The organism is Enterococcus raffinosus, from assembly GCF_018917525.1.
Taxonomy (GTDB): domain Bacteria; phylum Bacillota; class Bacilli; order Lactobacillales; family Enterococcaceae; genus Enterococcus_A; species Enterococcus_A raffinosus_A.
In genome coordinates this window covers 1-57,671 of sequence record NZ_JAHLOS010000020.1, presented here as the reverse complement: position 1 = coordinate 57,671, position 57,671 = coordinate 1, and the positions used below count along the sequence as shown (strand labels likewise).

Annotated in this window: 58 protein-coding genes, 1 pseudogene and 1 riboswitch (1 of these 60 running past the window's edge); of the genes and pseudogenes, 51 read left to right on the top strand and 8 right to left on the bottom strand. The window is 41.2% G+C overall.

Annotated elements, in window-relative coordinates:
* A protein-coding gene (locus tag KQI58_RS13295; RefSeq protein ID WP_216409563.1) for a sulfurtransferase crosses the window boundary here: on the top strand, positions 1-804 show its 3' portion. The gene continues 123 nt to the left of window position 1, outside the view; 804 of the gene's 927 nt are visible here — the last part of the coding sequence; its start codon lies off the left edge, out of view; its stop codon occupies positions 802-804.
* Positions 804-1,508: a TVP38/TMEM64 family protein gene (locus tag KQI58_RS13290; protein ID WP_127978335.1), complete on the top strand. Its 705-nt coding sequence runs from the start codon at positions 804-806 to the stop codon at positions 1,506-1,508. The genes KQI58_RS13295 and KQI58_RS13290 overlap by 1 nt, the downstream gene beginning before the upstream one ends.
* A 36-nt stretch (positions 1,509-1,544) precedes the next feature.
* Here KQI58_RS13290 and KQI58_RS13285 read toward each other — a convergent pair whose 3' ends face one another.
* On the bottom strand, positions 1,545-2,492 hold the full coding sequence (locus tag KQI58_RS13285) for a DUF975 family protein (protein ID WP_216409581.1): 948 nt from the start codon (positions 2,490-2,492) through the stop codon (positions 1,545-1,547).
* A 144-nt stretch (positions 2,493-2,636) separates the two neighbouring features.
* Between KQI58_RS13285 and KQI58_RS13280 the strand changes: the two genes are divergently transcribed.
* Positions 2,637-2,981 carry a hypothetical protein gene (locus tag KQI58_RS13280; RefSeq protein WP_216409562.1) on the top strand — a complete coding sequence of 115 codons (345 nt, stop codon included), beginning with the start codon at positions 2,637-2,639 and terminating at the stop codon, positions 2,979-2,981.
* Positions 2,982-3,158: 177 nt separating this feature from the next.
* Here KQI58_RS13280 and KQI58_RS13275 read toward each other — a convergent pair whose 3' ends face one another.
* Together KQI58_RS13275 and KQI58_RS13270 are read right to left on the bottom strand one after the other, a co-directional pair.
* Positions 3,159-3,404 carry a hypothetical protein gene (locus tag KQI58_RS13275; protein ID WP_216409561.1) on the bottom strand — a complete coding sequence of 82 codons (246 nt, stop codon included), beginning with the start codon at positions 3,402-3,404 and terminating at the stop codon, positions 3,159-3,161.
* Positions 3,405-3,694: 290 nt separating this feature from the next.
* Positions 3,695-4,514, bottom strand: a pseudogene (locus tag KQI58_RS13270) (Cof-type HAD-IIB family hydrolase).
* Between the two features lie 364 nt (positions 4,515-4,878).
* On the opposite strand from KQI58_RS13270, the gene mreC (KQI58_RS13265) reads away from it, so the two are divergent.
* The 9 genes from mreC (KQI58_RS13265) to KQI58_RS13225 all read left to right on the top strand — a co-directional run bounded on the left by mreC (KQI58_RS13265) (position 4,879) and on the right by KQI58_RS13225 (position 13,602).
* Positions 4,879-5,709, top strand: coding sequence for a rod shape-determining protein MreC (gene mreC, locus KQI58_RS13265; RefSeq protein WP_216409560.1), 831 nt, complete (start codon positions 4,879-4,881; stop codon positions 5,707-5,709).
* Between the two features lie 415 nt (positions 5,710-6,124).
* Positions 6,125-6,808 carry a response regulator transcription factor gene (locus KQI58_RS13260; RefSeq protein WP_115872972.1) on the top strand — a complete coding sequence of 228 codons (684 nt, stop codon included), beginning with the start codon at positions 6,125-6,127 and terminating at the stop codon, positions 6,806-6,808.
* The gene (locus KQI58_RS13255) at positions 6,805-8,256 is read left to right on the top strand and encodes a sensor histidine kinase (protein WP_115872971.1); all 1,452 of its coding nucleotides are present in this window, start codon (positions 6,805-6,807) and stop codon (positions 8,254-8,256) included. Before KQI58_RS13260 ends, KQI58_RS13255 begins: the two co-directional genes overlap by 4 nt.
* A gap of 53 nt (positions 8,257-8,309) precedes the next feature.
* Positions 8,310-9,098, top strand: coding sequence for a hypothetical protein (locus KQI58_RS13250; RefSeq protein WP_115872970.1), 789 nt, complete (start codon positions 8,310-8,312; stop codon positions 9,096-9,098).
* Between the two features lie 218 nt (positions 9,099-9,316).
* Positions 9,317-9,658 carry an ArsR/SmtB family transcription factor gene (locus KQI58_RS13245; protein WP_115872969.1) on the top strand — a complete coding sequence of 114 codons (342 nt, stop codon included), beginning with the start codon at positions 9,317-9,319 and terminating at the stop codon, positions 9,656-9,658.
* Between the two features lie 66 nt (positions 9,659-9,724).
* Positions 9,725-10,711: a permease gene (locus tag KQI58_RS13240; RefSeq protein WP_216409559.1), complete on the top strand. Its 987-nt coding sequence runs from the start codon at positions 9,725-9,727 to the stop codon at positions 10,709-10,711.
* 20 nt (positions 10,712-10,731) lie between these two features.
* Complete coding sequence (locus KQI58_RS13235) at positions 10,732-10,962, top strand: thioredoxin family protein (RefSeq protein ID WP_115872967.1); 231 nt, start codon at positions 10,732-10,734, stop codon at positions 10,960-10,962.
* A gap of 235 nt (positions 10,963-11,197) precedes the next feature.
* Positions 11,198-12,256: a DUF389 domain-containing protein gene (locus KQI58_RS13230; protein WP_115872966.1), complete on the top strand. Its 1,059-nt coding sequence runs from the start codon at positions 11,198-11,200 to the stop codon at positions 12,254-12,256.
* Between the two features lie 197 nt (positions 12,257-12,453).
* Positions 12,454-13,602 (top strand): cation:proton antiporter, encoded by a 1,149-nt coding sequence (locus tag KQI58_RS13225; protein WP_216409558.1) that lies wholly within the window; start codon positions 12,454-12,456, stop codon positions 13,600-13,602.
* Positions 13,603-14,048: 446 nt separating this feature from the next.
* Here the strand turns inward: KQI58_RS13225 and KQI58_RS13220 are convergent, their stop codons facing one another.
* The gene (locus KQI58_RS13220) at positions 14,049-15,200 is read right to left on the bottom strand and encodes a replication initiation factor domain-containing protein (RefSeq protein WP_115872964.1); all 1,152 of its coding nucleotides are present in this window, start codon (positions 15,198-15,200) and stop codon (positions 14,049-14,051) included.
* A gap of 270 nt (positions 15,201-15,470) precedes the next feature.
* Positions 15,471-15,725 carry a DNA-binding protein gene (locus KQI58_RS13215; protein WP_115873559.1) on the bottom strand — a complete coding sequence of 85 codons (255 nt, stop codon included), beginning with the start codon at positions 15,723-15,725 and terminating at the stop codon, positions 15,471-15,473.
* Between the two features lie 202 nt (positions 15,726-15,927).
* Here KQI58_RS13215 and KQI58_RS13210 point away from each other — a divergent pair, with 202 nt between their 5' ends.
* Together KQI58_RS13210 and KQI58_RS13205 are read left to right on the top strand one after the other, a co-directional pair.
* Positions 15,928-16,449: a helix-turn-helix domain-containing protein gene (locus KQI58_RS13210; protein ID WP_216409557.1), complete on the top strand. Its 522-nt coding sequence runs from the start codon at positions 15,928-15,930 to the stop codon at positions 16,447-16,449.
* 44 nt (positions 16,450-16,493) lie between these two features.
* Positions 16,494-17,648, top strand: coding sequence for a tyrosine-type recombinase/integrase (locus KQI58_RS13205; RefSeq protein ID WP_115872962.1), 1,155 nt, complete (start codon positions 16,494-16,496; stop codon positions 17,646-17,648).
* Between the two features lie 103 nt (positions 17,649-17,751).
* Here the strand turns inward: KQI58_RS13205 and rpsD are convergent, their stop codons facing one another.
* Positions 17,752-18,363 carry a 30S ribosomal protein S4 gene (gene rpsD, locus KQI58_RS13200; RefSeq protein WP_016181608.1) on the bottom strand — a complete coding sequence of 204 codons (612 nt, stop codon included), beginning with the start codon at positions 18,361-18,363 and terminating at the stop codon, positions 17,752-17,754.
* 362 nt (positions 18,364-18,725) lie between these two features.
* Here rpsD and KQI58_RS13195 point away from each other — a divergent pair, with 362 nt between their 5' ends.
* The 16 genes from KQI58_RS13195 to KQI58_RS13120 all read left to right on the top strand — a co-directional run bounded on the left by KQI58_RS13195 (position 18,726) and on the right by KQI58_RS13120 (position 34,924).
* The gene (locus KQI58_RS13195; RefSeq protein ID WP_216409556.1) at positions 18,726-19,364 is read left to right on the top strand and encodes a DNA alkylation repair protein; all 639 of its coding nucleotides are present in this window, start codon (positions 18,726-18,728) and stop codon (positions 19,362-19,364) included.
* 15 nt (positions 19,365-19,379) lie between these two features.
* A complete protein-coding gene (locus tag KQI58_RS13190) occupies positions 19,380-20,159 on the top strand; it encodes an HAD family hydrolase (protein WP_216409555.1) in 780 nt (259 codons plus the stop codon).
* Between the two features lie 395 nt (positions 20,160-20,554).
* Positions 20,555-21,673, top strand: a complete 1,119-nt coding sequence (locus KQI58_RS13185) for a DUF4352 domain-containing protein (RefSeq protein WP_216409554.1) — start codon at positions 20,555-20,557, stop codon at positions 21,671-21,673.
* Positions 21,666-22,742 carry a hypothetical protein gene (locus tag KQI58_RS13180; protein WP_216409553.1) on the top strand — a complete coding sequence of 359 codons (1,077 nt, stop codon included), beginning with the start codon at positions 21,666-21,668 and terminating at the stop codon, positions 22,740-22,742. The genes KQI58_RS13185 and KQI58_RS13180 overlap by 8 nt, the downstream gene beginning before the upstream one ends.
* Before the next feature lie 140 nt (positions 22,743-22,882).
* Positions 22,883-23,677, top strand: a complete 795-nt coding sequence (locus tag KQI58_RS13175) for a TIGR00282 family metallophosphoesterase (RefSeq protein WP_216409552.1) — start codon at positions 22,883-22,885, stop codon at positions 23,675-23,677.
* A gap of 15 nt (positions 23,678-23,692) precedes the next feature.
* Positions 23,693-24,079, top strand: coding sequence for a YlbF family regulator (locus tag KQI58_RS13170; protein WP_216409551.1), 387 nt, complete (start codon positions 23,693-23,695; stop codon positions 24,077-24,079).
* Positions 24,079-26,634, top strand: a complete 2,556-nt coding sequence (gene mutS / locus KQI58_RS13165; RefSeq protein WP_216409550.1) for a DNA mismatch repair protein MutS — start codon at positions 24,079-24,081, stop codon at positions 26,632-26,634. The genes KQI58_RS13170 and mutS overlap by 1 nt, the downstream gene beginning before the upstream one ends.
* 15 nt (positions 26,635-26,649) lie before the next feature.
* Positions 26,650-28,650, top strand: a complete 2,001-nt coding sequence (mutL, locus tag KQI58_RS13160; RefSeq protein ID WP_216409549.1) for a DNA mismatch repair endonuclease MutL — start codon at positions 26,650-26,652, stop codon at positions 28,648-28,650.
* 19 nt (positions 28,651-28,669) lie between these two features.
* The gene (locus KQI58_RS13155; RefSeq protein WP_216409548.1) at positions 28,670-29,227 is read left to right on the top strand and encodes a Maf family protein; all 558 of its coding nucleotides are present in this window, start codon (positions 28,670-28,672) and stop codon (positions 29,225-29,227) included.
* A 149-nt stretch (positions 29,228-29,376) separates the two neighbouring features.
* Positions 29,377-29,805: a peptide-methionine (R)-S-oxide reductase MsrB gene (msrB, locus tag KQI58_RS13150; RefSeq protein WP_216409547.1), complete on the top strand. Its 429-nt coding sequence runs from the start codon at positions 29,377-29,379 to the stop codon at positions 29,803-29,805.
* A 167-nt stretch (positions 29,806-29,972) separates the two neighbouring features.
* Positions 29,973-30,401 (top strand): CidA/LrgA family protein, encoded by a 429-nt coding sequence (locus KQI58_RS13145; RefSeq protein WP_216409546.1) that lies wholly within the window; start codon positions 29,973-29,975, stop codon positions 30,399-30,401.
* Complete coding sequence (locus KQI58_RS13140) at positions 30,382-31,080, top strand: LrgB family protein (protein WP_437177530.1); 699 nt, start codon at positions 30,382-30,384, stop codon at positions 31,078-31,080. The genes KQI58_RS13145 and KQI58_RS13140 overlap by 20 nt, the downstream gene beginning before the upstream one ends.
* A gap of 51 nt (positions 31,081-31,131) precedes the next feature.
* The gene (locus KQI58_RS13135; RefSeq protein ID WP_216409544.1) at positions 31,132-32,592 is read left to right on the top strand and encodes a helix-turn-helix domain-containing protein; all 1,461 of its coding nucleotides are present in this window, start codon (positions 31,132-31,134) and stop codon (positions 32,590-32,592) included.
* Between the two features lie 136 nt (positions 32,593-32,728).
* Entirely contained in the window at positions 32,729-33,322 is a 594-nt protein-coding gene (ruvA, locus tag KQI58_RS13130) for a Holliday junction branch migration protein RuvA (protein ID WP_216409543.1), read from the top strand.
* 13 nt (positions 33,323-33,335) lie between these two features.
* Positions 33,336-34,337, top strand: coding sequence for a Holliday junction branch migration DNA helicase RuvB (gene ruvB, locus KQI58_RS13125; protein ID WP_216409542.1), 1,002 nt, complete (start codon positions 33,336-33,338; stop codon positions 34,335-34,337).
* A gap of 11 nt (positions 34,338-34,348) precedes the next feature.
* Positions 34,349-34,924: a TetR/AcrR family transcriptional regulator C-terminal domain-containing protein gene (locus KQI58_RS13120; protein WP_216409541.1), complete on the top strand. Its 576-nt coding sequence runs from the start codon at positions 34,349-34,351 to the stop codon at positions 34,922-34,924.
* A gap of 2 nt (positions 34,925-34,926) precedes the next feature.
* Here KQI58_RS13120 and KQI58_RS13115 read toward each other — a convergent pair whose 3' ends face one another.
* Positions 34,927-35,895 (bottom strand): 2-hydroxyacid dehydrogenase family protein, encoded by a 969-nt coding sequence (locus tag KQI58_RS13115; RefSeq protein ID WP_216409540.1) that lies wholly within the window; start codon positions 35,893-35,895, stop codon positions 34,927-34,929.
* 53 nt (positions 35,896-35,948) lie between these two features.
* Between KQI58_RS13115 and KQI58_RS13110 the strand changes: the two genes are divergently transcribed.
* The 3 genes from KQI58_RS13110 to thiT all read left to right on the top strand — a co-directional run bounded on the left by KQI58_RS13110 (position 35,949) and on the right by thiT (position 37,647).
* Entirely contained in the window at positions 35,949-36,407 is a 459-nt protein-coding gene (locus KQI58_RS13110) for a low molecular weight protein-tyrosine-phosphatase (protein ID WP_216409539.1), read from the top strand.
* 72 nt (positions 36,408-36,479) lie between these two features.
* On the top strand, positions 36,480-36,842 hold the full coding sequence (locus KQI58_RS13105) for a hypothetical protein (protein WP_216409538.1): 363 nt from the start codon (positions 36,480-36,482) through the stop codon (positions 36,840-36,842).
* Positions 36,843-36,911: 69 nt separating this feature from the next.
* Positions 36,912-37,010, top strand: a riboswitch (TPP riboswitch).
* A 49-nt stretch (positions 37,011-37,059) separates the two neighbouring features.
* Positions 37,060-37,647, top strand: a complete 588-nt coding sequence (gene thiT, locus KQI58_RS13100) for an energy-coupled thiamine transporter ThiT (RefSeq protein ID WP_216409537.1) — start codon at positions 37,060-37,062, stop codon at positions 37,645-37,647.
* Positions 37,648-37,870: 223 nt separating this feature from the next.
* Here thiT and KQI58_RS13095 read toward each other — a convergent pair whose 3' ends face one another.
* Positions 37,871-38,641, bottom strand: a complete 771-nt coding sequence (locus tag KQI58_RS13095; protein WP_216409536.1) for a hypothetical protein — start codon at positions 38,639-38,641, stop codon at positions 37,871-37,873.
* Between the two features lie 267 nt (positions 38,642-38,908).
* Here KQI58_RS13095 and KQI58_RS13090 point away from each other — a divergent pair, with 267 nt between their 5' ends.
* From KQI58_RS13090 to KQI58_RS13005, 18 genes are all read left to right on the top strand, one after another.
* Entirely contained in the window at positions 38,909-39,613 is a 705-nt protein-coding gene (locus KQI58_RS13090; protein WP_216409535.1) for a class A sortase, read from the top strand.
* A 145-nt stretch (positions 39,614-39,758) separates the two neighbouring features.
* Entirely contained in the window at positions 39,759-41,399 is a 1,641-nt protein-coding gene (locus KQI58_RS13085) for a patatin-like phospholipase family protein (RefSeq protein ID WP_216409534.1), read from the top strand.
* Between the two features lie 29 nt (positions 41,400-41,428).
* Entirely contained in the window at positions 41,429-41,644 is a 216-nt protein-coding gene (locus tag KQI58_RS13080; RefSeq protein ID WP_216409533.1) for a YdbC family protein, read from the top strand.
* Positions 41,645-41,668: 24 nt separating this feature from the next.
* Entirely contained in the window at positions 41,669-42,553 is an 885-nt protein-coding gene (locus KQI58_RS13075) for a YicC/YloC family endoribonuclease (protein WP_216409532.1), read from the top strand.
* Positions 42,554-42,664: 111 nt separating this feature from the next.
* Positions 42,665-43,279, top strand: coding sequence for a guanylate kinase (gmk, locus tag KQI58_RS13070; RefSeq protein WP_088933651.1), 615 nt, complete (start codon positions 42,665-42,667; stop codon positions 43,277-43,279).
* A gap of 4 nt (positions 43,280-43,283) precedes the next feature.
* A complete protein-coding gene (gene rpoZ / locus KQI58_RS13065) occupies positions 43,284-43,586 on the top strand; it encodes a DNA-directed RNA polymerase subunit omega (RefSeq protein WP_216409531.1) in 303 nt (100 codons plus the stop codon).
* Between the two features lie 159 nt (positions 43,587-43,745).
* Positions 43,746-46,148: a primosomal protein N' gene (priA, locus tag KQI58_RS13060; RefSeq protein WP_216409530.1), complete on the top strand. Its 2,403-nt coding sequence runs from the start codon at positions 43,746-43,748 to the stop codon at positions 46,146-46,148.
* A 25-nt stretch (positions 46,149-46,173) separates the two neighbouring features.
* Positions 46,174-46,665, top strand: coding sequence for a peptide deformylase (gene def, locus KQI58_RS13055; RefSeq protein WP_216409529.1), 492 nt, complete (start codon positions 46,174-46,176; stop codon positions 46,663-46,665).
* The gene (fmt, locus tag KQI58_RS13050; protein ID WP_216409528.1) at positions 46,658-47,599 is read left to right on the top strand and encodes a methionyl-tRNA formyltransferase; all 942 of its coding nucleotides are present in this window, start codon (positions 46,658-46,660) and stop codon (positions 47,597-47,599) included. The genes def and fmt overlap by 8 nt, the downstream gene beginning before the upstream one ends.
* Complete coding sequence (gene rsmB, locus KQI58_RS13045) at positions 47,599-48,951, top strand: 16S rRNA (cytosine(967)-C(5))-methyltransferase RsmB (RefSeq protein ID WP_216409527.1); 1,353 nt, start codon at positions 47,599-47,601, stop codon at positions 48,949-48,951. Before fmt ends, rsmB begins: the two co-directional genes overlap by 1 nt.
* Before the next feature lie 22 nt (positions 48,952-48,973).
* On the top strand, positions 48,974-49,717 hold the full coding sequence (locus KQI58_RS13040) for a Stp1/IreP family PP2C-type Ser/Thr phosphatase (protein ID WP_216409526.1): 744 nt from the start codon (positions 48,974-48,976) through the stop codon (positions 49,715-49,717).
* A complete protein-coding gene (gene pknB / locus KQI58_RS13035) occupies positions 49,714-51,864 on the top strand; it encodes a Stk1 family PASTA domain-containing Ser/Thr kinase (RefSeq protein ID WP_216409525.1) in 2,151 nt (716 codons plus the stop codon). The genes KQI58_RS13040 and pknB overlap by 4 nt, the downstream gene beginning before the upstream one ends.
* A gap of 214 nt (positions 51,865-52,078) precedes the next feature.
* Positions 52,079-52,960: a ribosome small subunit-dependent GTPase A gene (gene rsgA / locus KQI58_RS13030; RefSeq protein WP_216409524.1), complete on the top strand. Its 882-nt coding sequence runs from the start codon at positions 52,079-52,081 to the stop codon at positions 52,958-52,960.
* A gap of 44 nt (positions 52,961-53,004) precedes the next feature.
* Entirely contained in the window at positions 53,005-53,655 is a 651-nt protein-coding gene (gene rpe, locus KQI58_RS13025; RefSeq protein ID WP_216409523.1) for a ribulose-phosphate 3-epimerase, read from the top strand.
* The gene (locus KQI58_RS13020; protein WP_216409522.1) at positions 53,655-54,293 is read left to right on the top strand and encodes a thiamine diphosphokinase; all 639 of its coding nucleotides are present in this window, start codon (positions 53,655-53,657) and stop codon (positions 54,291-54,293) included. Before rpe ends, KQI58_RS13020 begins: the two co-directional genes overlap by 1 nt.
* A 155-nt stretch (positions 54,294-54,448) precedes the next feature.
* Complete coding sequence (gene mreC / locus KQI58_RS13015) at positions 54,449-55,309, top strand: rod shape-determining protein MreC (RefSeq protein ID WP_216409521.1); 861 nt, start codon at positions 54,449-54,451, stop codon at positions 55,307-55,309.
* On the top strand, positions 55,306-55,836 hold the full coding sequence (gene mreD / locus KQI58_RS13010) for a rod shape-determining protein MreD (protein WP_216409520.1): 531 nt from the start codon (positions 55,306-55,308) through the stop codon (positions 55,834-55,836). Before mreC (KQI58_RS13015) ends, mreD begins: the two co-directional genes overlap by 4 nt.
* 228 nt (positions 55,837-56,064) lie before the next feature.
* Positions 56,065-57,510, top strand: coding sequence for a C40 family peptidase (locus KQI58_RS13005; protein ID WP_216409519.1), 1,446 nt, complete (start codon positions 56,065-56,067; stop codon positions 57,508-57,510).
* Positions 57,511-57,671: the final 161 nt, after the last annotated feature.

The following is a 57,671-nucleotide window of genomic DNA, read 5'->3' as shown; positions in this document are numbered from 1 at the left end:
GAGTATATTGTGGATGCACAGTACGTCAAAAAAAATCTGGATGACCTCATTTTAGTTGATGCGCGGGGTGAAGAAGAGGCCAACAAAGGGACGATCAAAGGAGCGACTGTAATTGGCTGGCAAAATTTGGCTTCAGTCGAAGAAGGAGCTTCCGGCGATGAGAAATGGGGCTTGGTGCTTGAACCGGCAGAGTTAGGTAAGCGATTAGGTGAAAAAGGGATCGCGAAGGACAAGGAAGTGGTCCTGTTTGCTGGTGCGCAAAAAGGCTGGGGCGATGATGGACGGATTGCTTGGGAATTATTAGCAGCCGGCTATCAGGATGTCAAAATGGTCGACGGCGGCTTTGCGGCTTTGAAAAAAACGGGTCTTAAAATAGCGTATGAGAGTACGAAGCTAAATCCAGTTGATGTGACGATTGATTCGATTGATCAAACGCATATGATTCGGACCGATGAATTGAAAAAGGATTATGCTGACTACAAGGTTGTCGACGTTCGTGAGGACAAAGAATACAAAGGCGAGGTCTTGTACGGCGAGGCCAAAGGTGGTCATTTGCCTGACGCTATTCATCTGCGCTTCACGGAGCTGTTCCAGAAAAACGGCAAGCTAAAGAGTAAAGAAGACTTAACGAAATTGTTTGAAGATGCCGGTTTGGCTAAAAAGGATCAGATCGTCACTTATTGTACGGCCGGGATTCGCTCAGCCTACATGGAGTTAGTGATGGAGATGTGCGGCTTCAAACAGGTGAAAAATTATGATGGCTCATATTATCGATGGGCAAAAGTTGAGGAAGTAGAAAAATAATGTCTAAAATGAACAAGCGAACTTTCGCTCGAATCTTATTGATTCTTGTGATCGTGCTGGCGGTCATCGGTTTTTACTTTATTCCGGGGATTCGCTCGAAGGTTACACAAGTGCTGATGCTCTTTCGTTCCATGAGTGTAGAGAGTATCGTGGGTTATTTGCGATCTTTTGGGGTTTGGGCAGTCGTGATCTCATTTCTGCTGATGATGTTTCAATCAATCATCGCGCCATTGCCGGCCTTTTTGATTACGTTTGCGAATGCTGCGGTTTTTGGCTGGTGGCAAGGAGCTTTGCTTTCATGGACGAGTGCGATGGCGGGAGCTTTGGTCTGCTTTTATATCGCACGAATTGCGGGGCGAGATATCGTTGAACGGTTGAACAAGAACTTTTCGCTGGAGAAGTTAGACGCGTATTTTGATCGTTATGGGAAACACACGATCTTGATCTGTCGTCTGCTGCCATTTATCTCTTTTGACTTTATCAGCTATGCTGCGGGATTAACGGCGATTAAGCCGATTCCCTTCTTAATCGCAACAGGGATCGGGCAGCTTCCGGCAACGGTGGTTTACTCGTATGTCGGCAGCAATTTGACCGGCAGCACGAAAACTATTCTGTTTGGTCTGTTAAGCATGTTTGCATTATTTATCGCGATCTATGTCTTTAAGCAGATTTATCAAAGCAGACAGGCGAGAACGAATAAATAAAAAAACGTCAGCTAAAAAATTTAGCTGACGTTTTTTCTATGCTTCGACTTCTTTGTTTTGTTCGATGTAATGGTCATAAAGTCGGTCTAAAAATTGAATCTCTGTTACATTCTGGTAAGGCATCACATAAAAATTCGTGAGCTGGAAGATCGCTGTGAGATTCCAGAAGAAGAAAGAAAAACGCAGGATCAAAAATTCTAGTTTATAGCCATGCATAATCTGACGACTTAATAAGATGGCATCTGCTGCACTCAAGTTGTCCTCTTTTTCCAATAAGTAATTCGTCATGGCGTATGCGGCACTTTTTACGATACCCGGGATAACGAACAACAGCGACCAAAAGAAGGTATAAATGGCGATTAAGACATTTGCTTTTAATACACGATTTTTTTGTGCCTTGATGAAATACGCAAAAATTTGTAAACCATCTGCTCGGTTGCCTCTTAACGTATGGATCGCACACCATTGCAGGACAGCGGTCGATAAAGCAGCGATCAAAAAGATCAGAATAAAGGCCGCCACCATGATTAGGAACCAAGCAAATAGGGAAAGCCGCGATGTATACGGCTGGATATAGTCATAATTATAGCCGTAGTCATAGCTATCGTAATAGTAGTCATAAGGACTAAGCATTCTTAAAAGTCCATTGGAAAAAAAACGGACATAGGCAATTTGAAAAATAAAACTTGCAACAAAGTTTGCACCGATTAGCAAAATGATCGTTTTGCACCATTCACCATATCTGCCGGATAATTTTTCTTGCGCCTCTTTTTTGATTTCGGCACGAGTAATATTCAAGCCGTCTGCTTTTTCCAGCTCAAGCTTCAGCGGCTCTTCGATCTTTGGTTGATAAAAGGGTACGTTGTTTTCTGGATCTTTTTGCGGACCAACGGCTGGTCTCGTTTGTTCTAAGTTATAGCCGCAGGCCGGACAAAAATTTGCTGCTGAGCGTACCTCAGTACCGCAATTAGGACAGTATTTCATTTTTTCACTCTTTTCCTTTTCATTCAATGTCATCTAACAATTATCATTGATCAGGAGGGTCTCGTCAACATGACCTTTGAAAATAACGTTTTCAATAAGTGCTATACTAATAACATCAGAAAAAAGAAAGAGGAGCTGGAGAAATTGGCAAATATCCGTACTAGTGACGAACTACTTGAAGTCACACATGTTGCTGAGCTGAGACAAAAAGTTAAAGAGCAGAAGGAAGAGTTTATTGTCAAAGGAGATTTTCGTAAATTAATGAAGGACATCAAGCAAAGTCAAGTATCTGAAGCGGCAGAAATAGGCTTTGAGTTAGGTTCTGGAGGATTAGGAACACTGATAGCTCAAGGTGTTCTGCGTATAATCAATTTTTTTGCTGAAGATACGAAATTGGAAAATTTAAAGCAGGATATCGGTCGCTTATATACGATTGATTTTATCAATGAGAATGAAGTGAAACTAAGATTGAAGCAACTAGATTATTGATTTATTGAATAGAAAGAGACCTATTAATCCGCATATATTCTGCAATGTACTTACTTAAAAAAGCTCCTCAAATAAAGTACCACAAGAAAAAAGAAGTAACTGTGGACCTTATAGATGATATGTTAGGTAAAAAGATGTTGTCGGATAATTAAAGCCATAGTCAGGATCAATTTAGTGCTACACAAATCTTGGTGAAACTCGTTTAAATTTTGTGGGTTCATTTTTGTCGTATCTGATTTTTATCGTATCACCAACTTGATAACCTAGAGGAACGGTAATACTTTTCTTTGAGACGTGCTTGAATCCATCAACAACGTAGGAAACAATAGCGAATTTCGCATTTCCCAGTACTACTTTTTCAGGTGCCACGGTAACGATTTCCTCGATTGTCGCGAGCGTTTCAATAGTTTCTGATTTTTTCATTTCATTTCCTCCGTTATTAGTTAGGATAGTACTAATTATACTATTAGTAATCCGCTTAGGTTAGTGACTTGTGAATGTTGGTTCGTATAATTACACAAACACCCAAATCTTGGTATCAAGAAAATGAGTGTTCGAAAAATCGCTTATGTTTAATTATAAAATTTTGAGTAGTCGTTTATTCAATGGCGATATCCAGCAAAAAGTAGCTAAAAAAGCATTTCGATCTGTTAATTAAGAAGAATCCGTTTATACCTTTTCTAGAAAAGTCATTAACGGAAAGCGAGATCCGATTATCCAATTGGAAACAGCTGATCCAACGTAACGAGTACCCCGTCTTCATCGTTTGAGGGACAGACATAATCCGCGACTTCCTTCACATTATCTGGAGCATTTTCCATCGCGTAGCCGAAACCACAATATTCTAGCATCTCAAGATCATTTCCACCGTCGCCAAAAGCAGCGCATTGTTCAGGCGTGATTCCCCAACGCTCAACGAGCTTCTTCAAGCCGGATGCTTTATGACAATTCGGAATGATTAAATCCACTGAACCGTGACCGCTGCTGGTAGGAACTAATCGCCCTTTTAATTTCTCTTTAAATAGGTCACAATAATAGGCTGTTTTCTCCACTGGAACCGTTGGTGCGAACTTTAAAATTTGATCCTCTACCTGTCCAAAATCCTCTACCCATTGCAACTTATGATAATAGATATTGGTTAATGCGAAAAATTCTTCACTTACGTTTCCCCGTTGACAATAGGCGCTATTCAATCCACACATGACATTTTGTATTTCCGGATGCTGTTTACATAAAGCTAAAACAGACGCAATCGCCTCTTTAAGAAATATTTGCTGAAAAGACCAGCTCTTCCTTGTCTTTTACAAAAGCCCCGTTTTCGGCAATAAAGCTGAGCTCATGGTGATACCCGGGGAAATGAGAACGCAATTGATAATACTGATTTCCGCTCGCTACAACAAATTGACACCCCACATTTTTCATTCTCGCTAAAGCTGCCTTAAATCTCGGGATATCATAGGTATAATCACTTCGAGCAAAAGTTCCATCCATATCTACTGCAACCAACTTAATATTATGGGGATTCAGATTCATGAAAATCGCTCCAATCGAATGTATTTTCCTTATTCTAGGCCTTATTTATGGGGTCAGCAAACTCTCAAAGTAAGGAGCATATTTTTTAATTTAGCGATTTCTAATGCAAAAAGAACCAGCATCGGTTTTTCCAATCTTTTTCGTCGGTATACCTGCCGACAAGTAGCCAAAACACCCAACAAGGAAACGAAATTCCGTGTGTTTTATAAAATTTCTATCATTTTTTTATTGAGTACATAGCATAACCGTTAATTTCCGTTGAATCTATCATTGACATTAGAAAGCGGTTAACAGAAAATTGAAGCAACAAAGGATTCGTTTTTGGTTGTTGGTAAAAGTCGAATAGTCTATAGAGGGTGCCTAAGTGAAAAAGTTTAGATTAAAAAAATGGATGATTGTCGTGGTAATTTTGGTTATGGCAATCATTTTAGTTACGCTGGTGAATCGATGGAAGAAAAATGATGCAGATACCGCGATGAGTGATCCGCTGTCTGTCGTTGGGAACATTATTGCTGCACCTGGGCGTTGGATTGGGAGTATCGATTCCATTTCTAGCCTAACAAATACCTATCAAGAAAATGAAAAACTAAGAGGCGAAATCGAGCAATACGATGATTTGAAACAGAAAGTGAAGAATCAAGCACAAGAAATCGAACGTCTCAAGGTCGAAGAGGAATTAAACAAAACATTGACTGATTATGAGAAGGTTTCGGCCACGGTTATCAACCGGACTCCAGACACGTGGCAGGATATACTCACCGTTGATAAAGGGAGTAGCGATGGCGTTACGGAAAATATGGCCGTCATGTCTCAAAAAGGAGTGATTTGTCGGGTGACGAAGGTAAAAAAACAATCATCAGAAATTGAATTGTTAGCCTCCGACAATCAAAACAGTAACCACTTTCCGATAAAAATAGGTACAAAAAATGGGGATTCTTTTGGGATTTTAAACAAGTATGAAGAAAAAGCCCAGCAATTGATCGCCTCGCAGGTTACTAAGGAAAAGGAAATTAAAGAAGGAGACATTGTTCGAACTTCTGGTTTAGGGGGGAATTCGCCAGCGGATCTGGTTATCGGCACTGTGGTTAAGGTTAAGCCTAGCAGCAATGGTATTGATTTTGAAGTCTACATTAAACCTTATGCACAAATGTACGATATTTCTTTTGTGACAATTATCAAAGGAATGGCAGAGTAATGAATTAGATGAAGACAATAAGTTTGCTTCTTCGTAGTTTTAAAAAAGAAATCGTAGGCAGGTTTGAAATAGAAGAAAGAAAACACCCGCATCCTCAATGAAAAGGATGCGGGTGTCGTTGTCTGTAAGAAGTCTTACATTAATTTGTTGTAGAATTTTCTCGCACGTTTTATGTAGTGTCAAAACATGGGGAAAAGCTGATATAACAACGTTTATAGTCATTTGATAAATTAATGGACATCAACAAATATCAAACGAAACTAAGTCAAAAACTAAGTCAAACTTAAAAATGTGGGGCACATAGGAAAGGATAATTATGAAGAAATAATTCAATAGACTTTATTTAGAAACAAGCGAATTCTTTTCACTTTTCCTTGATATACTTAAAGTAAATAACTAACGAGTAGGTGGAAAAATGAAAGTTTTGATTGTGGAAGATAATAAACAAATAATTGATGTACTAAATCGCTTTTTAAAAGAAGCGAATCATGAAACAGCCGTTGTTTATGACGGAGGAAAAGCACTCGCTTCTTTTGATTCGTTCAAGCCGGATTTTATTTTGCTAGACATCATGCTGCCAAATGTCGATGGTTTTGAAATTTGTCGTAGGATTCGTGAAAAATCTACTGTGCCGATCATTATGATTACTGCAAAGTCAGAAGATGCTGATCGAATATTGGGATTAGAGGTTGGTGCGGATGATTACATCGTTAAGCCATTTTCTCCAGAGGAAGTATTGTCGCGGATCAACGCTATTTTACGCCGTATCCATTTTGAAAATGATCATCCACAAAAAGTCATCAAACTTGGCGAAATCGAATTACATTTGGGGAATCGCAAAGCATTTTATGAATCAAAGGAGATTGTATTAACTAAAAAAGAGTTCGAAATCTTGGCTTTGTTCGCCAAGTATCCGAATAAAGTGTTCAATCGCAACAATCTTTTGGATGCAGTATGGGGCTACGATTATTATGGAGATAGCCGAACTGTGGATAGTCATATCAAACGCCTGCGGGCAAAGATTAAAAAAGCCGGTATCGACAATGATAGTATTGAAACGGTCTGGGGCGAGGGCTATCGCTGGGGTAGAGAAGAATGAGAAAAATTTTTAATCGGCTCATCACACAATCAGTTATTCTATTACTTTTTTTCTCTGTGATCATAGCTTTAGTGTTTGGGGTATTATTTGCCAAGCAAACAGAGGATATGCATCAAGAAGAGATGATCAATCGCGCCGAACTCATCAGTAAGACGATGGAAGATTTTTTCAAATTGGAAACAAAGGATTCACAAGATCGCGGTGGCAAAAGCGGAGGTATGGGTGGCTATGGAGCCTTCATTCGTTTTCTAAATCAAATCGCCGGTGAAGAGGTTTGGGTCTTGAATAAACAAATGGAGCCAATTATCGAGGATCATCACAAAGACATAACGCGAAAAGACCCACCGGCAGGAACGCAAACGCTACTCACAAAAACCTATCAAACAAAGCAAACGCAGATCGAGAAAAAAAGGGCCTTCGTCCAATTGCAGGATTTGACAGTAACCACGCCGATCAAATCTGATGGAGTGGTCAAAGGAGTCGTTGTTATGCACTCGAAAGTGACAGCGATCCACAAAAATCAATTATCAGGTTATTTGATGCTGGTCATTAGCTTACTGGCAGCGGTAGTCATTGCCAGCCTATTGGCGTGGCGCTTGGCCAAACGATTTGTTCAGCCGATCTATACGATGAAGAGTTATGTGGATGATCTTGCAAATGAAAAATTTGACACAGAATTGAAACTGAATACTCATGACGAACTTGAAGAGTTGGGGAATCAGCTTTCTATATTAAGTCAACGGTTATTGACTGCACGACAAGAACAAGAAAAGAAAAAACAAGCAGAGAAAGATTTTCTCTCTCAAATATCACATGAACTGCGAACACCGGTAATGGTCATCAAAAGCTCTTTGGCAACAATCAAAGCGGGGTATGTAGATAACGATGATGAGAAAAAGTATTTAGATCAGTTAATAGTAGAAGCGAATGGTTTAGAGAGGTTAGTTACTGATTTATTAGAACTAAGTAGATTAGAGTCAACAGAGTTTCAATTGCAAAAAGAACCGATTGATCTACTAGACTGCATAGAGGATGCGATGCGAAGTTATCGCGTAGCAATCAAAGACAAGCAACAAACTACTGAATTTGAAAATAGTTTGACTGAGAGACGACTAATTGAAGGGGACTATTTCAGAATGACTCAGTTATTTAAAATACTTTTAGATAACGCAAATAAGTACGCTCCGGCTAAATCTTTAATCACAATTTCTGTAAAAGAAAAGGGAAGAGATTTAGAAATATCTGTCACAAATTCGCAAACGGTCGCAAATGTCGACACGGAGAAATTTTTTGATTCTTTTCAGCGAGGGAAGCAACTAACAGAAGACGGAACAGGTTTAGGATTGGCAATTGCCAAGCAGGTGGTTGTCCGACATAACGGTCAGATTCACGCAGAATCAATAGACAAAAAATTTATTATAAAAATTATTTTGCCTTGTTTATCATGACACACTTTTGCCATATTCTCTTTCTAACATATAAGAAAGAGGAGGAATGCAACATGAAAAAAATGATCGCAACAGCATTAGTAGGGGCGGCTTGTCTAATGAGCCTATCAGCGCTCACTGCAGAAGCTGCTCAGGTAAACGCAGGTAGAGGAGCAGGAGTGAACAACCTTGGTTATTGTTTGGTTACTGGCGAAGAACGTGTCCCTCGAGCAGATTGTCCGATTGGTCAGAATAAGTTTTTACCAACCAAAAACAAAACATTGACGTCAAATCAGAGCTTCTTGTTGGCTGCGGCTCGCCAGCGTCCGCAAGACGGAACAGGCTATAAAAATGGCCGTAATGTAGGAACTGGTCAAAATGCCGGAAACGGCAAACAAGATGGAACAGGACCAGGCTGTTCGGATGGTCCGCGTGTCGCGGATTGTCCATATTGGGAAGAAAAACAAGCGAATGGTACGAATTCGACAGCTGGTGATACGTCACAAAATTCTTCGCAATCAAGCACGGCACAATCAAACGCACCCGCAGCAAGCACTTCAGACACACAAACGGCTTATGGTCAGCAGCCACAGGATGGCACCGGGAATCAATATGGCAATGCGGCAGCAAATCAAGCACCGGCTGCTACTAAGAGTAACCCCGGAAATAGCAATAGCGGACAAGCAGGAAATTCAACAGGGAATCAAGCCGGAAATCAAACAGGTTCAGCGAATAGCGGGTATGGTAACGGAGTCCGTGACGGCAGCGGTGGTGGCACTGGTAGAAATGCAGGGAACGGTTTACGTGATGGTAGTGGCGCAGGCGGGCAAAGGGGTCGCAATGCAGGAACTTGCGTTAACTAGATAATGAACAAGAGCAGAACTTGCTGCTCTTGTTTTTTTGTACTTAAAGGGAGTATGAAAATTTCACATGCGCAAAGCCTTTCTTAGTGGTTTTACAAATGAATTTCTAATTTTCAATCGTTCATGGAATAAGTAATAAAAGAAATGATTGATTTTAGATAGATAATCATCTATATTTTAAACATAGATGAAATTCTATGTATAGGGAGGAATAGCAGATGGATTATGATGAACTATCCCAAATGTTGAAAGCGCTCGCTGATCCGAAACGCTTGAAAATCATCGACCTTTTGTCCTGTGGCAGTTTATGTGCTTGTAAGATTTTAGATCACTTCGATTTCACACAACCAACACTCTCACACCATATGAAAGTACTGGAAAATGCTGGTGTGGTTCTTGTCACAAAAGAAGGGACTTGGCACCATTATCAGTTAGCTGAACGTTTTGTCGATTACTTTATTGGTTCCATGATGCACTTGTTTTCGGACAAAGAGGATTGTATTTGCAAAATGAAGAAGGAAGAAGCAGCGACAGGATCAATAAAGAGTAATATTGAATAAAAACGGGGATGGAAACGTTTTTCGCAAACGACAAATTTTTACTGCGGTCAAATAAAGGAGGCCTCTATGTGGGAGTTACTATCTGATCAAGTGTTTAAAATGTTGTGGCTTAACGAAATTGCGGGGAGATTCGTTGAACTGGTTGGTTTGTCTTTAAAGAGTAAAGCAGGAAACAGTCTTCAGTTTTTTATTTTTGATACAATCAAGATATTTATCCTGTTATCTGTATTAATCTTTACTATGGGAATCATTCAATCCTTTTTCCCCCCGGAGAAGACAAAAGTCATGTTAGGTGGTTTGAAGGGGTGGAAGGGGAATGTTTTAGGCGCTTTGTTGGGAACAGTTACCCCTTTTTGCAGTTGCTCCAGCATCCCTATTTTTATCGGCTTTACGACAGCGGGCCTGCCATTGGGTGTGACCTTTTCTTTTTTGATCTCTTCTCCAATGGTTGATATCGCTTCGATCATTCTGCTGATGTCCTTTTTTGGGACGGAGGTCGCCATTCTTTATGTTGTTGTCGGTTTGATTTTAGCCGTTCTCGGCGGATCAACCATCGATAATTTAAAGATGGAAAATGAGATTCAAGACTACATTCGTCAAATGGAGGAGGGCGTGACTTTCATCGAAGAGCTGACTTGGAAAGATCGAGTTCGCTTCGGAGTAGACCAAGTGAAAGAAGTGGCTGGGAAGGTGTGGCCCTATGTCCTGATTGGCGTTGGTGTCGGTGCTGTGATCCACAATTGGATACCAGAAACGTTCATTCAATCAATATTGGGGGAAGATAATCCACTTGCTGTGGTTTTGGCAACACTTGTTGGGGCCCCTATTTATGCGGATATTTTTGGTGTATTGCCGATTGCCGAAGCACTCTACAGTAAAGGTGTTCCGATTGGTACACTGGTAGCGTTCATGATGTCTGTAACAACACTTTCGCTCCCATCCTTGATTATGCTGAGCAAAGTTGTAAAACCGAAACTATTAGCAACTTTTATTGGAATTTGTATTGTTGGTATTTTAATTATTGGATTCACATTTAATGTTTTACCAATGTAAATTTGAAAGGGAGGAATAAAATGGTCATTAAAGTATTGGGATCAGGCTGTAAAAATTGTCAGACTCTGGAGAAAAATGTTCATGAAGCGCTTGAACATTTAGGAAAAGAGGCAGAGGTGCTCAAAGTCACAGATATGATTGAGATCCAAAAATATGGAGTAATGAGGACCCCCGGGTTAGTCGTCGATGAAAAAGTCGTTGTTTCTGGAAGAGTACCAAAAGCAAAGGAAATCCAAAAAATATTATCCTGATCGAAATAAAAATCTTAGCTGATAAGTAAAACAATACCCACATTCTGTTTGATGAGAATGTGGGTATTGTTGCAAGAAGTTTTTTCATTACTTATTGTTGAATAAAGCTGTAAAGTCTAAGCACAATCATACGATCTGGCCATTTTACTCCAGTTCCTTCAAATAAGTATATTGAGTGCGTTTCTGTACGCTCCACGCTAAAATAGGTGTATGAAATAGGAAGTGGAGGAACAATATGGAGGAACAGGAATATACAGTGGAGAAATTTCGCGAAAAAATCCTCTCAGATATCGAGATCAAGACCAGCGACTCGGTCATTTTGATGTGTGCGATCTTGATCGCCTCGATTGGCCTAAATATGAATTCGATCCCTGTGATCATTGGAGCGATGCTGATTTCACCGATCATGTCGCCTTTGTTGGGCGTCGGCTACGGCTTGTCCGTCTTTGATTTTTCAGTGGTAAAAAAGGCCGCGAAGCTACTCTTGGTGGAGGTAGCGGTCAGCTTAACAGTAGCGACCATTTATTTTTCCATTTCACCGATCACCTATGCCAGCAGTGAAATTATCGCCCGCACTTCACCCACTATCTGGGATGTGATCATCGCGTTTGCCGGAGGACTCGCGGGAATTATCGGCGCCAGGAAGAAGGGGAGTAATAATATCGTTCCCGGGGTGGCTATTGCGACGGCGTTGATGCCGCCAGCTTGTACGATCGGCTATTCGATCGCAACGAGAAATATGGCTTATTTTATCGGCTCATCGTATCTTTTCATTATTAACTGCGGGTTCATCGTGATTGCGACGTTCATTGGGATACGTTTCATGCGTTTTCCTGTGATGGCCCGATTGACGAACAAGGACATGCGTAAGATTAATACCTATCTTATTCTGGTTTCCTTGCTGATTGTGATTCCCAGCATCTTTTCTGCTTCCACTTTGGTGAGAGAAAGTATCCGAAAGTCCGCCATCAATCAGCTGCTGAATGAAAAATTTTCCGATTACGTTGTGTTAAATCAGGACTACGACAAAGAGAAGAGCAAGCTCATAGTGACTGTTTCCGGTGATCGGATACCAAAGGCCCGTATTCAGGAATTACAAAAGGAGTTGCCGGATTATGGCTTAGCCAATGTTTCGTTAGAAATTGATCAAGTTCCCAATCTCTCGGAGCTTGATAGTAACCAAATGTCGAAGTACTTGGATCAATATTTCAAGAGCCGACTAGACAAGGAAAAGGATAAAAATGTCGAAGCCAAGAAAGAACAGGAAACAACGGATTCCGGAGATTGGCAGTAAAGATAGCTCGGATCGCACCATGATTCATCTGGAAAGCTTCTCCATTACGAGAAGTTTTTTTCTTTGAGCAAGCTTCCCGGAAAAGTGAATCTTTTAGCCGATAATCGCGCAAGATGTGCCGATCGAATTAGTTTCCAAGCTAGTCCTTTTTCGATATCCTTATCAAGTATGTGCAAATCAAGAAAGGATGAAAAAATATGGAATTTATAGGTGTCTTATGTCTGATTTTGGTCAGTACGACGATCGCTGGTCATTTCTCAAGACGCGTTGGGATACCAGCTGTGATTGGACAGCTATTGGTCGGCATCCTTTTAGGAAGCGCGGGATTGAAGATCGTACATCCTGATATTCTGGTGGAGGATTTTTCTGAGATTGGGGTTATTTTACTGATGTTCTTAGCTGGAATCGAAAGTGATCTTTCATTGCTGCGAAAGTACTTCCGACCCGGGATGTATGTCGCTGTTCTGGGGATTTTATTTCCGGTCCTATTAGGAACCTTAGGGGGCAATCTTTTTCATATCGCGATGAATGAGTCCTTTTTCTTGGGACTGATTTTGGCGGCAACCTCTGTCAGTATCTCGGTGGAGGTTCTGAAGGAACTGAACGTGGTCAATACGAAAGAAGGGTCAACGATACTCGGCGCTTCAGTCGTCGATGATATCCTCGTCGTCCTGATTGTGAGCCTGAGCATGTCCTTTCTAGGGGCTTCAAGTGGGAATGATCAGCCCTTGAGTATCATGCTGATTGATCAAGTATTGTTCTTTGTTGGCATCTTTTTATTGATCCGCTGGGGTGCGCCCTATCTAATGCGACTCAGTAAAAAACTATTGGCGGAATCTTCTGTGATCATTGTCTCACTCATTTTATGTCTGAGCATGTCCTATTTAGCAGACTTTATCGGGTTAAGCTCGGTAATCGGCGCCTTCTTCACTGGTGTGGCGATTGGACAAACCAATGTTTGGAAGGAAGTTCAGTACAATGTGGAGGCAATCGGATATGCGGTCTTCATCCCAGTCTTTTTTGTCAGTATCGGCTTGGAGATTACATTTAACGGCATTGGACAACAGCTGCTATTGATCCTTGTGTTGACGATCTTTGCGATTAGCTCCAAGCTAGCTGGCGGCTACCTTGGCGGCAAGCTGGCTGGATTCGATAATCACAGCAGCTTGATGGTCGGCTCAGGGATGATCTCGCGCGGCGAGATGGCGCTGATTATCGTTCAGTTAGGCTTTCAGGCACATCTGGTGAGCAAGGAATACTATTCAGCCTTCATTCTGGTGATCTTGTTTACGACCTTGTCATCACCATTCCTACTGAAATACTTTACAAGAAAAATCTACTCGTAGGAAAATTATTATTTTAGAGGACAAATGTAAAAACTGTCATCGAGGGATCAATCTGATCGAAAACGATTAAGTGAATATTTCACAGGAATATCGTCAAATGATTTGGTCCAAAATGGCTTAGAAATGGAAAATCACAGATAGCACCTTATTCAGAGAAATCTCATTGAATCAGCTTGCTGACATCATTCAGCTATTAAAAGAAGACAAGCACCTTGGTCGCACAATCGTAGCGATCAACAATTAGTAGAAATAGTTAAGTGGACATGGAAATTCAGAGAAAAGCGGTAATTAAAACATTTTTAACCATCTAAAACGTAAGCAATTAACTCATTTGTTCATTCGCAGCGATTTTTAAGAGGATTAAAAATACTGGCAACAAAGTGTATAAGTTTTTTCTATACACTTTGTTTTTTCCTATTATAGATAATGACAAAAAATACCTTTTTTTATGTGTGCGACTCCAATTTTTTAATTTGTTGCGGAGAAAGTTCTGTTGCAGAGATCAATTCCATAATTTTTTTCGTTCCGTTCTCTTGATCAATCAAAAGCAACATTTTCAAAGTAGGCGCTACTTGTTTCTTTAACCATGCCATCGTGCGGGTGATGTCATAGGGTTGTGGTTCTGAAGTCAGTTTCAATTTTTCTCTAGTAGTTCCAAGAAATTGATTCCACATTGGATCAATTTGCCAACTTTTTTTCGGGTTATTTTTGATCGGTTTTAAAAAGATAATATAGGTATTGATGATCCCAAAAATCGTTCGTTCATAATCTCCATAGGTTAATAAATCTTGAATCGCATAATACGCGCGCTCGTTTTTCAAACGAATCTCGTACCGATTCTTGAAAGTAGAATTTTCCAGTGAGATGTTTCGTTTGACCATCTGTTCATAATTTTTCTGATAGAAACAAAAATAAATCTCGCTTTTTAGCGAACCTAAATAAAGTGTCTCTCCCAATGAGGTATCTTCTTGGTCCTCTTCAAAATTTCCAGAACGAAGAAAGCGAAAGGAACGGAACTTTGAACGTAGTTCGCCTTTTTTGCATTTCTCAGCGAGATAAGAGATCGGGATGACCCCAACTTGATCATTGATTGCCAGATCGATTCGTTTATAGTGGACCTTTTCCTTTTCACAGTCCCGAAAGAAATCGAACCATGAACGTTTTTGAGCGCGTAACAAACTTCCAAATTCTCGACATCCTTGTCCTTTCAATTCGATCAATATCCCTCGTTCATCCTCTTCTGGTGAGATCATGACCTGTATCTCACTAAACCAGTATTTAGCGATATAGCCGTAAAAGGCGAAATCATCATAGAGCATAAATTTCATTTTGATACGAAGAATATCTTCACAGATGTGTCGGACATCATGACTTTCAAAGCGCAACCGGACATAATCAAAAACCAATTCAAAATCATTCTCCGGATTCATTTTCTCCAAACACTTGATTAAAGAAGCTTTCATTTTTTCCGAAGGTACCTCTTTGCCTTGCTCAACTCGATTGATATGTTCTCTTGAATAGCCGCTTAGTGTAGATAATTTCGTTTGTGAGACACCGTATCTTAATCGCATTTCCCTCAGTTCTGTTTCAAAATCCATTCCATTCTCCTTGTGTGAAAAAATGTGAAGTAATGATTTTTACCTCACAGCTCGAAAAGTTTATTGAAAGATTGATATATCAAGTGTTTGGGCGATTATTTTGCTATAAATGTTGTATTTAGTACCCCCCTAGTTAGATACTGGGGGTTAATCGCTTTGCGGCGCGCATAGCGCGCCACAAAGACGAGCGGACCAGCTCGCTCGCTTGCACTGGGGTGCAGCGGCGGCTGGGTCTCGCCAGTGTAGTTCCTTTATGTGCCCCGATAAAAACTATTGCTGATACGCTAAAAGCCATTCTCTAACGGCCTTTTTACTGTATAAGACCATTCCCGAATCCAGACGAATTTCTGGACAACCATGAGCGACCCAATCCTTTAACGTGTTGACACTCACATCGAAATGAGCCGCGCAGTATTTCTGTTTCAAGATATCTCGATCTTCTTTTGCGTTTTCCAGTGCCTCTTTCATCATGAAATAGGCATGATGATAATTCTCTTTCTGCCAATCCATCAGCGTCTCTTCCATCGTCAAACAAATCACCTCCTAAAATCATTTTGATAAAATTTAAAAGACTATTTAGTAAACTTATAAGCCTTGTAAGAACATATTAAATCAGGTCTTTTTGGTTGTCAACTAAAATTTATAATAAAATAATGTAAACTTTTATGACTATTTTTCTTGATTTTTTTGTTTAGTGAGTTTACACTATAGGCAAGAGGTGAAGAGGATGATAGAAAATTTTGGCGGTAATGTCGCAAGATTACGAAAAGATCACGGACTTTCTCAAGAGGAATTAGCAGATAAAATCGGATTGAATAAACAAACGATCTCAAATATTGAGCGCGGCGTTCGCTATCCAACATTTGAAACGTTAGAAAAAATTACGAAAGTGTTCAAAGCGACACCGATTCAATTGTTTGGAACAGTCAAAGAGATCGCTATTTCTGATACGGAAGCAGTGGTGGATAGAATCGATGATTATGAAGATCGGGTTCAAACGATGATGCGCTTTGCGAAGGTATTTGACGAACAATACATGAAGGATATTGACGAAGCGTTTCATAAAGCAGAATACATTCACCAATTGTTTACTTCACAACCTGTGCACAACGAGGATGGTGAAATTGAGATCGATGGAAAAGGAAAACCACAAATGAAACCTGACTTTTTCTCAACGATCCCATTTGATGAGATTGACGACCTTGTAAAGAAAATCGAGTATATCAAAGCCAACAAAGAGTTACTTTAATTTCCTTTCCTATGTGCCCCACACATAAAAGGAGATAGCATTTAATGAAATTGGAAAAAAAAATCAAAGAGTATACAACGAAAAAAGGAGAGAAGCGGTATATATCGAAGAATACATATATCGGGACTTACAAAGATGGCTCTCAGAAGATCACCGATATTAGAGGTAAAACAAAATCTGAAGTTAGAAATAAATATTTGAGATTTGTTTATGAGTTTGATCCAAATTACACAAAAGATGAAGTCAAGGTAGTCACTTTCAAAGATCTATATGAACTTTGGCTGCCACAGTATAAAAAGGGTGTGAAACCTTCAACTTATCGAGGTACAAGGATTAGAATCGAAAAGTATGTATTAGCTGATCTTGGAGAAAAAAATATTGAAGAATTGAACGTTCTTACTCTTCAAAAATATTATGATGGGTTCATGAAAGAGAACGGGACAAAGTATTACCATCAAATTTTGCAGTTAATCTCAATCATTATCAGATACGGAGTCAGTGTAGGACTGTTAAAATCTGATCCTACTAAATATGTGATCAAACCCAAAATTGAAAAGAAGAAAAAGGAACGTCAATTCTTGTCAAAAGAAGAACTGAAATGTTTATATCAGCATTTGGATTCTTTAGATAGTCGATATATCAATGAGGTCCAAAAGATTCTTTTTCGAGTCTTAGCTCAATCTGGAATGAGAATCTCTGAGTGTTGCGCATTAACTTGGGATGATATTGATTTTGCGAATTGTTCTATATCGGTGACCAAAACATTTTCTTTTACGGAAGAAGGATGGATATTGGGCACTCCAAAAAATATGGCTTCCAATCGAATGATTACACTTGATCGAGAAACCGTAAGAAGATTACTTGTGTTCAAGGAAAAGCAGGACGAGTATTTTGAGATCGTAGAGAAGCAAGATGATGATTTCATTTTCTTATCTCGAAATGGGAATGTACTACACACTGCAAGTATCTATGACATGTTGAAACGAATCGTGAAGAAAATCAACTTGCCAGATATAAATCTTCATAGTTTGAGACACACTCACGCAACGTTACTTTTTGAAAGTGGGGCGACTCCAAAAGAAGTGCAATCAAGATTGGGGCATTCGAGTGTCAAAACCACAATGGATACCTATACTCATGTTGGTGAAGACATGAGTCAAAAAACAGTCGATACTTTCATGAACTACCTAAATGATTAGTAACTAAGTCAAAAACTAAGTCAAATTGATTTCAAGTGATTCTTGACAAACAAAAAACGCTCAAACCCTTGTAGCACAAGGATTTGAGCGTCTGTAAGAAATCTTACATTAATTTGTTGTAGAATTCAACGACTAATGATTCGTCGATTTCTGGGTTGATTTCATCACGTTCTGGTAAACGAGATAATGAACCTTCTAATTTTTCATCGTCAAAGCTTACGAAAGCTGGACGACCAACAGCTGATTCAACTGCTTCTTTTACTGTAACCATGTTTTTAGATTTTTCACGGATACCGATAACTTGGCCAACTTCAACTTCATAAGAAGCGATGTCAACACGTTTGCCATCGACAGTTACGTGACCGTGGTTTACTAATTGACGAGCTTGGCGACGAGTTGAAGCCAAACCTAAACGGTAAACAACGTTATCTAGACGACGTTCTAGTAAGATCATGAAGTTAACACCGTGTTTACCTTCTTTGATTTTGCTAGCGCGTACGAATAAGTTACGGAATTGACGTTCGTTTAATCCGTAGATGAAACGTAATTTTTGTTTTTCTGACATTTGCAAGCCGTATTCAGATTTCTTTCCACGGCTGTTTGGCCCATGTTGACCTGGAGCGTATGGACGACGTGCTAATTCTTTCCCTGTTCCTGATAATGAGATACCAAGACGACGAGATTGTTTCCATGATGGTCCTGTATAACGTGACATTAAAAATTCCTCCAATAAATTGTTTTGGAGTAAAATAATCCGTTGAAAAATTCATATCCGTGTAGTTCGTTCTTCAATCTTCACCTTCGCAGCCGCGGTTACACAATTGAACCAATACTGGCAACGAACTGGGGACGGGCTATTATTCTTCTGCTGCATTATTTTACACAAATGTCAGTATAACGGAAAAGGGCAAGCAGAGTCAAGTTCAGGTATTGCTTTTTTGAAAAAAATGTGTTAATTGTTGGGTGTTGGCGAAAAACGATTACTTTTTTTCAAAGACAGCGAAAAGATTGAAGGGGAATTGCGTAAGAAGCTTTTGCAAATTCTCTGAAACTTCTCTACAATGAAGGAGGCTATGGATGGACACGTTGGTTTTTCCGAATCAACCAGAGCTTGCGGAACCGATGGCTCGGTACATGAAGGATCTTTTTCCCTTTTGCGGGGTCAAAAAGCCGCAGCGAGCACTATTAGAACGGCCCTTTTTAAAAGAAAGTACCACCTTGCCAATGGAAGAGCTGATACAAGAGATTTTCCGCAACTATCGTAAGAAAGAGCGAGAGTATCAGTATTATGCGATTGATTTGGCACAAAAGAACATCACGCGTTTTTCATTGGAGGATCTAAAGGCATTGCTTCCTTTATTAGGTGAAAAAACTTGGTGGGATAGTATTGATGCGTGGCGCAAAGTATTTTCTACGTGGGTACTAGCGCATCCAGCAGAGTTGGAGCAGGTGTATCATTTTTTCTATCAGCACGAGAATTTTTGGTACCGGCGGGTGGCGATTAATTTGCAGCTGATGTTTAAAGAACAAACGGATACAAAATTGTTGACGCAAGCGATCTTGGCGGATCTCACGACGGATGAGTTTTTCATCCAGAAGGCGATCGGCTGGTCATTGCGTGATTATAGTAAGGTGAATCCTGATTGGGTAAGAGAGTTTATGCAGCAGCATTCATTAAGTAAGTTAGCCCTACGTGAGGGCAGCAAATACATATAAATGGAGAGAGATATTTTGGAAAGAAAATTAATCGCACTAGACATTGACGGTACCTTGTTGAGCAGCCAAAGAAAACCTTTAGACAGCACAATGAAGGCGTTGAAGGTTTTGCGTGAGGCTGGACATTTAGTGACTATTGCGACGGGACGGTCCCGCTTGTTGGCTGGCGATGTGATTCATCAATTGGGTTGTACGAATTACATTATTTGTAATGGTTCTGCTGGATTCTTAGATCATGAGCAGGTTTACAAGCATACGCTTGACCGTGAAGCGTTAACACGGATGATCGATTTTGCCACTGAACGAAAAGTCGACATTATGCTCTTTGGGTTAGATTCCTTCGGCCGTGTGACCGACTTTGATGGTGAGAAAGTCCGCAATGCGATGTCTTCTTTCGGTCAGCAAGCACCAGAGTATGAACCAGATTATTTCTCTCAACATGAAGTATACCAAGGCTGTGCCTTTTATGACCAGTCGATGGATGCCGAGTTTGAAGCAGCCTTTCCAGAATTTCGTTTGGTTCGCTGGCATGAAAACAGCGTTGATATCATTCCGAATCCTGGTTCTAAGGCGCAAACGATTTTAGCTTTAGCGAAAAAAGTCGGGATCAAGCCAGAAAATATCGTGACCTTTGGTGATGGCAACAACGATATCGAAATGCTGAACTTGGCGGGAACTGGTGTGGCAATGGGAAATGCCGCCAACCATGTTAAGGATGCTGCCAATCTTGTGACAGACACCAATGATCAAGATGGTATTTATAAAGCACTACGCCAATTAGAATTGGTTCATTAATAATAAACTGCTCTAAAGAATCGGGAGATGTCTCTCGATTCTTTTTCTTTTTATAGAAATCAAAGTGAAGCGTCAAAAAACACATGGCATTTATCATTTTTCTAAATTGTTTCCTTATTATTGAGTTAACAGATCATTGCATAAATAAGTGGCGGAAGTTGAATCGGTTTGTTACTTGAGAAGATAGAAAGTAAAAATCACAAATTAAATAGATATAAATATTATAAGATCTTTTTTTAACATTTCTTCCATTAATTTTATTTGTTTTTTTAATATTCTCGGATGTCTTGTTAATTTCTTTAACCGTGTTGACGAAGAGGGATATTTCCGTTTATCATATATATGATACGTGTTTTTTTATTCATCAAAAACAAAACAAATAGGAGGAAAAAAGCATGAAAAAGGTTAGGGTATTTAGCGGGTTGATTTTATTGAGTAGTTTGTTAGTAACATTGACTGCCTGCTCCGGCGGTGGCGACGCCAAAAAGGAAAATGAGAAGGAGAATACGGCCCAAACATCAAGAGTTGAAATGAGTGTTGAAGGAGGCAGCTACATCATTCCTGATGGGGAAAAGGTGGATGATGAAACAGGCTTTCTGGCACTAGATATTAAAGTCAAAAATAAATCTAAGGACAAATTGGATGTTTCTTCCAATGATTTTGCTTTGTATGATGAAGAGGGAAAAAAGGTTTCTTCAGAGCATGTGTATGATTCCAATGATAACTTTAAAGTAATGAGCAGTGAAAGCTTGTCAGAGGATAAGAGCTTTACGGAACCATTGGTGTTTGAAGTTAAGAAGGATGCGGAATATGAACTACATTATAAGCCAACCTATTATTCTGAAGACGAGAAGGATGAAGGCATTGAGTTGAAGCTGGACACGTCTAAATACAGCGATGATACTAAAGCTGTGGAGGCATTAGTGGGTCAATATGTGACAAACGTCTTTTATGGTTCTGATGAAGTGAAAGAAGAGGACAAGAAGGCGGCGGGGAAACTTGAACTAGCTAATGATCTAGAAGCGGAACGCAAAACCTTTAAAGAGGACAGTATCAATAGCTTGAAGGATGAATTCTCAAATTATGAGCCCTCAACGGCTGAGCTGGAAAAAGTGATCACTCAGCTTCAACAGACGAATGCTGAAAAGGGCAAAGTGACCTACAGCTTCAAAGAATTCTTCCCAGAATCAGCAGTCATCTATGTCCGTCCAGAAATGGTCTTTTTAGATGATGTTGACACTGAATCAATCACAGATAAATTTGTAGAGGAAAACAAGGGGAAATACACAGATTACACCAGTGTTCGTCGGGATGCTGAGAAATATCTATTACAGGAATTGCCTGGGAAAATCAATGAAGCACCGATTAATACGGATGACAATATGAATGGTGAAGGCTATCAAGTGAAGCTGGAGAAAAAAGATGACAAATGGGAAATCAACTCCACTAATGAAAGTCGAAATTACTATTTCAAATCCTTGAAAGCGGCTTTCAGAGGCGGACTCAATGACTAGAAAAACTGGAATACTGACAACGCTCGTATTAGTCGTAGTGATTATTTTCGGCTTTGTCAGCTATTCTAGGTACAAAAACAGCGTGGATGCCACAGTAGATCGTTTGGCATCTGCGCTGCTTGAAAATGATGAGACCTTGATCAAGCGCTATATGCCCAGCTACTCAAACAAGAAAAAAATTAGCAAAGAGGCACGAACTCTTTTTCAACAGCAGGTAAAGAAGCTGAAAAAAAAGCAGATTACTAAGCTTTTAAAACAGGGTGAACATTTTTCAATTGAGGAAGGTGCTTCCTTTTTAAAACCAGCTGAAATTTATCCAAATGCACGATTTCTTGTCGTAGAATTGCCTAAAGGTACCGATCTTCGAACCACAGTTCAAGCGCAGGAGGTTTCTGGAGATTTCGTTGAGGAGTGGAATAAATACACCTATGGTCCTTTTTTACCAGGAACATACAACGTGACCTATGAAATGGTACATCCGAAATTTGGCTCAAAAAAGGTGGAAGAACGGGTTGATCTCGAAGCGGAGGATCAGCGGCTGACAGTGAAAGAGAATAGCCTGTATGAGAACAATCAACAATTTCAAAAGCATCTACTAGCATCAGTCGTCAATTATTTTGATTCCTTCAATCAGGGGGTTCGCGATGGTTTGAATGTTTCGCAGCTAATCGCTTCTAAATCACATAAGGAAAAGCTACAATTGAGTTTTGCCGAACTGAAGCCCTATTTAAAGAGCTTTGATCAGCAATTTCAGTCAATCAAGCTCAATTGCGATTCAATTTCGGTGAATGCCGGACAAACAAAAGCTCAATTCGATGTCTATGTCGATCTCAAGCGTTCGATGCAATTAGTTGAGGAAGTTGGGATCGATGAGGCACTAACAACGGATGCGCAAAACGCAATCGCGAGTCTTGTTTATGATGAGGAACAGAAAAAATGGTTGGTAGATGAATTGGATTTCAGTACCTACCAACAGGACCCTGAGAACTGGGAGCATGTTCAAAGCCATCGTGCAAAAAGCGAGCAAAAGGCACATTGGGATAAAGACGATACAGCTGAGGTTGTTTAATAATGAAAAACTGCGGGTGCTTTGCTGCTCGTAGTTTTTTTATTTTTAAATTGCTTACAGTAAGTCGAATGGAATCTTTTATTTTCAAGCAAAAACAACTATAATAAGACAAGATGCTTAACTAGAGAAGGGGAAAAAAAGTGCGCTTACTATTCATTGGGGATGTTGTTGGTTCATTAGGTCGGCAGATGTTGAGTGACTATTTACCGCGTTTAAAGAAAAAATACCATCCACAGTTGACGATCGTCAACGGTGAAAATGCGGCAGCGGGTCGCGGAATTACAGAAAAAATCTATAAGAAATTTTTGCAAGATGGGGTCGATGTGGTTACCATGGGGAACCACACGTGGGATAATAAAGCGATTTTTGACTTTATCGCTGACGCGAAAAAAATGATCCGACCAGCAAACTTTCCAGCAGGCGTACCAGGTAAAGGCCATTTGTTTGTAAAGGTGAATGAGTTGGAGCTAGCGATCATCAACTTGCAGGCGCGTTCATTTATGACAGATTTGGATGATCCTTTTCGCATCGCTGATCAGTTGATTACGGAAGCGCAAAAACGCACACCGTATATCTTTGTTGATTTTCATGGCGAAACTACCAGCGAAAAACAAGCGATGGGCTGGTTCGCAGATGGTCGTGTCTCAGCGGTAGTGGGAACACACACCCATGTCCAAACCAATGATGGTCGTATTTTGCCAAAGGGCACCGCTTATTTGACCGATGTTGGAATGACTGGGCCGTATGACGGGATTTTAGGCATGAAAAAAGAACCGATCATTGAAAAGTTTTTAACGGCACTGCCACAACGGTTTGAAGTGATTGAAGAAGGTCGCACGGTGTTATCCGCTTGTGTGATCGACATTGACAAAAATGGCCACGGACAAAAAATTGAAACGATCCTAATCAATGAGGATCGTCCATTTAGAGAATAGAAGCAGAGGGATAAAATGAATCTAGCAAATGAAGCCGCCGTCGAAGCGGCTTTATCTCATTTAACAGCATTATTAGGTGAAAATGAAGTGATCACACGTTTCCAGCAGCTTCAAAAGCGCGTGGATGAAAACGACACACTTCAGCAACTAGAAGAAGGCATCAAAGCTGCGCAAAAAGACGCGGTCCAGTTTGCCCATTACGGCAAGCCAGAAGCAGAACGTGAAGCACTGAAAGAAGCGGATCGCCTCACCAAGGAATTCGATCAGCATCCATTAGTGGTCGATTATCGTGAACAGCTTTATGAAGCCAATGACCTGCTTCAGCATCTGACCACAATGATTCAAAAGGAAGTCAATGCCGCCTTAGAAGCAGATGAAGTTACAGGGGAGGGAGCGCAATAATGCCTCAAAAAACGAAAAATACGCCAATGATGGAACAATACTTGGCGATCAAGGAACAATATAAAGATGCCTTTTTATTTTACCGATTAGGGGACTTTTACGAGCTCTTCAACGAAGATGCCATCAAGGTATCGCAATTATTAGAATTGACATTGACCAGTCGCAATCGGAATGCAGAGGAGCCGATCCCAATGTGCGGTGTGCCGCATCATTCCGCCCAAGGCTATATCGATACGTTGGTGGAGCAGGGCTATAAGGTCGCTATTTGCGAACAAATGGAAGACCCGAAATTGGCTAAAGGGATGGTCAAACGGGAAGTTGTCCAATTGATCACACCGGGCACTTTAATGGAAGGCAAGGGCATCGAAGCCAAAGCCAATAACTTTTTGACTGCTGTCACTCAAGTCAAAGACAAATTCGGTTTCGCCTATGTTGATCTTTCAACTGGTGAATTAAAAACAGCGCTACTGCATGATGAAGAAGCCGTAATGAATGAAGCAACGGCGCTACAAACCAAAGAAATCGTTCTTGGCAGTGAGATTCCAGAAGGCTTGCAGAAAAACTTAGCTGAACGTCTTGGTTTGGTTTTTTCTAATCAAGAAACCATCGAGGACAACGCAGAATTCAGCTTCTTGACCGCCGATATCACAGATGAATTAGAAAAAGAAGCGACTGGCAAACTACTGACGTATTTATCTGTCACACAAAAACGCAGCTTAGGCCATATCCAAAAGGCCGAAGAATATCAGCCAGAGCATTTCTTGAAGCTGGATTATTTCTCAAAAACCAACTTGGAGTTGACTCGTTCGATTCGAACTGGCAAAAAACAAGGCACACTTTTATGGTTACTGGATGAAACGAAAACCGCGATGGGCGGACGATTATTGAAACAATGGATCGATCGTCCATTGATCCAGAAGCGTCAAATCAATGCCCGTCAAGCGATGGTTTCTTCCTTATTGAATGCTTATTTTGAACGGATGGACCTGAACGAAACATTGACAAAGGTTTATGACCTAGAACGCTTAGCTGGGCGTGTGGCTTTTGGCAATGTCAATGGCCGTGATCTGATCCAATTGAAAACATCCCTGATGCAGGTGCCTCAGATCCGTCAATTATTGACTGGCATCAACCAAGGAGAGTGGAACGATCTATTGGTTGACATGGAACCTATGGATGATCTGGTGGAGCTGATTGAAAAAGCGATCAAGGATGAAGCGCCGTTGCAAATCACTGAAGGCAATGTCATTAAAGACGGCTACAGTGAACAGCTGGATCAATACCGTGAAGCGATGACCAATGGGAAGACGTGGCTGGCGGAGCTTGAAGCCCGCGAGCGTGAAGCGACTGGAATCAAGACACTGAAGGTCGGCTACAATCGCGTGTTCGGCTACTACATCGAGATCACCAAATCAAACCTTGCCAACTTAGAAGAGGGCAAGTACGAACGGAAACAGACGTTAACCAATGCGGAACGCTTTATTACGCCAGAATTGAAGAAATTAGAGACCTTGATTTTAGAAGCGGAAGAAAAATCAGTCGCGCTAGAATACAACCTCTTCTTAGAAGTCCGAAACGAAGTTAAAAAAGCCATCACGCGTCTGCAAAAACTAGCGAAAAGCTTGAGTGCGACAGACGTGTTGCAAAGCTTCGCGACTGTCAGTGAACGTTATCAGTATGTACAGCCAACGATGGAGGTTGGGACACATAACCTGCAAATCAAAGAAGGTCGCCATCCGGTCGTGGAAAAGGTTCTGGGACATCAAGAATACATTCCTAATAGTGTCCACATGAGTCCTGATGAGATGCTGCTGCTGATTACTGGACCGAATATGTCTGGTAAAAGTACTTACATGCGTCAGCTCGCTTTGACGGTGATCATGGCGCAGATGGGTTGTTTTGTCCCAGCGGAAAGTGCCGAACTGCCGATCTTTGATCAAATCTTTACCCGAATCGGTGCCAGCGATGATTTGATCGCCGGCCAATCAACCTTCATGGTGGAAATGATGGAGGCCAATCAAGCCTTGCGTCATGCGACACCAAACAGCTTGATTCTCTTTGATGAGTTAGGTCGCGGAACAGCGACGTATGATGGAATGGCGTTAGCACAAGCGATTATTGAGTACATCCACAAAAATGTGAAGGCTAAGACGCTATTTTCAACCCACTATCATGAGCTGACTGTTTTAGAAGAAAGTCTGCCACAATTGAAAAACGTCCACGTTGGTGCGGTCGAGCAAAACGGCGAAGTCGTCTTCCTGCACAAGCTGATGGATGGACCCGCAGATAAAAGCTATGGGATTCATGTTGCGAAAATCGCTGGGATGCCAACCGATCTGCTTTCCCGCGCAGCGACGATTCTATCTGCTTTAGAATCTGATGCGCCTGTGCAAAAAAATGTGGAGATCGTTGAGGAAACCGAGCAGCTTTCGTTATTTAGCGAAGTGTCAACTGCTGAACTTGGTGTAGTCGATAGTATCAAGAAAGCCAATCTACTTGAAATGAACCCGATGGAAGCATTAAACTTCCTATACGAGTTACAAAAACGGATATAAACAAGGGGGAATTCGATGGGAAAGATCCAAGAATTATCCGAACGCTTAGCCAATCAGATCGCTGCCGGGGAAGTCGTTGAACGTCCAGCCTCGGTCGTCAAAGAACTGGTTGAGAACGCGATTGATGCGAAAGCCACACAAATTGATATTTTAATCGAAGAAGCGGGTTTGAAAAAGATCCAGATTGTGGATAACGGCGAAGGCATCAGTCAAGACGATGTCGAGAATGCCTTTAAGCGTCATGCGACTAGTAAAATCCATAACCGCGATGATTTATTTCGCATTCGGACATTAGGTTTCCGTGGTGAAGCCTTGCCGTCGATCGCCTCTGTTTCTGAGATGACTTTAGAGACGGCGACTGCCGATGAAACACAGGGTTCCTACCTTTTCTTAAAAGGCGGAAAAATCGAAGAACACCGTCCAGCTTCCTTACGGACAGGAACAAAAATCACCGTCGAAAACCTGTTTTTCAATACACCTGCGCGTTTAAAATATGTGAAGTCACTGCAAACGGAATTGTCCAATATTGGGGATATCGTCAATCGAATGGCCTTGAGCCATCCAAATGTCGCCTTTCGTCTCGTTCATGACGGTCACAAGATGCTGAGCACCAGCGGCACAGGGGATTTGAAGCAAACCTTGGCTGGAATTTATGGCGTGGCCACGGCGAAAAAAATGCTGAAGGTCGAAGCGAAAGACTTGGATTTCACGTTGAATGGCTATGTGTCATTACCAGAAGTCACGCGGGCCAGCCGCAATTATTTGTCTGTGATCATCAATGGCCGCTACATCAAAAACTTTGCGCTGAACAAAGCGATCATTAACGGCTACCAGTCCAAATTGATGGTAGGCCGTTACCCAATTGCGGTACTTGAGATTACGATGGACCCGCTGCTAGTCGATGTAAATGTGCATCCAACGAAACAGGAAGTTCGTTTATCCAAAGAAAAAGAATTGATGGAGCTGATCAGCCGTGGAATTGTTGAAAGTCTGCGCCAGATCAATTTGATTCCTGATGTCGGTGAAAATCCCAGCTTCAAACGCAAGGTTGAAAAAATCCACACGGAACAATTGGACCTGCCCTTAGAGGAGCAGCCGAAGAAAAAGAGTGATTTGAACTATGATCCTAAAACGGGGATTTTTTACGTTGAACCTAAACCATCAGAGACAGTTGAAACCCCGGTTCCGCTAAAGGAAGAAATCGTTGAAAAAACGATGGCTGTTCCACTTGAAACCGAACAAGAGAAAGCGGCGATCGTGGAAGAAACCCCTGAACCGCTGATTGAAGAAGAAGTCTCAGCAGAAGAGCAAGTTTATGAAGAAGTCGCTAATGCCGATCATCCTGAATTTGATCTAAGTACCCAATCGGGTGAAAAGGTGATTGAACAGGCGATAACAAAGCTGGAGAACGAGCATCCCAAAGAACGATTCCCGATGCTGGAATATTTCGGTCAAATGCATGGGACCTATTTGTTTGCCCAGAGTAAAGACGGCTTATATATTATCGATCAGCACGCGGCACAAGAACGGATCAAATACGAATATTTCCGCGAAAAAATTGGCGACGTTTCTGATGATCTGCAGGAGTTGCTGGTGCCATTTGTTTTGGATTATCCCAACAACGATGCTATCAAGCTGAAAGAGAAAACCGAATTATTGCAGGAAGTCGGTATTTATTTAGAAGAGTTTGGCCCCAACAGCTTCATCGTACGGGCCCATCCGACGTGGTATCCAGCCGGACAAGAGGAAAGCATCATTCGCGAAATGATCGATATGCTTTTAGTTACTGGTTCTGTCAGTGTCAAAAAATTCCGTGAAGCGACCGCCATCATGATGAGCTGCAAACGCTCGATCAAAGCCAACCATCACTTGAACGAAGCACAAGCGCGGGTCTTGTTGACGGATTTGGCTCAATGCGAGAATCCTTTCAACTGCCCCCATGGTCGTCCAGTCTTGATTCATTTCAGCAACAGCGATATGGAGCATATGTTCAAACGAATTCAAGACCCACACTAGTCTAAAGAGGAGCAGATTTATGACCGTTATTTTAGCTTCACAATCACCAAGAAGACAAGAATTACTCCACTGGCTGATGGCTGATTTCAACATTCAGCCTGCTGATATTAATGAAGAAGTTAAAGATCAGTATGCACCAAAGGATTACGTGATGGAGATGGCGCGGCAAAAGGCGGCCGTGGTTGCTGCTGAGCACCCAGAAGCATTAGTAATCGCCAGTGATACTGTTGTTGTACTAGACGAACAGATCTTAGGCAAACCCAAAAGTCGGGAAGAAGCCTTTGGTATGCTGAAAAGTATGAGCGGCGGCAGCCACTTGGTTTATACTTCTGTAGTGATCCGGCAAGGACAGCAACTAGAGGAAAAGTTAACTTCCGCTATCGTGACCTTTTATCCTTTGACCGATACGGAAATTAATCGCTATCTCGATAGTGATGATTACAAGGATAAATCTGGTGCGTATGGTATCCAAAACGGCGCCGGCGTCTTCGTTGAAAAAATCGAAGGCGACTATTACAGCATTGTCGGTTTTCCCGTTGGTGCGGTGAATCAAATGTTGAAGAAGTTTGATTATTAGAGAGAATGACGAGAAACGCTGGATTACGATTCGGCGTTTTTTATCTTTTTGTAGTAAATAGAACAGGTCATGAGCATATTCTTCGAAACTTTTTCTCATCGGGTGTATGCTCAGCGTGTTCCAAGTAAGCTTGAAAGAGGGGAAGAACCATGGAGCAAGAAGAATTGAAAAAGAAACTCTCACCAATGGAATACGCAGTGACGCAGGAAAATGCGACCGAGCGTCCATTTTCTGGAAAGTATGATGACTTCTATCAAAAAGGGATCTATGTAGATGTTGTCAGCGGTGAACCGTTGTTTTCTTCTAGTGACAAATACGACGCCGGATGTGGTTGGCCAGCCTTTAGCCGTCCAATCGAAAAGCGTGGGGTAGCTGAGAAGGCGGATTTTTCTCACGGCATGCACCGAGTAGAGGTTCGCAGCAAGGAAGCCGATTCCCATTTAGGCCATGTCTTTAACGATGGTCCTCAAGATCAAGGCGGCTTGCGCTATTGTATCAACTCCGCAGCATTGCGCTTTATTCCAGTCGAAGAGATGGAAGCAGCCGGCTACGGTCAATATAAAGAGCTTGTGAAATAAAATGCGCCGATAGATCGGCGTATTTTTTTTAGTGATTGCCTTTTGGAATTCAGTCGCTAGCGACAATCCCTTTTCAGAAAATGTATGAAATCGCAACAAAACTTGGAGAGCGAGGCGTTCTTTTTTCGCTATACTAGAACTATCTTATTTTAGAAAAGGCGATATTTGTGAAACTATTTAAAGAATTAAGTTTATTATTCCTCTATTCTATTATTGGCGAAGGACTGCGGATGTTTCTTCATTTGCCGGTTCCAGGAAGTATCATCGGTATTGTGCTCCTCTTTCTTTCCTTCCAAACCAAACTATTAAAACCATCGGCAATTGAGGATACAGCGAACTTTCTGTTGAATCATTTGACGATTTTATTTGTACCAGCCGGTGTCGGTTTGATGCAATATTACGGAGCCATTAAATATACCTGGCCGATTCTGTTAGGCGCCGTTGTTTTGTGCTCTCTTGTCTCACTTGTGGCTGTCGGAAAAACAGCAGAATTTGTTGAAAAAATCAGTATGAAGGGCAACGAAGAAAAAGCGCGGCTGGCTGAAAAGGTTGAAAAATTGCGAGGTGAAGCGGATGATTTCAGCGCTGGCAAGTAACCCGCTTTTTGGCCTAGCACTTACCTTGCTTATCTACCTAGCAATGGAAAAATTGTTGAGCAAGGTGAACATTCCCTTCATCAATCCTTTGATCGCGAGTGTAGTCATTATCATTATTTTGTTGAAACTCAGCGGAATCAGCTATCAGGAGTACAACACTGGCGGGAACTTATTTACCATGATGATTACACCAGCGACAGTGGCGTTAGCTTTGCCGCTTTACCAAAATTTCGATAAGCTTAAGAAATATTTCTTGCCGGTGATTTTAGGAACACTGGTGGGCGTGGTGCTTAACTGTTTACTAAGTGTTGGGATCGGCCGCTTGTTCTCATTGAAGCAGGGGATTGTCGTTTCGTTATTGCCAAAATCAGTGACGACAGCGATCTCGGTTGATCTTTCTAGTCAGATGGGCGGCATTTCGCCAGTGACATTGGCGATCGTTGTTTCAACTGGAATCTTTGGCGCCTTAGTTGGAACGAAGGTTTTCCAACTTTTCAATATTCAAAGTCCCGTGGCAAAAGGCATCGCTTTAGGCAGCACCTCTCATGCGATCGGTACCGGCCGAGCGATCGAACTCGGTGAACTAGAAGGCATTCTCGCTGGTTTGTGTATTTGTGTCAACGGGTTAGTGACAGTGGCGTTGCTGCCAATTTTATTTCGGCTATTCGAAGGTCTTTAGTATCAACTCCTTGCGCTCTTTTGCTAAAATGTAGCGTGAAGGAGTTTTTTTATGTATATCAAAGCGCTGGAATTACAACATTACGAAAAAGACGTGTATCTTAGCGTCCGAGTATTGGAATTGATGGATGATGGACAACTATATAAAAAAAGCGAGTTAGCTGAACTGCTTAAACTAGATGTTCGCAGTGTGCAGCGTCTGCTGTCGGAATTGAGCAAGCAATATCAACGATTCACGGAAACAGATTTGCCATTATTCGAAAAAAAAGGGAACAGTTATCGTCTGATAATTGCAGCTCAGACAATGGAAGAAAATCAGTTTCTGGTCGATTTGATTTGTCATTCATTAGCCTATCGCCTGCTTAATCTGTTAATTATTGAAAATGTGCGAACAATCAAGGAACTAAGCGATAAATTATACCGCAGTGAGTCTACAATCCGCCGCAAATTAAAGGAGTTACGTAAAGAATTGTCGCCGCTAAAATTGACAATTCAGCGGGGAGAGGTACTTTTCCAAGCGCCAGAATCGGTTGTGCGAATGTATTTATCAGTCTATTATTGGCGCTTGTTTCGTGGGAAAAGTTGGCCCTTTACGTTATTGCAGCATGAACCGATCAAAAAAATCAGCCGTGAGATTCAGCAGTTTTTTCAAGTTGAATTGAATCCTATTAAAGCACAGCGGTTGGACTATTTAGTAGCGGCCCACTTGCTGCGAGAGGTTCAGCAACACGGATTAAAAAAGGCTTCGAACACTCAGAGTGCCTTGAACGATGATCCACTTTTTAATGATTTTGCTCGTCAATTGAGACCAATCATGCCTGTTTATTTTCGTAAGCAAGCTCCACTAGGAAATCTTTTCTTACATTTATTAACACGAGAGGAATACTATCGTGTACCCACTATCGCAGAGAAAATCCATAGCTTATTGGCAAAGGCACCCTTTTTCGTCATCCACGAGATCGAGGCGATGTATCAGGTATTAGAAAAGAAAATCAACAATAGCGCCACATGGAGAAATTTTCAAGCTTTGCATGCTGAGAATTATTTGATCAGCGGACATTTGTATCATCATTTATTCCCTATGATTCGTTTTAATATTAATGGAAAAGCTTTTTGGACAAAGGTCACGCAGCAACAGCCAAAGCTTGCGGCATTTGTTTCTGAGCTTTTAGCGGATCAAGGTGGCAGTGAATCAATTTTATTCGGACGTTATTTATCAGTTTTGCGTCGTTTGCCGGAATTAACGGTTCAGCCCGTGTTGAGGATTTTTCTTCAGACTGATCTTCCGGAGTTTGAAGAGACCCTTTTGAAGGAGGATTTGCACCGGTTTCTAGCAAATGATTTCCAGATTGTCTTTACTGAATCAATGACTGTCAGTGACGTTTGCCTAACTACCAGCCTGCTTTATGAGGATGAAGAAGTACCGACTTTGACAATCACGCAAGAATTGCGGATGACGGATTATTTTGCCTTATTAAGGTTATTACAAGGATTCGGCGGTAAGAGTTTTTAACCGTCGAATTTTGTGCTAGAATAATGAGAACATATGTGCAGTTTGTCGGTCGCCTATCAATAGGCAAAAAGGACTGGAAACTAGCGGCAGCTAGCCTGCCGAAAATCAATTTTCTTACCCAAAGAAAGGAACAATTATGTACGAGTATATTACAGGTCGTTTGACCTTCATCAGTCCCGGCTATGTGGTACTGGATGTAAATGGGATCGGCTATCAAATCGCCACGGGCAATCCTTATCGTTACAGCAGTAAAATGGAGCAGTCTGTGACGATTTATGTCCAGCAAATCATTCGCGAGGATGCTCATTTACTATATGGCTTTGAAACCTTAGCCGAAAAAGAATTGTTTTTACGCCTGCTTTCGGTGTCTGGCATCGGACCGAAAAGCGGCTTAGCAATCATGGCGAATGACGATCATCAAGGCTTGATTCAAGCAATTGAAGCCGGAGATGTGACCTATTTGACGAAATTCCCAGGCGTCGGCAAGAAAACGGCACAGCAGATGGTCTTGGATCTCAAAGGCAAATTGACCGAATTAGTCGAAGACCCAATGTCGCTATTTTATGAGGGCAACGACGATACAGCACTTGCTGAAGCGATGGAAGCCTTGCAAGCGTTGGGCTACAGTCCAAAAGAAATCAAGAAGGTCGAAAAGGTGCTGGAAAAAGAAAGTCTGCAGAATACCGACGATTATTTACGAGCAGCCTTGAAATTAATGATGAAGAAGTAGGAGGACGACTTAGATGGATGAAGAACGTTTGCTTTCACCGGATGCAGATGAGAGTGATAAAAGTTTAGAAAAATCATTGCGTCCTCGTTATCTTGCACAATACATCGGTCAGGATAAGGTCAAGCAAGAGCTGTCAATCTATATTGAAGCAGCGAAAAACCGTCAAGAAGCACTGGATCACGTGCTGCTGTATGGACCGCCTGGTTTAGGGAAAACGACGATGGCGATGGTGATTGCCAATGAAATGGACGTGCAGATTCGCTCTACCAGCGGACCAGCGATCGAACGACCGGGTGATTTAGTCGCTATTTTGAATGAATTAGAACCTGGTGATGTGCTGTTTATCGATGAGATCCATCGTTTGCCGCGAGTAGCCGAAGAAACCTTGTATTCAGCAATGGAGGATTATTATGTCGATATCATGGTAGGGCAAGGGCCAACGGCGCATCCGGTACATTTCCCATTGCCGCCGTTTACTTTAGTCGGTGCGACGACACGTGCCGGGATGCTGTCGGCGCCATTACGCGATCGTTTTGGCATCATTTCTCATATGGAATATTATGAAGAAGAGGATTTGCGAGAGATTGTGCTGCGTTCAGCCGATATTTTTCAAACGGAGATCGTGGAGGAAGGTGCGGTCGAGATCGCACGCCGTTCACGAGGGACACCGCGGATCGCCAATCGTTTGCTGAAACGGATTCGCGATTTCGCGCAGGTTCAATCCGATGGAGTGATTGATCGAACAGTTGCGGATCAGGCATTGGGACTGCTGCAGGTTGATGGAGCGGGATTAGATTATGTCGATCAGAAATTATTGAAGACGATGATTGAGCTATACCATGGCGGACCGATCGGGTTAAGTACATTAGCAGTTAATATCGGCGAAGAGCGTGAGACTGTGGAGGATATGTACGAACCTTATTTGATTCAAAAGGGATTTATTAAGCGTACACCGCGGGGACGCATGGCGACACCGTTAGCGTATGAACATTTCAATTACCCTTATCAAGCATAGAAGGTGGAAAAATGGCGGAAGGAAAAGCGACCAAAGCAACATTTGTTCAGGCACTAGTTACTGCGTGCCAAGAAAAAAGCTATGATAAAATCACCGTTCAAGACATCAGTCAAAAGGCCAGCTTGAACCGCCAAACATTTTATTATCACTTCAAAGACAAGGATGATCTGCTCCATTACGCTTATTATCAGCGTGGGTTGCAGTATTTAGTCTCCCATGAGCTGGCATTAACCAATTGGGAAGAATCCGTTCTTAAAATGTTGAAAGAGATGCAGCTTTGTCATCAATTCTATTTGAATACCGTGCAGGCGAAGCCCGAAGTGTTGACAAAAGAGTTCAATGAACTGGCTCAGCGTCTATTTGTTCGACTATTTGATGAAGTCGATCAAGAAGGAGAGCTCTCTCAGACCGACAAAGAATTTTATGCGCGCTTTTTAGCTCATGGCTGCGGCGGTATTTTAACTGACTGGTTATTAGCCGGTGCGAATCAGCCGCCTATTACTATTGCGGCACAATTGTTTCGCTTTGCGAAGGATATCGAATTTTTCGCCTATCGGTTATATGAAAAAGACTGGAACGAGCGTTAAGCTCAATCCAGTCCATTAACGATGTGTTTGATGGTTTCATGTTTTTCGATTGCGATCGCGTTTTTTGCGACAATCTCAGCCATCTGCTCGCGAGCTTCTACACTGGCGTTGCCGATGTGCGGAGTTAGGATGACATTCGATAACTCTTTTAAGCCTTCAGTGACTTGCGGTTCGAATTCGTAGACATCTAAAGCAGCACCAGCGATTTGTCCGGTTTTTAAGGCTTGAAGCAGCGCGGCTTCGTCAATCAGTGGGCCACGAGCGGCGTTGATCAGGAAAGCACTGTCCTTCATTTGTTTAAATGTTTCGCTTGTCAGCAGATGATGTGTTTCTGCTGTTAGCGGTGCATGGAGAGTTAAGATATCCGCTTGCTGGATCAATTCTTCCTGAGAGCAATAGGTTACCTGTAATTTTTTCTCAAGTTCAGTACTTAAGGCATGGCGTTTATGATAGAGAATCTTCATTCCAAAGGCGTTCATCATTTGAGCTAAGGCTTGACCAATCTGTTCCATGCCGATGATGCCTAACGTTTTATCCTTTAATTCATGGCCTAAGAAAAAGAGCGGCGCCCAGCCGTCAAAGCCTTGATCGTGCATCAAGCGGTCTCCTTCGACGATTCGGCGAGATAGGCTGATGATCAACCCAGCCGTCAACTCGGCAGTCGCATTGGTAGAGACTACCGGTGTATTCGTTACATAGATTTTTTTCTCTTTAGCATAAGCACTGTCGATATTGTTGAAGCCAGCACCGAAATTGGCGATCAGCTTTAAGTTCGGCGCAGCATCAATGACTTCACGGTCGACTTGTGTTGATAGGGGACAAATCAATACTTCACAATCGGTGACGGCTTCAATCAATTCTTTTTTGGAGATTAAACCGTCGCCTTCATAGACCTGATAATCAAGTCCGGTTTCATCTAATAATTTAGTGCCAAGCTCTGGCAGTTTGGCGGAAAGATAAATTTTACTCATTTACAATCCCTCGTTTCATTTCGATAAATTGACTATAGCACAGGAGGAATGACATGAAAAAGATTCTATTCGTTTGTATGGGAAATATTTGCCGCTCGCCTATGGCAGAGGCGATTTTTCGCGATGCCTTTGAGAAGAAACAGGAGAACAATTTTGATGTTGATTCAGCAGCGACGAGTCGCTGGGAGGTGGGCAATCCACCCCATCGCGGCACGCAAAAAATATTAGCGGAGCACCATATCTCAGCAAAAGGCATGTGGGCTCGTCAAGTGACGACTGAAGATTTCTATGAGGCTGATTACATCATCGGAATGGACCAAGAAAATGTCAGTGATCTTCAAGCGATAGCGCCAAAAGGAACAGAAAACAAGATTTATCTTTACTTGGATCGTGTCTCTGGACATGTAGGTGAGGGAATTCCCGACCCTTGGTATACCGGAGATTTTGAGGAAACTTATGAATTAATTCAGAAAGGTTTAAACGAATGGTTAACTTTTTTTGAAATGGACTAGATTCCTTGTTTTTTTGTTTGAATTTAAGTAAAATCAAACTACGTAACCATGCTCTTGATAGGAGGAAGCTGAATGACTAAAAACGAGAAGCCCAAGAAGAATTTAATCAAGCTGTTTTCGAATTCGTCGTATCGTTTCATCTCGGATTTTTTGAATGATTCTGCTGAAAAACGCGCTCAAGAGCAGGCAAATGAGAATATCTTTCTCAAGCTGAAGATGGCGTCTCTACAGAATAGTTTAGTAGTCATTCAAGTTCAGGATGAAAACAACGAAGAAAAATTTCAAACAATCTCCGGCTGGCTGCCTAAAGTGGTGACCAATGATTCTATCGTTATCCGTACTCAGGACAATCAATTGGTGATGTTGACGATTGATCGGATCAAAAAGGTGACGACTTTATCACCAAGCGGGGATCAGGAAAGTATTTCACGATAAAAGTATTTTATACATTTACGAGCAAACAGACATCTGTTATACTCTGGATGTACTAGAAAATAGAATAATACTGTCGCAAAGGGGAGCCCTCGGGCTGAGATTGAGATTACTCTAAACCCTAGTACCTGTTTCGGTTATTCGAGCGTAGGAATTGTGATGAAGTAAAGATATTTACTTCTCCTTTGTGGACTGTATGTTCAAAAGGAGGAGTTTTTTTATGTATAAGACAAAAATTTTAGTAGAAGGAACGGTCGTAGCGGCCTTAGCGTTGGTGCTGTCATTTATCCCAACGACTATTGGCAGCAGCTTTACGATTTCACTGGGAATGATCCCGTTAACATTGTTCGCTTTGCGTCGAGGATTAAAGCCAGCACTAATGTCAGCATTCATTTGGGGAATCTTGCATTTTCCAGCGAGTCAGGTTGTTTATCTCAGCGTCATTCAAGTATTGATCGAGTATCCAATCGCGTTTACCTTTGCAGGCTTTGCTGGTCTGTATGCGAAAAAGGTGCAAAAGGCTTTGAGTGAGCAAGATATGCGAAGCGTTCGAAAGAACATTGTTTTCGGGACATTTATCGGAACAGGCGCAAGATTCTTCTGGCATTTTATCGCAGGGGTCGTTTTCTGGGGAAGTTACGCTTTATGGGGAATGAATCCATGGATCTTCTCACTTGTTATGAACGGTGTCAGCGGACTTGCGACTGCGATTGTGACTGCCATTGTCGCGATTATAGTTGCAGAAAAGGCGCCGCAATTGTACTTACCGAAGGACGCCAATTTGATTCACAAACAAAGTCATCAATAAACCAAAAAAAAGCATTTGTCCTAAGTTGACAAATGCTTTTCTTAACTATGAAGAAAGTATAAAATTTTCACATGAATAAATCGTTTTACAGCAGGCATATCCATGTCCGGCTTCACGAACTAGCTTTTTCGGCAATAAGCAAAAATATTTCGAAATTTGAGAAGCAATTTAGAAATATTTTGGTCTTATTGCTCAAAAGCTGAGCGAGTTCGCGAAGCCTTTCTTATCGGAAGGAGAAGACCGGATCATCATTTTCGACATCCAGCGACCAAAGTTGCTTGGCAGTATCGTAAGTGATTTCTGCGATCTGTTGTTCCTTTTTGTAATTTTTTGGACTGCGGCGCCAACCTTTTTCATCAGATAAGAATATCGGAATGCTGTAAACGCGATTTTTCAATTCAGACTGACTGAGACAAAAAATTGCACCTTCCTGTAAGATCGGATATAATTCCTTCAATAACTCGCCATCCAAGGGAGCGACCGATGAGCCTTTGCGGAAAAAGGATCGGCGATCGTTGACTTTTTCCAAGACGATTCGAGTTAACTTGCTAGCTAGGATACGATAGAATTCGTCTAAGTAACGATAATACACACGCATCGTTTCATTTCCTAGATTGAAGTAAACAAAATTGTTTTGTAATTTATAAAAAAAAGGCGAATGTAGATGTGTTCGCATGTGTCCAAAGTAGAGTAATTCAGAAATTTCTAATGGAGTTAGTTCTTTTAGCATCGCGTAATCATTAAAATCAATCCACTTGATTCCTTTTGAATGTGTAAAGACCTTATTGTTAAAAAATTGTTGGACTTGATCGGGACTATTAACGATTTTCAAACCTGTATGAGGCTCGTATTCTCCAGCTTCTGCGACTGGATCTAGCAATAACAAATGTTTCGGCTGATGGACGATCCCATCAACAAAATCGCTGGGTGAAAAACCTTTTGAGAGCACAGCATTACTTGTGGAATCAATATAAGCAAATAACGTTTCCGGCACAAATTTTCACCCTTTCTAATAGTCGTCACAATCATTTTAACTCAATAATAAAAAAAAAGCTCGTATCTTTTATTTTAAAATTTGATTACAAATCCCTTAATAACTGCAACATTGAAGCACCTTTTTAACATTTAAAATCATTTTAATAAATAACGACTTTGCCATCTATTTATTTCTTTTTTTTAATTTTTTTCTATTAAGTGAAAGTAGTGTCACGAGATTTAATAGAGTATGATATGATTAGCGCAAGAATGCAGGAGGCTTGAGATGAAGAAAAAAAGAAATTGGCTAATAAATATTTTTCTTTTCTTATTGTTGTTAGTAGGTTTAGCTTTGATCTTTAACAATCAAATCAAATATTTTTTGATGCAATATAATGGTGAACGTTATGCCGTAGCGAAAATGGATCGAGCAGAGATCGATAAAAACATGGAAAAAGAGGCATCATTTGATTTTGATGCGGTAGAGCCGGCAAGTACCGAAGCGGTTTTGCAGGCACAATTAAGCAATAAACGCTTACCAGTAATTGGCGGTATTGCCATCCCTTCAGTAGAGATTAACCTGCCGATTTTCAAGGGCTTATCCAACGAGGTGCTGCTTTACGGAGCAGGGACATTATCTCCAGATCAAAAACTTGGCGAAGGTAACTATGCATTGGCAAGTCACCGGGCAGATCGACCTGGATTGTTATTTACACCACTCGAAAGTGTTAAAGAAGGCGATTTGATCTATTTGACTGATTTGCACAATATCTACACATATAAGACAACGTTGAAGGTTCGCGTACAGCCGACAGAAGTGAAGTATTTGGACGTACAGCCAGATAAACAGCAGGTAACCTTGATTACCTGTGGCGAAATTGAAGGTGTAACCCGAATCATCGTTCAAGGCGATCTTATTGCTATGACTCCTGTCAACAACGCTACTGATCCGATGCGCAAAGCATTTGAGATGGAACAGCGTACTTATTAAACACCCGAAATGGTTAATTTTTGAAATAACCCTTTATCAGAAAGCTTCAAGGCGCGCCTTGAAGTTTTTTGTTGCGAGAAAATTTCTGCTATACTGAAATAAATATGCGGAATTAACGTATGGTAAAAAATTAGGGGAGGAAGCGATGGAGCTAAAGCGGATTTACATATCGGATGTCGTAGCATTTTGGGGAAAATTCCAACAGACGCAACTGCTTTTTCCCTTCTATGCCTCTCATAGTCAAGGTCGGTCGGCCTTTTTAACAGCTGTAAAACACGGCGAAGGCTATTGGATACAACACAAGTCCCAATGGCTGCTAGTAGATAAAACCGACGAAGGCGATCTATGGAAAATCAATAATGTATTAATATCAACGGCACTTAACTGGCAAACAGCTTTTGTGATGCTGGAAAATGCTGCTCGTCAAAAGTTTAAACAGGCGCTGAAACTTACCATTGAAGCGAATCCTATTTTGCAACAGTGGTTGACTACTCAAGGCTATCAATTCGTTAATGGTGTTTGGCAAAAGGAACTAGTCTATCATACTGGCCTAGTACTGGGCGGGGGCGGTGCCCGAGGCGCCTATCAAATTGGTGTTTGGAAGGCATTGCTAGAAAAGAATATTCAATTTGAAGTGATTGCAGGCACCTCAGTCGGGGGCTTGAATGGTGCACTAATCGCTCAAAGAGATTACAATCAAGCGTTAGCGTTGTGGGAGGAGATCGAGACTGATAAGGTTTTGGATATCACCTTTAAGGAAGTTGAGGAGCTGGATTTTTCGGCACAGGTAGATCAACTACGGACGTTTGTCCGCACCTCTTTACGTCAGCGCGGTGTGTCTTCTGCACCTCTCAGGCGCCTGCTGGAAGAACATTTGGATGGCGAGAGGGTTCAGGGCGGCTGTCCATTTTATGTTGTCACAACGAAGGTTCCTGCCTTTCAAGAAGTGATCATTTCACTTAATGAATGTCACGAAGAGGAGATCATTGACTGGCTGCTGGCGTCAGCGTCCTTTTTTCCTATGATGGCAATGGCGAGGATCAAGAATGAGCTGTATGTGGATGGCGGCTATCGCAATAATTTGCCGGTCGATATCGCTTTGCAAAAACCAATTACGGAAGTGATCATTGTCGATGTTCATGGTCCTGGAATAGACAAAAAGTATCGATTACCGGATAATGTTGCTGGACTGGTTCTTGCAACCCCGTGGAGTTTAGGGGATCTTCTGCTGTTTCAGAGTGCTCGTTCCTCGGAAAATATTGATTTGGGCTATTTGGAGACGAAACGGGCCTTGGGTATGCTGCAAGGTTATCGCTACTTTTTCAGTTGTAAAGTTGATTTTGAAGCAATAACGCGGAAGTTTCTACGGTATCTTAAAACCGAAATTTCAATTGATTTGGGTTCTCTCTATCTAGAGCTGAAAAAGTTTTTCCGTCAAGACATACCGATAGAACTGCTAAGTTTAGCATTCATGGAATTTTTTGCCTATTGGGTAAATGTTTCGCCAGTACGTGTTTTTACACCGCAGGAATTTATTGAAACGATCCTACGGCAATTTGAGATGCCAATCAAGTTGAATGGAAATTATTCAGTCCAGGAGCAAATTGAAGATTTTATTGAGAATCACAATATTTTTTCTGATTACTATCAGGTTTTACAGATTTATCAGCTGGAGGGTTCTTTGGAGACGATGTACCGTCGTTGGCCGATACCGACCATGCTGGCACTCTTTTTTAAATACATGCGAAACGGCTATCTCATTAATGACCTGTATAATGAGAAGTAGCTGATAGTTATATACTAGGAGGAACAAGAATGGCAGAGTTTAATTATGAAATCGTAGAAGAAATCGCAGTTTTATCGGAAAATCCGAAGGGCTGGCGTAAGGAACTGAATTTAGTGAGCTGGAATGAACGTCCGCCAAAATTTGATTTACGGGATTGGGCCCCGAACCATGAGAAGATGGGAAAAGGTGTAACTTTGAGCAACGAAGAATTTGCGGTATTGAAGGAAACGTTAAGCAAGATGTAGTTTGTACAGAAGGGATCAGATAAAATGAAGAGTATGACTGGTTACGGGCAAGCGGCACAAGCTAATGATGCCTATGAGTTGAATATTGAACTAAAGAGTGTCAATAATCGCTTTTTAGATTTACAAATTCGGATGCCCAAAGAATTAAACCCTTTTGAGTCCTTGATTCGCAAGATCGCGAAGGAAAAAATCCAGCGGGGACGGGTAGATGTTTTTATTAACTTAACACCGATAAAAAGCGGTAATAAACAGGTTTCAGTTGATTGGCCGCTGTTACAGCAATTGGTTACTGAGCTGCAGAATGGCGGAAAAGAACATTTTGGTATCGTTGATTTTCCAGTGGAGCAAGTCTTGGTCAAGGCGATGGAACAAAGTGATTTTGTGACGCTGATTGATCAACCCACAGAAGAAGAGACGCTAGAGGAATTAGTCCAAGCAGCAGCTAATGAAGCATTTACTCAATTAGCAGCTAGTCGTGAATCCGAAGGGGCAGGGATTCGAAAAGTTTTAGTAGACTACGGCAGCAAAGTCCAAGCTTTAGTAACTCAGTTAAATGGTTTCGTAACTGAGTATGAAGCAGATTTTCAACAACGGTATCAAGCAAAACTAGAAGAATATTTAGGAAATACTGTCGACCAAGACCGCTTATTAACGGAACTGGCGATTTTGTTGGAACGGGGAGACATCCATGAAGAACTCGATCGCTTAACTATCCATTTGGAAAAATTAGCAAAACTTTTGGAAAGCACCGAGCCAGTCGGCCGTGAGCTGGATTTCTTGTTGCAAGAAATGAATCGAGAAGTCAATACGATTGGGTCAAAATCCAGTCCGATCCAGATTAAGGACATTGTAGTTCAACTAAAAACAATTTTAGAAAAAATTCGCGAACAGATCCAAAATGTTGAATAGTTTTGAGCGATTCCATAAGAAATATGGGGCAGCTTAACGATGCCTCTTGAAATTTTCACAAAAAAAGTGCACAATAGGCGTTAGCGAAAAAGAGCATGAAAGGGCGTTAGTATGTCTGAACGAGGACTGTTGATTGTATTGTCGGGACCTTCCGGAGTTGGAAAAGGAACGGTCAGGAAAGCCATTTTTGAAAGAGACGATAATGAGTTCCAATACTCCGTCTCAATGACCACCCGTCCGATGCGGGAAGGGGAAGTAGATGGTGTCGATTATTATTTCCGCACGAAAGAAGAATTTGAAGCGATGATCGAAGCGGGCGAGATGCTGGAATATGCTGAATATGTCGGAAATTATTATGGTACGCCGCTAACTTATGTGAACAAAACATTGGATGAAGGCAAAGATGTCTTTTTAGAGATCGAAGTCCAAGGTGCCCAGCAAGTAAAAGAAAAAGTACCAGATGGTGTCTTTATTTTCTTAACACCACCAGATCTTGCCGAACTAAAGGCACGGATCGTTGGAAGAGGTACTGATAGCCCTGAAGTGATCGAAGAACGGATGCGTGTAGCACGCCAAGAAATCGAAATGATGGCCCTTTATGATTATGCTGTTGTTAATGATCAAGTACCAAAAGCTGTCGATCGAATCAAAGATATCATCGTCAGTGAACATTACCGAGTTGACCGAGTAATTGGTAAATATATTAAAATGTTAAAGGAGATATAAGCTTATGATGTTAAAACCTTCAATTGATACGTTATTAGACCATGTGAATTCGAAATATTCTTTAGTTATCTTAGCTAGTAAACGCGCGCATGAATTAGATTCAGGGGCACAACCAACCTTAGATTCGTTTGAATCAGTGAAGAGTGTGGGACAAGCACTAGAAGAAATTGATGCTGGAACAGTCATCAATGATCCGCATCCAGAAATCAAACGGGAACGTTTAAAAATGGAAGAGGAAGAACGCCATTTGCAACGTGAACGTGATCAACGTGACCTAGAAGCACGGATTCGCAACGAACAAAACTAGGCAAAACATTTTTTTGCTGATGAAGCGTAAATGGGATTGTACCAATAATTTGGCGCAGTCCCTTCTTTTTTGTGCCAAAGTTTTCCTTACATAGTTTCATTAATTTAGGTGTTTATAGCAAAAATCGAGTACAATATTTAAGAATGGAGGCGGAAAAGAATGAAATTAGCACAAGTGATCGTGGATGTTCCGGCGATGCAGACAGATCAACCATTTAGCTACTTGATACCGCCTCAATTGGCGGTTGAAGTTGGGATGCGAGTAGAGGTCGGTTTCGGTCCGCGGCACGTCCAAGGCTTCGTGGTTGGTTTTGAAACTGCGCCTGAACCGTTGCCAGATAATTTGAAACCGATTATTCGGGTGCTGGATTTAACCCCCGTTTTGAACAAAGAATTATTGGCATTGGCGGATTATATGAAAGAGACGACCTTTGCTTTCAAAGTGACCTGCTTGCAAACAATGCTGCCTAGCGTAATGAAGGCAGATTATCAAAAGCGCTTGTATCTTGTTACGGAGAATGCGTCCGTTCAAGCAAAGTATTTCGGCAACTCCGATTCACTAACGTGGGAAGAAGCGGAAGCACAGGGCTGGCTAAAAGAACTAGCCGAATTGCGTGAACAAGGCATTGTTGAATTACGCTATGAGGTTCATACAAAGAATAAAGTAAAAACAGAACGCTACATTAAGCGACGTTTTGCGCTGGAAAATCTGAAGAAATTAAAAGCAGAGTTACGTAAAAATTCCTACAAGCAAGAACAACTACTGGATTATTTAGCAGCGTTGAATGAGGAAGAACTGATCGCGGTGAAACAAATGAAGGCAGAGGATTTTTCATTAGCTAATCTGAACCAAGCAGAGAAAAAGGGCTGGCTAGTATTTGTAGCGGTTGAGAAATATCGTGATCCTTATGCCGAAAGAGAGATTAGCCAAACATCAGCACTAGATTTGAATGACGAACAAAGAGTCGCTTATGAGACAATTAGTCAAAAAAGTGCTGATCATGAACATCAGGTTTTCTTATTAGAGGGTGTAACTGGCAGCGGCAAGACAGAGGTCTACTTGCAGGTCATTCAAGATGTGCTGGCAAATGGTCAGACAGCTATGATGCTGGTACCGGAAATTTCATTGACGCCGCAAATGGCAACACGCTTTAAGGCACGGTTCGGCAGTGAAGTAGCTGTTTTACATAGTGGTTTATCACAGGGGGAAAAATACGATGAATGGCGTAAATTAGAACGTGGAGAAGCTCATGTGGTTGTAGGAGCTCGTTCAGCCATTTTTGCTCCATTAGAAAATTTAGGTGTGATCATCATTGATGAAGAACACGAAACTAGCTACAAACAAGATGAATCTCCTCGTTATCATGCGCGTGATTTAGCGATTTGGCGTGGGAAATACCACGATTGTCCAGTTGTTTTAGGGAGTGCAACTCCTTCTTTAGAATCTCGGGCGCGAGGACAGAAGGGTGTTTACCAGTTATTAAAGCTTAATGAACGTGCAAATGCACAAGCATCATTACCAACCGTCGAAATTGTTGACATGCGTGAAGAAATGCAGCGCCGATTAAACTCCTCCTTTTCTGAAAAACTGGAAGAAAAATTGCGCGATCGTTTAGCCAAAGGTGAACAAAGTGTATTACTATTGAATCGTCGCGGGTACTCTTCATTTGTGATGTGCCGCGATTGCGGATTTGTGTTGCCTTGTCCCAATTGCGATATTTCTTTGACCTTGCATATGGATACGAAGACAATGCGTTGCCATTACTGTGGGCACGAGGAGGGGATTCCCCGCCGTTGTCCAGAATGCGGCAAGGATAAGATTCGTTATTTTGGAACCGGAACAGAAAAAGTTCAAGAAGAACTAGCGGAATTAATTCCAGAGGCCCGTGTGTTACGGATGGATGTCGATACGACCCGGCGTAAAGGCGCCCACGAAAAGATCTTAACGGCTTTCGGAGATCGAGAAGCGGATATTTTACTAGGTACGCAGATGATCGCAAAAGGGTTAGATTTTCCAAATGTGACTCTGGTTGGCGTGTTGAATGCCGATACGGCATTGAATCTGCCAGATTTCCGCTCTAGTGAACGAACCTTTCAATTGCTGACGCAGGTCAGCGGCAGAGCAGGGCGTGGAGAAAAAGCCGGTGAGGTTGTTATTCAAACCTTCAATCCAGAGCACTACACGATCAAGCTAGCACAGCATCATGATTACGAAAGCTTTTTCCAACAAGAAATGCGAATTCGTCATCAGACGGATTACCCGCCTTATTATTACACGGTCAAGGTGACAGTTTCTCATCAAGAAGAAATGCGGGCGGCTCAAAAAGCGTTTCAATTAGCTGAACAACTACGCAATCAGCTAAGTCCCCAAAGTATTCTGTTAGGTCCGACACCGGGGGCGATCTTGCGGATCAAAAATCGTTATTACTACCAATTGATTATCAAATATAAAAATGAACCGAAGCTACAAGCAACTTTAGAAGATATTTTACAAGTAAGTCAAAAAGATCAACGCCAAGGCTTATTGATCGCTATTGACAACGAACCGATGTATTTTATCTAAAAAATCTCATCAATGGAGGAATGACATGCGTTACCCTATTATTATTCACCCTGACGAACGCTTAAATAAAAAGACCGAGCCAATCGAATACATCACTGACGAGATTATTACGCTGTTAGACGATATGTATGAAACAATGGTGGCTCACGATGGCATTGGGCTTGCAGCCCCGCAAATTGGTAAGAATTTGCGTATCGCGGTCGTTGAAGTGGAAGAAGGCGATCGCTTTGATTTTATCAACCCTGAAATTATCGAGCGCAAAGGAACTAACATCGATGTCGAGGGATGTCTTTCGATTCCAGAAACCTACGGAACCGTTGAACGCGCTGATGAAGTAACGGTCCGTTATTATGACCGTGAAGGCTCAGAAATGGAAGTCACTGCCTACGGTTATTTAGCTCGAGCGTTTCAACATGAGATCGATCACTTAGAGGGGAAATTGTTTATCGACCAAGTGATCGAAATAATTAAACCAGAAGAATTAGAACGTTATATGGAGGAACATGCCGATGACTAAAATTATATTTATGGGAACACCCGCTTTTTCTGTACCTATTTTAGAGAGCTTGATCGAAGCTGGTTATGAAGTAGCGGCGGTAGTCACACAACCTGACCGCCCCGTTGGACGGAAAAAAATCATCACCCCTACGCCAGTAAAGGAAGCTGCGTTGAAGCATGATTTATTAGTTCTGCAGCCAGAAAAAATCAGCGGTTCACCGGAAATGGAAAAGATCAAAGAATTGTCACCTGATCTACTGATCACAGCTGCTTTCGGACAATTTTTACCTGAGAAGCTATTACAAGTTCCTAGACTAGGAGCAATCAATGTCCATGCGTCATTATTGCCGAAATATCGCGGTGGTGCCCCAGTGCATTATGCGATCATGGAAGGCGAGGCCGAAACCGGTGTAACCATCATGGAAATGATCAAGAAAATGGATGCTGGTGGCATTTTCAGTCAGCAAAAAATCGCAATTACGAAGCAAGATGACGTCGGTACGATGTTTGAAAAACTTAGCCAAGTCGGTAAAGAGCTATTGCTAAAAACATTGCCAAAGATCATCTCTGGTGAATTGAAGCCAACGCCACAAAACGAAGAGGAAGCCACGTTTTCACCAAATATTAGTCGAGAACAAGAAGCGATTGACTGGAAAAAGACCGCGGAAGAAGTCGACAATCAGGTTCGCGGAATGCACCCATGGCCTGTGGCGTTTACGACCTATGAAGGGACACGATGGAAAATTTTCCATACGACCCCATTAGAAGAAACCACTACTGCTGCCCCAGGGACAATTGTTGCTCGTACAAAAAAAGCCCTACATATCGCATGTGGCGAAGGTACGGTACTAGCAATCGACGAGCTACAACCTGCCGGCAAAGCTAAACAAACGATTCAAGCCTTTTTGAATGGTAGCGGACAAGCAGTTACTGAAGGACAGCAGGTGAACTAATGGCAAAAATTCCAAAAAAATTATTACGTTCGGTTCGTTTTACTGCGTTAGAGGCGATTGAACGGATCAATCGCGGCGGGGCCTATTCAAATTTATTGCTGAATGAGCTAATCCAAAAGAATCAAGTCGACGGCAAGGATACAGCACTCTTAACAGAGCTTGTTTATGGTACGATTAGTCGGCAGCTTTTATTAGCGTATGATATTGAACCTTTTATCAAGAAAGCAAAGAAAGTTGATCCTTGGGTTAAAAGCTTATTGCAGTTGTCCATCTATCAAATGCTTTATTTAGATCGTGTTCCTGACCATGCGATTATCAACGAGGCGGTAGAAATCGCTAAGGCCAAAGGAAATCCTGGTACAGGTAAATTCGTCAATGGTGTCTTGCGTTCGTTTCAACGAGAAGGTGCACCTTCGTTAGAATTGATTCAAGTCCCAATTGAACGTCTGGCAACTGAAATCAGTTTGCCTAGATTTCTAACAGAAAAATTCGTGGCAGAAATCGGAGAGGAAGAGACACGTAAATTAGGGTTGTCATTATTAGAACCTAGCCGTGTCAGTGCTCGGATTGATTTACGTTTTTTAACGCGTGCTGAGGCGATTGAAGCTTTAGAAGAAGACGGAATCGAAGCGCGTATCAGCGAACTTTCTCCTTACGGCATTGTCGCGGATAAAGGATTTTTAGCTGGCAGTGAATTGTTTCAAAATGGCTGGCTGACGATTCAAGATGAAAGCTCGATGCTAGTCGCACAGGCGATGCAGATCAAACCAGGTCAAAAAGTATTAGATGCTTGTGCAGCACCAGGAGGAAAGACCACTCATATTGCAGCATTATTGCAGGACGAAGGGTCGGTAACTGCGCTGGATATTCATGAGCATAAATTAAAGCTAGTTCGAGAAAATGCCGAACGTTTACGTGTAGCTGATACCGTGGTGACGAAAAAAATGGACGCTCGTGAGGCGGCAGCGAATTTCGAACCTGAAACTTTTGATCGTATTTTAGTGGATGCGCCTTGTTCAGGCTTAGGCTTAATGCGGAGGAAACCAGATATCAAATATCAGAAACAACCACAAGACTTTGTTCAATTGCCCAAAATTCAACTAGAAATTTTAAAGAATTGCGCTCCCACATTGAAATCTGGTGGGATTATGGTATACAGTACATGTACGATTGCGAAAGAAGAAAATCAAATAGTGGTTGCTGAATTTTTAGCAGCTCACCCAGAATTTGAAAAAATTGAACTAGATTTAGAGATGAAATTACAGCCTGCGATTCATGAACAAATGTTGATTTTATACCCAGAAATGTTTATGACAGACGGCTTCTTTATTTGTGCAATGCGAAAAAAATAGAAAAATGAGGTGGACAAAAAAGATGGAGATTCAATTTCAATCAGACATCGGCAAGCGGCGCAATATGAATCAAGACTATGCAAATGTATTTACCAATCAAGCGGGTATGTATTTGGCGATATTAGCCGATGGCATGGGAGGTCATTTAGCTGGCGATGTTGCTAGCAAAATGGCGGTTGACGGTTTAGGTGCTGCTTGGTCAACCTCAACTATTGATCAGCCAGAAGAAGCGATTCAATGGTTTTCAACTGAAATTCAAAATGTCAATGAAGCAATCTATCAAGAAGGGATCGATCATCCAGAGATGCAAGGAATGGGAACAACGATCGTTAGTACTGCCTTGCTGGATGAGAAATTTGTTTTAGCTCACGTCGGTGACAGTCGAGCGTACTTAATTCAAAACAATCAGCTGAAACAATTGACGGATGACCATTCATTGGTGAACGAGTTATTGAAATCTGGTGAAATTACGGCGGAAATGGCTGCGATTCATCCGCAAAAAAATGTACTGACGCGTTCAGTGGGGATAGCTGGAACAATCCAAACAGATATTTCAGAACATCAATGCCATCAGAACGATTATTTACTATTGTGTTCAGATGGTCTGACTAACATGGTAAGTGAAGAAGGTATTTTAGCAATCGTGGAAAGTGATCAAACATTGGAAGCTAAAGCGAAACAATTGATTAATGCAGCCAATGAGGCTGGTGGTGCGGACAATATTACCGTCTTGCTGATCCATTTTGAAGGGGAGGCTCGTCCATGATCGAAATAGGCAAATTGGTCAATGGACGTTATAAAGTCATCGCTAATATTGGTAGCGGTGGTATGGCAAACGTCTTCTTGGCCCACGATTTGATTTTGGATCGTGATGTTGCCATCAAAATATTACGCTTCGATTTTCAAAATGATCAAACTGCGATTCGTCGTTTTCAACGGGAAGCTTTAGCAGCAACCGAAATGGTTCATCCCAATATTGTTGGTGTTTACGATGTGGATGAAGAAAGCGGTATGCAGTATTTGGTTATGGAATATGTGAAAGGGATGGATTTGAAACGCTATATTCAAATGCACCAACACATTCCTTACGGCAAGATTGTAGATATCATGGAACAAATCCTATCTGCAGTAAGCCTGGCTCATGCGCATGGAATCATCCATCGTGACTTGAAGCCGCAGAATATTTTGATGGATCAGGCAGGCGTGGTAAAAATCGCGGATTTTGGTATCGCGATCGCCTTATCTGAAACCTCTCTAACCCAGACTAATTCTATGTTAGGTTCTGTACATTACCTTTCACCAGAGCAAGCCCGCGGTAGCATGGCGACAAAACAATCAGATATTTATGCTCTGGGGATTATTTTGTATGAAATGATCACTGGCAGCGTGCCTTTTGATGGAGAGTCAGCCGTGACAATCGCATTGAAGCATTTTCAAGACGAAATGCCATCGGTAAAAGGCTTTGATCCTGAAGTGCCGCAAGCGTTAGAGAACATTGTGATGCATGCAACTGCGAAGGAGCCGGCAGATCGTTACAAAACGGCCGAAGAAATGGCGGCGGATCTTTCAACTGCGTTAACATCCGGTCGGGCAAATGAATTGCCGTGGCAACCGACAGTGATGCTGGATGAGACAAAAGTATTGACGCCAATTCAGCCAGAAGACATACAGACTGAAAAACCTAAAGAAGAACAGCCTACACCTGAAGAAAAGCCGAAAAAGAAAAAAGGTAAGAAGCGCTTTATTATCATTTTCTTATTGCTGATGTTGGGAATTGGTGGAGTCGTTGGCTATCTACTGACTAGCTCTGCCGAAATATCGATTCCTCAAGTTGAGAATATGACTGAATCAGAAGCACGAACCGCGTTAAAAAACGCAAAGTTGACTGTTGACAGTAAAACGTCAGAGGTTCCAAGCGATACAATAAAAAAAGGTCACGTTGTTAAGACAAATCCTGAAGCAGGTACTATGATCAAAAAGAGTCGTTCTGTACGATTATTTATCAGCTCAGGTACGAAGAAGGTTACGATAAAAAGCTATAAAGGTCAGACAATCGATGCTGCAACGCAAGAGCTAGTAGACATTGGTTTTTTAGAAAAAAATATTGTTTCGGAAAAAGTCAACGACGACACAGTTCCGCAAGGACAAATTTTGAGTCAAACTCCTCAAAGCGGGACCAAACTTGATCCGAAGGAAGATGAGATTACCTTCAAAGTTTCAGATGGACCTAAAAAAATCAAAATCGGCGATTATTCTCAAATGACCTATGACGATGCTGAACAAAGCCTGTTACAATTAGGAATTACAATAGACCAAATCAAACGGGTAGATGAATATAGTGAGACAATTGAAGCTGGAGAGGTCATCAGTCAAGATCCTGTCAGTGGAACAGGATTGACTTCAAAAGACACTATCACCTTAAAAGTCAGCTCAGGCTCAGAATACGCTACTCTAAATGATTTATCTGGTCAAGATAAAACTACAGCGGAAAGTACGATTTCTGATTTAGGCTTGAAATATTCTGAGCAACAAGAGTTTTCAGATGATGTTGAAAAGGGAAAAGTTATTCGAACAGATCCAGGAGCGGGTTCTATAAAGCTTGGTAGTACTGTGACAGTCTATGTCTCAAAGGGACCAGAAAATGAAGAAACAAGCTTTGATGTGACGATATCTGCTAAATTTACTGGTTCAGGTGATGAACAAGAAAAAATTACTGTCTTACTGAAGGATGCTAAAAAGACAAGCTTGACAGAAGTGATGAATTTTACATTAGATAAGAACAGATTATCAGTATCAGAGCCGGTAACTGCAACTATAACCCAGGGTGGATCAGCCACGATTGAAGTTCGCCGAAATGGGGAAGCCGTAATGACTAAAAATGTTCAAAAAGCAGAAACAATCTCAGTACCATAGAAAAAACCTTTCCTAAATTCTTTAGGAAAGGTTTTTAGGTTATTTGTACTGAAATTAGATTTAAAGTATGCTACAATAAAACTGAAATTGACGGATGCCTGTTCCAATTTTTAAGCAGGATATACTGTGATGAATTTTAGATAAAATGACTCAGACATGTATTAAGATGGTATTCAGCTTGTAGATTGAATTAATTTTTCAAAAGAAAAAGGAGATGAGACGGATCGAAGGACAGATTCGTAAAGCCCTAAGTGGTTTTTATTATGTTGCTAGTGAAGGTGAAATTTACCAAACTCGTGCACGGGGAAACTTTCGTAAAAGAAAATTGACACCCTTAGTTGGTGATGAAGTTGTTTTTAGCAGCGAAGAAAATAGTGAAGGCTATATTCTTGAATTACTACCACGGAAAAATGATTTGGTTCGTCCACCAGTCGCTAACGTTGATCAAGGTGTGATTGTGACCAGCTTAGTGGAGCCTAATTTTTCTTACAATCTATTGGATCGTTTCCTAGTAACTTTGGAAAATAAGTATATTCATCCGATCATCTATTTATCTAAGACAGATTTAGTCGCTGATGAAATGTTGATGGACGAAATCCGTTCAGTTTATGAGCCGCTTGGTTATCCTGTAATTGATGGTGAACAAGATAAGCAGAAGTTGACCAATCTATTTGCGGATAAATTAACTGTTTTTATGGGACAATCAGGAGCTGGAAAGTCAACATTGTTGAATATTGTTTCTCCGGACTTGAATTTAGAAACTGGGGAAATATCTGATTCATTAGGTCGTGGCCGACATACTACTCGTCACGTCGAGCTGTTGGAGTTATTTGATGGTTTAGTAGCTGATACTCCCGGATTCAGTTCGATTGAGTTTTTAGAAATTACAGTTGATGAACTTCCAAAAGAATTTCCAGAATTTCGTGAAGCTGCACCGAATTGCCGTTTCCGTGAGTGTCGTCACGTGAAGGAACCTGGCTGTGAAGTAAAGCATCGTTTAGAAGAAGGAACGATTGCCCAGAGTCGTTACGATAATTATTTGCAGTTTCTACAAGAAATCGAAAAACGTCGACCTATCTACAAAAAAAATAAGTAGTTTTTAAGGAAAAATAAATAAATTAAAAAAAGGAGTAAACGACTATGAAAATTGCCCCATCGATTTTAAGTGCAGATTTTGCACGCTTAGGTGAAGAAGTAAAGATGGTAGAAGATGCAGGTGTTGATTATATTCACATTGATGTGATGGATGGAAACTTTGTACCCAATATTTCTTTTGGACAAGTTGTTGTGAATGCTTTGCGTCCAGTTACAAAATTACCGTTAGATGTTCATTTAATGATCGCTAATCCAGAAAATTACATCAATGATTTTGCGAAAGCTGGAGCGGATATCATTATGGCTCATGCTGAGGCTACACCGCATATTCATCGCGTAGTTCAAATGATTAAGGCTGCAGGTGTAAAACCAGGAGTTGTGTTAAACCCAGGAACCCCAGTTGAATCAATCAAATACATTTTAGGCGATGTTGATCAGATCTTAGTGATGACGGTCAATCCAGGTTTTGGCGGACAGTCATTTATCGAGAGCCAAGTTGAAAAAATTGCAGAATTAGACCAGCTGCGTAAAGAACATGGCTACCATTATGAAATAGAGGTTGATGGTGGCATTCAGCCAGAATCAGCAAGAAAATGTGCAGAAGCCGGTGCGGATGTTTTTGTGGCAGGCTCATACATCTATGACGCAGAAAATCCCCAAGAAAAAATTAATGCGTTACGGGCAGCCATCGACTAATGAAAATTTTACTTGTTGCAGGCGGTGATCCTAATCACTGGCCTGCTTTTTCCAATGATTTTGATAAAATCATTGGAATTGATCGAGGAAATCTATTCCTTTTGCGTCGAGGAATTATTCCTGATTTAGCGATTGGTGATTTTGATTCGTTGAATGAAACTGAAAAAAAAGAAGTATTTAATCAAGTAAATGAAGTGCACACTTCACCTGCTGAAAAGGATGATACCGATACACAATTGGCATTAGTCCGCACCTTTGAACGTTATCCCAAAGCAGATGTAACTTTAATTGGTGCGACAGGAGGACGTTTGGATCATTTATTAGCAAATTTGTGGTTAGGGTTAGAACCAAGGTTTAAACCTTTCTTGTCTCAGATTACAATAGCGGATAAAGGAAATACAGTCAGGTACATTGCTCCAGGGAATCACACTATTGAGAAAGTTCCTTGTATGAAATATTTAGCTTTCTGTTGCTTAACCCCTGTAAAAAAATTGACTCTGAAGAATGTAAAATATGAACTTACGGCTGTTGATTTTATGCAACCAACCAGTTTAGCTAGTAATGAGTTTTTGTTAGGAAATGCTGAAGTAAGTTTTTCTACTGGTCTGATTGCTGTGATACAAAGTAAAGATATTTAGTTGAGGAGTATTGAATCGTTTTTTGAACGAATTCACTACTTCTTTTTTTGTTTATGAGAGATACTAAAATTCTCTAAAATCAATCGTCCAAGCTTTTTAATCCCTTCAGTTAGTGGTAAAATTTGTTCTATATTATAGCGTTCAGAGGTGCCTACGTGAGAAAGTTTAATCCGAATAAGAATATTATTATTATATTAATTGTTGTTATTATTATTGTAGCAACTGTATCGATTACTGCAGCAAATCGTGCGAAGGATAGTGATACAAATATTGTCCAGTCGACCATTAATGATACTATCAGTGTGGTTGATAAAGTTATTACTGCACCAGGACGTTGGCTTGGTAGTGGCGTCACAGCGGTTTCCAATTTGATTAATACGTATGACGAAAATCAAAAACTAAAGAACGAAGTCGATCAATACGATGAGGTTAAGCAGCAGACAAAGAACCAAGCTCAAGAAATCGAACGTTTAAAAAATGAACTTGAGTTGAATCAAACATTAACCAGCTATGAAAAAGTTACGGCTAATGTTATCACCCGTTCTCCTGATACATGGCAAGATATGCTAATCGTTGATAAAGGTAGCAGTGACGGAGTTGAAGGGAATATGGCGGTCATGTCTAAGAAGGGTCTGATTGGTCGAGTAATGGAAGTGAATGCCCATTCATCCAAAATTCAACTGTTAACCTCCGATAACAAAAGCAGCAACCATTTTCCAGTAAGAATAAGTTCAGGGAAAGAAAATTCATTTGGAGTTTTAAGTAAATATGATGTGAAGGCGCAACAATTAATTGCGTCAGAAATTACAGGTGAACAAGATATCAAAGAAGGAGATGTCGTTCAGACTTCTGGGTTGGGAGGAAACTCACCAGCTGATCTAGCCATTGGTACTGTCGTGAAAGTTAAGCCGGACAGTTATGGGCTGAATCGCGAAGTTTACATCAAACCCTATGCACAAATGTATGATATTTCGGTCGTAACGATTATTCAAAGAATGGCGGGAGCGACAGAATGATTAGCAGAACAACTCTAAAATATATTACTCCGTTCTTATTATTTTTCTTATTTTTAATAGATGCCCATGTCACACGAGTTATCGCAGCCTGGACAGACAATATCTATGTTGCAAACGCACATTTAGCATTATTGGTCCTTTTAATTGTCTCGCGTGTTGTTAATGAACGTTTTCTGTTAGGAACCTCGTTAGTCTTGGGAACATTGTACGATCTGTATTATATTGGTGTTATCGGAATTTATGCCGTGATTTTTCCGTTACTTGTCATGGTATTCTATTTTTTCAAAAAAACTATTCAACAGAATATTTTAACGCTATTTTTTACCGTTGTAATCAGTGTAACGCTCTTTGAATTAATCAGTTTATTGCTGCAATCTGTCTTCGGTCTAACAGGGGTCAGCAGCGACTTTTTTGTTCCACGATATTTAGGTCCAACGTTGCTTTTTAATATTCTAACGTTTGTAATTTTAATCTTCCCATTAGAAAAACTTTTGATTGGACCACCGGAGGAAGAGCTTGGTATGTAAGGAATAATCCAATTATTTTGATAAGCGTAAAAAAACAGAAGAATTTTTCTTCTGTTTTTTTGTAGTCGGAATTTGTAACTAAAAAATAGTGAAATGAAATGTTTTTGTAACAAAGCTATTATCTGCATGACATACAGCTGTGGTAAACTCATGAATGTGTTAGAAAAAAAGTCTAATAAAAATCAAAACTTTAAAATTAAACTTAAGAAATAGTCGGAGGACATAAGAGTGAAAAAAAGTTTGTTATCAGCATTAATGGTATGTTCAGTAACATTAAGCGCATTAGCAGCTCCAGCCGCAGCTTCTGCCGATGAATTTGATAGTAAGATTGCTGATCAGGATGCAAAAATTTCAAGTTTACAAGGTCAACAAACCGATGCGCAATCACAAATAAGCGCATTAGAAGGTGAAGTTGCTTCAATTAACGATAAGGCTCAAGGGCTATTAAACGAACAAGAATCTCTAAGACAAAAATCTCAAGAATTGCAAAAACAAATCGAAACGTTGGACAAACGTATCGAAAAACGTTCAGAAGCAATTAAAGAACAAGCACGTGATACACAAGTTAAACAATCTTCAGGTGCTAATGTTATTGACGTAGTATTGAATGCTGAGTCATTCACTGATGCTGTTAGCCGTGTTCAAGCAATGACAACAATCGTTAAGGCGAATAATGATTTAGTTGAACAACAAAAAGCGGATAAAGCAGAAGTTGAACAAAAACAAGCTGAAAATAAAAAGCAACAAGAACAAATTGCTGCTAACCAAGCGACTTTAGAAAGTCAAAAAGGTGATTTGATCGCTAAACAAGCTGATTTAAATGTCCAAACCACAACGTTAGCTGCTGAACAAGCAACAGCTGAAAGCGATAAAGCAAGTTTGAAAGAAAAACAAGAAGCAGCTATCAAAGAACAACAACGTGTTCAAGAAGAAGCTCGTAAAGCTGCGGAAGCACAAGAAGCTGCTAAGAAAGCAGAAGCGGAAGCACAAGAAAAAGCTGATGCAGATGCTAAAGCAGAAGCAGATCGTAAAGCGCAAGAAGAAGCTACAACTAGCACGACTACAACTGAAAGTTCTAGTTCTACTGTAGAATCTTCTTCAACTGAGCAAACTCAATCAAGCACAGTGGATTCTTCAGCAACAGAATCTTCAAATGGAGACAATTTCCAAGGCGGCGGAGCAACACCAACAACGCCTTCTGAATCTGGAACAGAAAATACAAGTTCGAATAATCAAGGTTCGACTTCATCATCAACAAATAACCAAACGCCATCAACACCAGCGCCAACTCCTACACCATCACCGGCTCCAGCTCCATCTGGAAATGGATCAGGCGTAGTTGCAGAAGCTATGAAATATATTGGTACACCGTATGTATGGGGTGGAAAAACACCTGCAGGATTTGACTGCTCTGGCTTTACTTCATACGTGTTCCGTCAAGCTACTGGACGCGAAATCGGCGGCTGGACAGTACCTCAAGAATCAGCTGGAACTCGTATCTCAGTTGGCGAAGCACAAGCAGGAGATTTATACTTCTGGGGTAGCCCTGGTGGAACGTATCATGTTGCTATTGCAATGGGTGGAGGACAATACATCCACGCACCACAACCAGGTGAGACTGTTACAGTAAGTTCTGTAAGTTACTATGCACCAAGCTTTGCGGTTCGTATGTAATCTAATTTAATTAATCGTGACCGGTACGAATTTCGTACCGGTTTTTTTTGTATGTTTGAAAACCACCTGCTGTGCTGGTGGTTCAAAAGAGCTTCCAGCGTGGTATTAAAAAGACCTCCCAAAATTGATAAACTGATGTTGGTTTCCCGACCGCATCACCA

Coding starts and splice junctions, on each gene's coding strand:
- priA (WP_216409530.1), top strand. CDS start 43,746: ATGAAATTAGCACAAGTGATCGTGGATGTTCCGGCGATGCAGACAGAT.
- KQI58_RS13080 (WP_216409533.1), top strand. CDS start 41,429: ATGGCAGAGTTTAATTATGAAATCGTAGAAGAAATCGCAGTTTTATCG.
- KQI58_RS13275 (WP_216409561.1), bottom strand. CDS start 3,404: ATGAAAAAATCAGAAACTATTGAAACGCTCGCGACAATCGAGGAAATC.
- KQI58_RS13135 (WP_216409544.1), top strand. CDS start 31,132: ATGTATATCAAAGCGCTGGAATTACAACATTACGAAAAAGACGTGTAT.
- KQI58_RS13195 (WP_216409556.1), top strand. CDS start 18,726: ATGGACACGTTGGTTTTTCCGAATCAACCAGAGCTTGCGGAACCGATG.
- rsgA (WP_216409524.1), top strand. CDS start 52,079: ATGAGACGGATCGAAGGACAGATTCGTAAAGCCCTAAGTGGTTTTTAT.
- KQI58_RS13210 (WP_216409557.1), top strand. CDS start 15,928: ATGATAGAAAATTTTGGCGGTAATGTCGCAAGATTACGAAAAGATCAC.
- KQI58_RS13285 (WP_216409581.1), bottom strand. CDS start 2,492: ATGAAATACTGTCCTAATTGCGGTACTGAGGTACGCTCAGCAGCAAAT.
- KQI58_RS13225 (WP_216409558.1), top strand. CDS start 12,454: ATGGAATTTATAGGTGTCTTATGTCTGATTTTGGTCAGTACGACGATC.
- KQI58_RS13180 (WP_216409553.1), top strand. CDS start 21,666: ATGACTAGAAAAACTGGAATACTGACAACGCTCGTATTAGTCGTAGTG.
- mutL (WP_216409549.1), top strand. CDS start 26,650: ATGGGAAAGATCCAAGAATTATCCGAACGCTTAGCCAATCAGATCGCT.
- rsmB (WP_216409527.1), top strand. CDS start 47,599: ATGGCAAAAATTCCAAAAAAATTATTACGTTCGGTTCGTTTTACTGCG.
- KQI58_RS13185 (WP_216409554.1), top strand. CDS start 20,555: ATGAAAAAGGTTAGGGTATTTAGCGGGTTGATTTTATTGAGTAGTTTG.
- KQI58_RS13220 (WP_115872964.1), bottom strand. CDS start 15,200: ATGGATTTTGAAACAGAACTGAGGGAAATGCGATTAAGATACGGTGTC.
- KQI58_RS13260 (WP_115872972.1), top strand. CDS start 6,125: ATGAAAGTTTTGATTGTGGAAGATAATAAACAAATAATTGATGTACTA.
- rpoZ (WP_216409531.1), top strand. CDS start 43,284: ATGATGTTAAAACCTTCAATTGATACGTTATTAGACCATGTGAATTCG.
- rpe (WP_216409523.1), top strand. CDS start 53,005: ATGAAAATTGCCCCATCGATTTTAAGTGCAGATTTTGCACGCTTAGGT.
- KQI58_RS13255 (WP_115872971.1), top strand. CDS start 6,805: ATGAGAAAAATTTTTAATCGGCTCATCACACAATCAGTTATTCTATTA.
- KQI58_RS13040 (WP_216409526.1), top strand. CDS start 48,974: ATGGAGATTCAATTTCAATCAGACATCGGCAAGCGGCGCAATATGAAT.
- KQI58_RS13085 (WP_216409534.1), top strand. CDS start 39,759: ATGGAGCTAAAGCGGATTTACATATCGGATGTCGTAGCATTTTGGGGA.
- KQI58_RS13170 (WP_216409551.1), top strand. CDS start 23,693: ATGAATCTAGCAAATGAAGCCGCCGTCGAAGCGGCTTTATCTCATTTA.
- KQI58_RS13205 (WP_115872962.1), top strand. CDS start 16,494: ATGAAATTGGAAAAAAAAATCAAAGAGTATACAACGAAAAAAGGAGAG.
- gmk (WP_088933651.1), top strand. CDS start 42,665: ATGTCTGAACGAGGACTGTTGATTGTATTGTCGGGACCTTCCGGAGTT.
- KQI58_RS13215 (WP_115873559.1), bottom strand. CDS start 15,725: ATGGAAGAGACGCTGATGGATTGGCAGAAAGAGAATTATCATCATGCC.
- def (WP_216409529.1), top strand. CDS start 46,174: ATGCGTTACCCTATTATTATTCACCCTGACGAACGCTTAAATAAAAAG.
- ruvB (WP_216409542.1), top strand. CDS start 33,336: ATGGATGAAGAACGTTTGCTTTCACCGGATGCAGATGAGAGTGATAAA.
- mutS (WP_216409550.1), top strand. CDS start 24,079: ATGCCTCAAAAAACGAAAAATACGCCAATGATGGAACAATACTTGGCG.
- KQI58_RS13110 (WP_216409539.1), top strand. CDS start 35,949: ATGAAAAAGATTCTATTCGTTTGTATGGGAAATATTTGCCGCTCGCCT.
- KQI58_RS13020 (WP_216409522.1), top strand. CDS start 53,655: ATGAAAATTTTACTTGTTGCAGGCGGTGATCCTAATCACTGGCCTGCT.
- KQI58_RS13105 (WP_216409538.1), top strand. CDS start 36,480: ATGACTAAAAACGAGAAGCCCAAGAAGAATTTAATCAAGCTGTTTTCG.
- KQI58_RS13120 (WP_216409541.1), top strand. CDS start 34,349: ATGGCGGAAGGAAAAGCGACCAAAGCAACATTTGTTCAGGCACTAGTT.
- msrB (WP_216409547.1), top strand. CDS start 29,377: ATGGAGCAAGAAGAATTGAAAAAGAAACTCTCACCAATGGAATACGCA.
- ruvA (WP_216409543.1), top strand. CDS start 32,729: ATGTACGAGTATATTACAGGTCGTTTGACCTTCATCAGTCCCGGCTAT.
- KQI58_RS13290 (WP_127978335.1), top strand. CDS start 804: ATGTCTAAAATGAACAAGCGAACTTTCGCTCGAATCTTATTGATTCTT.
- rpsD (WP_016181608.1), bottom strand. CDS start 18,363: ATGTCACGTTATACAGGACCATCATGGAAACAATCTCGTCGTCTTGGT.
- KQI58_RS13115 (WP_216409540.1), bottom strand. CDS start 35,895: ATGAGTAAAATTTATCTTTCCGCCAAACTGCCAGAGCTTGGCACTAAA.
- KQI58_RS13090 (WP_216409535.1), top strand. CDS start 38,909: ATGAAGAAAAAAAGAAATTGGCTAATAAATATTTTTCTTTTCTTATTG.
- KQI58_RS13075 (WP_216409532.1), top strand. CDS start 41,669: ATGAAGAGTATGACTGGTTACGGGCAAGCGGCACAAGCTAATGATGCC.
- KQI58_RS13245 (WP_115872969.1), top strand. CDS start 9,317: ATGGATTATGATGAACTATCCCAAATGTTGAAAGCGCTCGCTGATCCG.
- KQI58_RS13230 (WP_115872966.1), top strand. CDS start 11,198: ATGGAGGAACAGGAATATACAGTGGAGAAATTTCGCGAAAAAATCCTC.
- KQI58_RS13250 (WP_115872970.1), top strand. CDS start 8,310: ATGAAAAAAATGATCGCAACAGCATTAGTAGGGGCGGCTTGTCTAATG.
- fmt (WP_216409528.1), top strand. CDS start 46,658: ATGACTAAAATTATATTTATGGGAACACCCGCTTTTTCTGTACCTATT.
- KQI58_RS13240 (WP_216409559.1), top strand. CDS start 9,725: ATGTGGGAGTTACTATCTGATCAAGTGTTTAAAATGTTGTGGCTTAAC.
- KQI58_RS13155 (WP_216409548.1), top strand. CDS start 28,670: ATGACCGTTATTTTAGCTTCACAATCACCAAGAAGACAAGAATTACTC.
- KQI58_RS13235 (WP_115872967.1), top strand. CDS start 10,732: ATGGTCATTAAAGTATTGGGATCAGGCTGTAAAAATTGTCAGACTCTG.
- thiT (WP_216409537.1), top strand. CDS start 37,060: ATGTATAAGACAAAAATTTTAGTAGAAGGAACGGTCGTAGCGGCCTTA.
- mreD (WP_216409520.1), top strand. CDS start 55,306: ATGATTAGCAGAACAACTCTAAAATATATTACTCCGTTCTTATTATTT.
- pknB (WP_216409525.1), top strand. CDS start 49,714: ATGATCGAAATAGGCAAATTGGTCAATGGACGTTATAAAGTCATCGCT.